At 71.8% G+C, this 56369-nt stretch carries 53 protein-coding genes and 1 rRNA gene (1 of these 54 running past the window's edge); 17 read left to right on the top strand and 37 right to left on the bottom strand.

Features of this window, described 5'->3' with window-relative positions; genetic code table 11:
* Positions 1 to 706, bottom strand: partial view of an MFS transporter gene (locus ACIQI8_RS38265; RefSeq protein ID WP_402361514.1) — the beginning only. The gene continues 902 nt to the left of window position 1, outside the view; the window shows 706 of its 1608 coding nt (coding positions 1-706); its start codon is at positions 704 to 706; its stop codon lies beyond the left edge, outside the window.
* A 260-nt stretch (positions 707 to 966) separates the two neighbouring features.
* Between ACIQI8_RS38265 and ACIQI8_RS38260 the strand changes: the two genes are divergently transcribed.
* Together ACIQI8_RS38260 and ACIQI8_RS38255 are read left to right on the top strand one after the other, a co-directional pair.
* Positions 967 to 2250 (top strand): hypothetical protein, encoded by a 1284-nt coding sequence (locus ACIQI8_RS38260; protein WP_402361512.1) that lies wholly within the window; start codon positions 967 to 969, stop codon positions 2248 to 2250.
* A 238-nt stretch (positions 2251 to 2488) separates the two neighbouring features.
* Positions 2489 to 3511, top strand: a complete 1023-nt coding sequence (locus ACIQI8_RS38255; RefSeq protein ID WP_402361510.1) for a phosphatase PAP2 family protein — start codon at positions 2489 to 2491, stop codon at positions 3509 to 3511.
* 121 nt (positions 3512 to 3632) lie between these two features.
* Here ACIQI8_RS38255 and ACIQI8_RS38250 read toward each other — a convergent pair whose 3' ends face one another.
* The 4 genes from ACIQI8_RS38250 to ACIQI8_RS38235 form a co-directional block, all read right to left on the bottom strand.
* Positions 3633 to 3848, bottom strand: a complete 216-nt coding sequence (locus ACIQI8_RS38250) for an I78 family peptidase inhibitor (RefSeq protein ID WP_124002505.1) — start codon at positions 3846 to 3848, stop codon at positions 3633 to 3635.
* Positions 3849 to 4210: 362 nt separating this feature from the next.
* Positions 4211 to 5176, bottom strand: a complete 966-nt coding sequence (locus ACIQI8_RS38245; RefSeq protein WP_402361507.1) for a helix-turn-helix transcriptional regulator — start codon at positions 5174 to 5176, stop codon at positions 4211 to 4213.
* Between the two features lie 14 nt (positions 5177 to 5190).
* Positions 5191 to 6495 (bottom strand): ABC transporter substrate-binding protein, encoded by a 1305-nt coding sequence (locus ACIQI8_RS38240; RefSeq protein ID WP_402361504.1) that lies wholly within the window; start codon positions 6493 to 6495, stop codon positions 5191 to 5193.
* The gene (locus ACIQI8_RS38235) at positions 6464 to 7006 is read right to left on the bottom strand and encodes a hypothetical protein (protein ID WP_402361501.1); all 543 of its coding nucleotides are present in this window, start codon (positions 7004 to 7006) and stop codon (positions 6464 to 6466) included. Before ACIQI8_RS38235 ends, ACIQI8_RS38240 begins: the two co-directional genes overlap by 32 nt.
* 123 nt (positions 7007 to 7129) lie before the next feature.
* Between ACIQI8_RS38235 and ACIQI8_RS38230 the strand changes: the two genes are divergently transcribed.
* Genes ACIQI8_RS38230 through ACIQI8_RS38220 form a run of 3 tightly spaced genes read left to right on the top strand, consistent with a single transcriptional unit; the run spans position 7130 to position 11045 of the window.
* Positions 7130 to 7606, top strand: coding sequence for a hypothetical protein (locus tag ACIQI8_RS38230; protein WP_402361498.1), 477 nt, complete (start codon positions 7130 to 7132; stop codon positions 7604 to 7606).
* Entirely contained in the window at positions 7606 to 10311 is a 2706-nt protein-coding gene (locus tag ACIQI8_RS38225) for an ATP-binding cassette domain-containing protein (RefSeq protein ID WP_402361495.1), read from the top strand. Before ACIQI8_RS38230 ends, ACIQI8_RS38225 begins: the two co-directional genes overlap by 1 nt.
* Complete coding sequence (locus ACIQI8_RS38220) at positions 10308 to 11045, top strand: ATP-binding cassette domain-containing protein (RefSeq protein WP_402361492.1); 738 nt, start codon at positions 10308 to 10310, stop codon at positions 11043 to 11045. The genes ACIQI8_RS38225 and ACIQI8_RS38220 overlap by 4 nt, the downstream gene beginning before the upstream one ends.
* Before the next feature lie 26 nt (positions 11046 to 11071).
* Here ACIQI8_RS38220 and ACIQI8_RS38215 read toward each other — a convergent pair whose 3' ends face one another.
* Positions 11072 to 11749 carry a transglycosylase family protein gene (locus ACIQI8_RS38215; RefSeq protein ID WP_402361489.1) on the bottom strand — a complete coding sequence of 226 codons (678 nt, stop codon included), beginning with the start codon at positions 11747 to 11749 and terminating at the stop codon, positions 11072 to 11074.
* A 510-nt stretch (positions 11750 to 12259) separates the two neighbouring features.
* On the opposite strand from ACIQI8_RS38215, the gene ACIQI8_RS38210 reads away from it, so the two are divergent.
* Together ACIQI8_RS38210 and ACIQI8_RS38205 are read left to right on the top strand one after the other, a co-directional pair.
* The gene (locus tag ACIQI8_RS38210) at positions 12260 to 13042 is read left to right on the top strand and encodes a hypothetical protein (protein ID WP_402361486.1); all 783 of its coding nucleotides are present in this window, start codon (positions 12260 to 12262) and stop codon (positions 13040 to 13042) included.
* A 66-nt stretch (positions 13043 to 13108) separates the two neighbouring features.
* Positions 13109 to 13513, top strand: a complete 405-nt coding sequence (locus ACIQI8_RS38205) for a hypothetical protein (RefSeq protein WP_402361483.1) — start codon at positions 13109 to 13111, stop codon at positions 13511 to 13513.
* Between the two features lie 82 nt (positions 13514 to 13595).
* Here the strand turns inward: ACIQI8_RS38205 and der are convergent, their stop codons facing one another.
* The 6 genes from der to ACIQI8_RS38175 form a co-directional block, all read right to left on the bottom strand.
* Positions 13596 to 15071, bottom strand: coding sequence for a ribosome biogenesis GTPase Der (der, locus tag ACIQI8_RS38200; protein WP_402361480.1), 1476 nt, complete (start codon positions 15069 to 15071; stop codon positions 13596 to 13598).
* A gap of 76 nt (positions 15072 to 15147) precedes the next feature.
* On the bottom strand, positions 15148 to 15801 hold the full coding sequence (locus ACIQI8_RS38195) for a lysophospholipid acyltransferase family protein (RefSeq protein ID WP_402361478.1): 654 nt from the start codon (positions 15799 to 15801) through the stop codon (positions 15148 to 15150).
* Positions 15798 to 16493, bottom strand: coding sequence for a (d)CMP kinase (cmk, locus tag ACIQI8_RS38190; protein ID WP_402361475.1), 696 nt, complete (start codon positions 16491 to 16493; stop codon positions 15798 to 15800). Before cmk ends, ACIQI8_RS38195 begins: the two co-directional genes overlap by 4 nt.
* A gap of 145 nt (positions 16494 to 16638) precedes the next feature.
* Positions 16639 to 17724, bottom strand: a complete 1086-nt coding sequence (locus ACIQI8_RS38185) for a prephenate dehydrogenase (protein ID WP_402361472.1) — start codon at positions 17722 to 17724, stop codon at positions 16639 to 16641.
* Positions 17721 to 18083 (bottom strand): chorismate mutase, encoded by a 363-nt coding sequence (gene aroH / locus ACIQI8_RS38180; protein ID WP_124002491.1) that lies wholly within the window; start codon positions 18081 to 18083, stop codon positions 17721 to 17723. Before aroH ends, ACIQI8_RS38185 begins: the two co-directional genes overlap by 4 nt.
* 101 nt (positions 18084 to 18184) lie before the next feature.
* Positions 18185 to 18613: a YidB family protein gene (locus ACIQI8_RS38175; RefSeq protein WP_402361469.1), complete on the bottom strand. Its 429-nt coding sequence runs from the start codon at positions 18611 to 18613 to the stop codon at positions 18185 to 18187.
* Between the two features lie 169 nt (positions 18614 to 18782).
* On the opposite strand from ACIQI8_RS38175, the gene ACIQI8_RS38170 reads away from it, so the two are divergent.
* The 4 genes from ACIQI8_RS38170 (at position 18783) to ACIQI8_RS38155 (ending at position 21283) form a co-directional block, all read left to right on the top strand.
* Entirely contained in the window at positions 18783 to 19448 is a 666-nt protein-coding gene (locus tag ACIQI8_RS38170; RefSeq protein WP_402361466.1) for a hypothetical protein, read from the top strand.
* A 41-nt stretch (positions 19449 to 19489) separates the two neighbouring features.
* A complete protein-coding gene (locus ACIQI8_RS38165) occupies positions 19490 to 20071 on the top strand; it encodes a DUF6529 family protein (RefSeq protein ID WP_402361463.1) in 582 nt (193 codons plus the stop codon).
* On the top strand, positions 20068 to 20478 hold the full coding sequence (locus tag ACIQI8_RS38160; RefSeq protein ID WP_402361461.1) for a Rieske (2Fe-2S) protein: 411 nt from the start codon (positions 20068 to 20070) through the stop codon (positions 20476 to 20478). The genes ACIQI8_RS38165 and ACIQI8_RS38160 overlap by 4 nt, the downstream gene beginning before the upstream one ends.
* Positions 20479 to 20545: 67 nt before the next feature.
* Positions 20546 to 21283, top strand: a complete 738-nt coding sequence (locus ACIQI8_RS38155) for a DNA polymerase beta superfamily protein (protein ID WP_402362762.1) — start codon at positions 20546 to 20548, stop codon at positions 21281 to 21283.
* Here the strand turns inward: ACIQI8_RS38155 and ACIQI8_RS38150 are convergent.
* The 13 genes from ACIQI8_RS38150 to ACIQI8_RS38090 all read right to left on the bottom strand — a co-directional run bounded on the left by ACIQI8_RS38150 (position 21215) and on the right by ACIQI8_RS38090 (position 35663).
* Positions 21215 to 21964: a DNA polymerase beta superfamily protein gene (locus ACIQI8_RS38150; RefSeq protein WP_402361458.1), complete on the bottom strand. Its 750-nt coding sequence runs from the start codon at positions 21962 to 21964 to the stop codon at positions 21215 to 21217. The two genes, ACIQI8_RS38155 and ACIQI8_RS38150, sit on opposite strands and share 69 nt — an antisense overlap.
* A gap of 25 nt (positions 21965 to 21989) precedes the next feature.
* On the bottom strand, positions 21990 to 23012 hold the full coding sequence (locus tag ACIQI8_RS38145; protein WP_402361455.1) for an ADP-ribosylglycohydrolase family protein: 1023 nt from the start codon (positions 23010 to 23012) through the stop codon (positions 21990 to 21992).
* Positions 23009 to 23743: an NUDIX hydrolase gene (locus tag ACIQI8_RS38140; RefSeq protein WP_402361453.1), complete on the bottom strand. Its 735-nt coding sequence runs from the start codon at positions 23741 to 23743 to the stop codon at positions 23009 to 23011. Before ACIQI8_RS38140 ends, ACIQI8_RS38145 begins: the two co-directional genes overlap by 4 nt.
* A 174-nt stretch (positions 23744 to 23917) precedes the next feature.
* Positions 23918 to 24484 (bottom strand): TIGR03086 family metal-binding protein, encoded by a 567-nt coding sequence (locus ACIQI8_RS38135; RefSeq protein ID WP_402361449.1) that lies wholly within the window; start codon positions 24482 to 24484, stop codon positions 23918 to 23920.
* Between the two features lie 240 nt (positions 24485 to 24724).
* Positions 24725 to 25885, bottom strand: coding sequence for a pseudouridine synthase (locus tag ACIQI8_RS38130; RefSeq protein ID WP_402361446.1), 1161 nt, complete (start codon positions 25883 to 25885; stop codon positions 24725 to 24727).
* Entirely contained in the window at positions 25885 to 26541 is a 657-nt protein-coding gene (gene scpB, locus ACIQI8_RS38125; protein WP_402361443.1) for an SMC-Scp complex subunit ScpB, read from the bottom strand. The genes ACIQI8_RS38130 and scpB overlap by 1 nt, the downstream gene beginning before the upstream one ends.
* Positions 26538 to 27560, bottom strand: a complete 1023-nt coding sequence (locus ACIQI8_RS38120) for a segregation and condensation protein A (protein ID WP_402361440.1) — start codon at positions 27558 to 27560, stop codon at positions 26538 to 26540. The genes scpB and ACIQI8_RS38120 overlap by 4 nt, the downstream gene beginning before the upstream one ends.
* A gap of 19 nt (positions 27561 to 27579) precedes the next feature.
* On the bottom strand, positions 27580 to 28140 hold the full coding sequence (locus ACIQI8_RS38115; protein WP_402361437.1) for a hypothetical protein: 561 nt from the start codon (positions 28138 to 28140) through the stop codon (positions 27580 to 27582).
* Positions 28125 to 29312 (bottom strand): ParA family protein, encoded by a 1188-nt coding sequence (locus ACIQI8_RS38110; RefSeq protein ID WP_401727458.1) that lies wholly within the window; start codon positions 29310 to 29312, stop codon positions 28125 to 28127. Before ACIQI8_RS38110 ends, ACIQI8_RS38115 begins: the two co-directional genes overlap by 16 nt.
* 403 nt (positions 29313 to 29715) lie before the next feature.
* On the bottom strand, positions 29716 to 30831 hold the full coding sequence (ald, locus tag ACIQI8_RS38105; protein WP_402362759.1) for an alanine dehydrogenase: 1116 nt from the start codon (positions 30829 to 30831) through the stop codon (positions 29716 to 29718).
* A 144-nt stretch (positions 30832 to 30975) separates the two neighbouring features.
* A complete protein-coding gene (locus tag ACIQI8_RS38100) occupies positions 30976 to 33096 on the bottom strand; it encodes a tetratricopeptide repeat protein (protein WP_402361434.1) in 2121 nt (706 codons plus the stop codon).
* Positions 33097 to 33266: 170 nt separating this feature from the next.
* The gene (locus ACIQI8_RS38095; protein ID WP_402361431.1) at positions 33267 to 33893 is read right to left on the bottom strand and encodes an NUDIX domain-containing protein; all 627 of its coding nucleotides are present in this window, start codon (positions 33891 to 33893) and stop codon (positions 33267 to 33269) included.
* Positions 33894 to 34013: 120 nt separating this feature from the next.
* Positions 34014 to 35663 (bottom strand): CTP synthase, encoded by a 1650-nt coding sequence (locus tag ACIQI8_RS38090; RefSeq protein ID WP_402361428.1) that lies wholly within the window; start codon positions 35661 to 35663, stop codon positions 34014 to 34016.
* A 505-nt stretch (positions 35664 to 36168) separates the two neighbouring features.
* Between ACIQI8_RS38090 and ACIQI8_RS38085 the strand changes: the two genes are divergently transcribed.
* Together ACIQI8_RS38085 and ACIQI8_RS38080 are read left to right on the top strand one after the other, a co-directional pair.
* Positions 36169 to 37971, top strand: coding sequence for a glycoside hydrolase family 15 protein (locus ACIQI8_RS38085; RefSeq protein ID WP_402362756.1), 1803 nt, complete (start codon positions 36169 to 36171; stop codon positions 37969 to 37971).
* Positions 37972 to 38101: 130 nt separating this feature from the next.
* Positions 38102 to 39484 (top strand): FAD-binding oxidoreductase, encoded by a 1383-nt coding sequence (locus ACIQI8_RS38080; RefSeq protein WP_402361425.1) that lies wholly within the window; start codon positions 38102 to 38104, stop codon positions 39482 to 39484.
* On the opposite strand, the gene ACIQI8_RS38075 is transcribed toward ACIQI8_RS38080, so the two are convergent.
* Positions 39471 to 40460, bottom strand: coding sequence for an LLM class F420-dependent oxidoreductase (locus ACIQI8_RS38075; RefSeq protein ID WP_402361422.1), 990 nt, complete (start codon positions 40458 to 40460; stop codon positions 39471 to 39473). The two genes, ACIQI8_RS38080 and ACIQI8_RS38075, sit on opposite strands and share 14 nt — an antisense overlap.
* Before the next feature lie 79 nt (positions 40461 to 40539).
* Between ACIQI8_RS38075 and ACIQI8_RS38070 the strand changes: the two genes are divergently transcribed.
* Positions 40540 to 42204 carry a PucR family transcriptional regulator gene (locus ACIQI8_RS38070; RefSeq protein ID WP_402361419.1) on the top strand — a complete coding sequence of 555 codons (1665 nt, stop codon included), beginning with the start codon at positions 40540 to 40542 and terminating at the stop codon, positions 42202 to 42204.
* A 10-nt stretch (positions 42205 to 42214) separates the two neighbouring features.
* On the opposite strand, the gene ACIQI8_RS38065 is transcribed toward ACIQI8_RS38070, so the two are convergent.
* From ACIQI8_RS38065 to ACIQI8_RS38045, 5 genes are all read right to left on the bottom strand, one after another.
* Positions 42215 to 43351, bottom strand: coding sequence for a glycosyltransferase family 4 protein (locus tag ACIQI8_RS38065; RefSeq protein ID WP_402361416.1), 1137 nt, complete (start codon positions 43349 to 43351; stop codon positions 42215 to 42217).
* 446 nt (positions 43352 to 43797) lie between these two features.
* A complete protein-coding gene (recN, locus tag ACIQI8_RS38060; protein ID WP_402362753.1) occupies positions 43798 to 45516 on the bottom strand; it encodes a DNA repair protein RecN in 1719 nt (572 codons plus the stop codon).
* Between the two features lie 160 nt (positions 45517 to 45676).
* Positions 45677 to 46585 carry an NAD kinase gene (locus tag ACIQI8_RS38055; protein WP_402361413.1) on the bottom strand — a complete coding sequence of 303 codons (909 nt, stop codon included), beginning with the start codon at positions 46583 to 46585 and terminating at the stop codon, positions 45677 to 45679.
* Positions 46582 to 47397, bottom strand: coding sequence for a TlyA family RNA methyltransferase (locus tag ACIQI8_RS38050; RefSeq protein WP_402361410.1), 816 nt, complete (start codon positions 47395 to 47397; stop codon positions 46582 to 46584). Before ACIQI8_RS38050 ends, ACIQI8_RS38055 begins: the two co-directional genes overlap by 4 nt.
* 7 nt (positions 47398 to 47404) lie before the next feature.
* Complete coding sequence (locus ACIQI8_RS38045) at positions 47405 to 47695, bottom strand: hypothetical protein (RefSeq protein ID WP_402361407.1); 291 nt, start codon at positions 47693 to 47695, stop codon at positions 47405 to 47407.
* A 42-nt stretch (positions 47696 to 47737) separates the two neighbouring features.
* Between ACIQI8_RS38045 and ACIQI8_RS38040 the strand changes: the two genes are divergently transcribed.
* On the top strand, positions 47738 to 48085 hold the full coding sequence (locus tag ACIQI8_RS38040; RefSeq protein WP_402361404.1) for an SCP2 sterol-binding domain-containing protein: 348 nt from the start codon (positions 47738 to 47740) through the stop codon (positions 48083 to 48085).
* Here ACIQI8_RS38040 and ACIQI8_RS38035 read toward each other — a convergent pair.
* The 4 genes from ACIQI8_RS38035 to ACIQI8_RS38020 all read right to left on the bottom strand — a co-directional run bounded on the left by ACIQI8_RS38035 (position 48069) and on the right by ACIQI8_RS38020 (position 52208).
* Positions 48069 to 49016, bottom strand: a complete 948-nt coding sequence (locus ACIQI8_RS38035; RefSeq protein WP_402361401.1) for an ABC transporter ATP-binding protein — start codon at positions 49014 to 49016, stop codon at positions 48069 to 48071. The genes ACIQI8_RS38040 and ACIQI8_RS38035 overlap by 17 nt on opposite strands.
* Positions 49013 to 50050: a FecCD family ABC transporter permease gene (locus ACIQI8_RS38030; protein ID WP_402361398.1), complete on the bottom strand. Its 1038-nt coding sequence runs from the start codon at positions 50048 to 50050 to the stop codon at positions 49013 to 49015. The genes ACIQI8_RS38035 and ACIQI8_RS38030 overlap by 4 nt, the downstream gene beginning before the upstream one ends.
* The gene (locus tag ACIQI8_RS38025) at positions 50047 to 51090 is read right to left on the bottom strand and encodes a FecCD family ABC transporter permease (protein ID WP_402361395.1); all 1044 of its coding nucleotides are present in this window, start codon (positions 51088 to 51090) and stop codon (positions 50047 to 50049) included. The genes ACIQI8_RS38030 and ACIQI8_RS38025 overlap by 4 nt, the downstream gene beginning before the upstream one ends.
* An 89-nt stretch (positions 51091 to 51179) precedes the next feature.
* Positions 51180 to 52208, bottom strand: coding sequence for an HAD hydrolase-like protein (locus ACIQI8_RS38020; protein ID WP_402361392.1), 1029 nt, complete (start codon positions 52206 to 52208; stop codon positions 51180 to 51182).
* Positions 52209 to 52279: 71 nt separating this feature from the next.
* On the opposite strand from ACIQI8_RS38020, the gene ACIQI8_RS38015 reads away from it, so the two are divergent.
* Positions 52280 to 53569: a DUF1015 domain-containing protein gene (locus ACIQI8_RS38015; RefSeq protein WP_402361389.1), complete on the top strand. Its 1290-nt coding sequence runs from the start codon at positions 52280 to 52282 to the stop codon at positions 53567 to 53569.
* Between the two features lie 74 nt (positions 53570 to 53643).
* Here the strand turns inward: ACIQI8_RS38015 and ACIQI8_RS38010 are convergent, their stop codons facing one another.
* Positions 53644 to 54561, bottom strand: coding sequence for a hypothetical protein (locus ACIQI8_RS38010; RefSeq protein ID WP_402362750.1), 918 nt, complete (start codon positions 54559 to 54561; stop codon positions 53644 to 53646).
* 129 nt (positions 54562 to 54690) lie between these two features.
* Between ACIQI8_RS38010 and ACIQI8_RS38005 the strand changes: the two genes are divergently transcribed.
* Complete coding sequence (locus ACIQI8_RS38005) at positions 54691 to 55950, top strand: hypothetical protein (protein WP_402362818.1); 1260 nt, start codon at positions 54691 to 54693, stop codon at positions 55948 to 55950.
* A 132-nt stretch (positions 55951 to 56082) separates the two neighbouring features.
* On the opposite strand, the gene rrf is transcribed toward ACIQI8_RS38005, so the two are convergent.
* Positions 56083 to 56199: ribosomal RNA gene (gene rrf, locus ACIQI8_RS38000) — 5S ribosomal RNA — on the bottom strand.
* Between the last annotated feature and the right edge of the window lie 170 nt (positions 56200 to 56369).

Here is a 56369-nt window from a genome sequence, read left to right as displayed (position 1 = left end):
CACCGCCCAGCCGCTTCACGCCGAACACCACGCCGAACAGTCCGGCCGCGGCCATCAGGGCGCCGACCACGTCCCACGGACCGTCGCCCGCCCCCCGCGACTCGGGCAGCAGCAGCCGGCCCACCGGCAGGCTGACCAGCATCAGCGGGATGTTGACGAGGAAGACCGAACCCCACCAGAAGTGTTCGAGCAGGAAGCCGCCGAGCAGCGGCCCGACCGCCGCACCGACCGCCGCGACCGCGCTCCAGATGCCGATCGCCAGCGCCCGCTCCCGCCGGTCGGGAAAGACCTGGCGCAGGATCGAGAGCGTGGCGGGCATGATCATCGCGCCGCCGACGCCGAGCAGCGCCCGCGCGAAGATCAGTACCTGCGCGTCGTGCGCGAGGGCCGCGAGGCCGGAGGCGATGCCGAACAGGCCGTAGCCGAGCAGCAGGATCCGTCTGCGGCCGACCCGGTCGCCGAGCGTGCCGAAGAGGATCAGCAGCGAGGCGCAGACGAGGGGGTAGACGTCGACGATCCAGAGCAGCTCTATCGCGCCGGGCTTCAGGTCCTCGGTGACCGCGGGAACCGCGACGTGCAGCACGGTCGCGTCGACCGCGACCAGCAGCAGGCTCACACAGAGGACGACGAGGACGACCCAGCGGTTTGCACCGGCCCCGGCCGCCCGACGGCGCAGCGCAGCGGCGGCCGTGGTCGTCCCGGACATGTACGTACCTCCCAGATGTTCCCTCGCGTTCGGCGGGCACACAGGGTGGGGACTCCCCGTGATCTCGGCCGGAGAGGAGCGGTGGTCTCCGGCCCGCGCAACGAAGGCGAGTGACACGTCAGCGTACGCGAGTTCGCGCCCCGGTCACGTGGCGGACCTCTCAGACGTGGCACCTGACCCGTGTGGCGTACGCCACTCCCCCTCCCCTCGTCCACGCCGCGCCGGGTCCCTGATTCCGGGTGCCGTCGATAATCGAGCCCGTGACCGATCTTGAGACGCGCGCGACGACCGCCGGCCGCACGGCCGCCCTGCGCCGCGCGGCCCCGGCCCTCCTCGGGTACGCGGCCGTCCGCGCCCTGGGCCTGCTCGTGCTGGCCCTGTGGAGCGCCGCGCGCGGCAAGAGCGCGTACACGCTGCTGACGGCCCGCTGGGACGCGCTGTGGTACGTGCGGGTCGCCGAGGGGGGCTACGGCTACGAGGTGCGGCTGCCGAACGGTGACGTCCACTCGAACCTGGCCTTCTTCCCGCTGCTGCCCTGGCTGGAACGGGGCATCGCCGCGGTCTCCCCGTTCTCCTACGCCGACGCCGGTTTCGTCGTCGCGCTGCTCGCCTCGCTCGCCGCGGCCTGGGGGATCTTCGCGGTCACCGACCACGTGTACGGCTCTCGGGCCGGCGTCTGCGCGGTCCTGGTGTGGGCCGTACTGCCGGTCGGGATCGTGCAGTCGATGGCGTACAGCGAGTCGCTGTTCACCGCGCTGGCCGCCTGGTCGCTGTACGCGGTCCTGACCGGCCGCTGGCTCACCGCGGGCACGCTGGCGCTGCTGTCCGGCCTGACGCGCCCGGTGGGGCTCGCGGTGGTCGCGGCGGTGTGGACGGCGGGAGTCGTCTCCTTCATGTCCTCCACGTCCATGTCCTCCGCGTTCATCCCGTCCACGCGGACACCGCACCCTTTCGGGCGGGAGCGAAGCACGGCCGTCGCGCAGGGCGCGGGAGACGCGGCACGCGCCCTCTCCCCCGGGGACGGCCGTACCCACCCCGGCGCACCGGCCTGGCGACGCGCCCTCGCGATGCTCCTCGCGCCCCTGGGCGCCGCCGGTTACGTTCTGTGGGTCGGCCACCGCACCGGCAAAGGCCCCCTCGGCTATCTCGACGTCCAGGCGGGCTGGCGCAACGGTTTCGACGGCGGTTACGCCTTCGCCCGCTTCGTCGCCGACAAGTTCACCTCGCTCCCGGGAGCGCTTGCCGGCGTGGGACTGATCGTCGGAGTCGCCCTCGTGGGCCGGCTGTACGCCACCTGTGTGCGGCAGCGTCAACCGCTTCCGCTCCTGGTGTACGCGGGTGTCGTCACCGTGCTCGCCCTGTGCGCGTCGAGCTACTTCGGCTCGAAACCCCGTCTGCTGATGCCCGCCTTCCCCCTGCTGCTGCCCCTCGCCCTGGCCCTGGCCCGGCTGCGAACGCGCAGGTCGGCGCTGGTGCTGGGCGGCATCGCGATGGCCTCGGCCGTGTACGGGGCGTTCTGGCTGAACGGCTCGGGACCACCATGATCGACCCGCGGCGGCCGGTGAGGGCCAGGCCAAATCAACACCATGTCCAGGTGAACGAATTCATAAGTCCCTTTTAACCGAACCCTGGAATGATCAAAGGAATTGAAGGAACCGACCATCCAACATTGCGGATTCCTCGGAAATAAACCCACCCTTGAGAGGAATCCCACATCACATCGTCATCACAAAGCCGCTGATTCGCCCGGGAACTGAGCTCACTCGCTGTAACGTCGATTGGGTGCGTACCGAACGAACCCTCACCCGTCTGGACCGGGTGTTCGCCAGGCTCGACCGAGAGCCGGAACGCCCGGCCCACATCGATGTGCCGAAGATGAGCAGGCACAGGGTCGCCCTCCTTACCGGGACCCTGGCCTTCTATCTGGCGATCGTGTGGGCCGTGGTGACCACCTCGTGGCTGGTCCGCCTCGACTGGCAGGTCATGTTCTTCCGCCCGTACCAGCAGTGGCAGGGCATCCACTGGTTCGTCGACTACTACGTGGTGCTCGGCCAGCGCGGCCCGACCGCGGTGATGGTCGCCGCCTGGCTGGGCTGGCGCTCCTGGCGGCAGCACACCCTGCGCCCCATGCTCACCCTGGGCGCCTCGCTGCTTCTGCTGAACATCACCGTCGGCGCCGCCAAGCTCGGCATGGGCCGCCTCGGGCCGCACTACGCGACCACGATCGGCTCGAACGAGATGGGTCTGGGCGGCGATATATTTCCGAGCGGTCACACCGCGAACGCCGTGGTCACCTGGGGAATCCTGGCCTATCTGGCGTCCAGCCCGCGAACCCGCCGCTGGCTGTCGGCCGTCTCCGCGGTCACCTCGCTCGGCGTCGGCATGGCCACCGTCTACCTCGGTACGCACTGGCTGAGCGACGTCCTCCTCGGCTGGGCCGCCGGTCTGCTGGTCCTGCTCGCCCTGCCCTGGTGCGAGCCGCTGATCACCCGCGCCGAGACCGCGATCTTCGACCTGCGCGACCGCTGGCGGGCCCGTACTCCCGTCGGGGCGCCCGCGCCGGCCCTCCCCGTGGGGGCACCCGTGCTGGTCAAGCCGCACTCGACGGCACCGGACGAGGCCGCGGCGCACGAGCCGGCCTCGGTCTCCCGCTCCGCCCGGGCGCCCGCCTATCTGGCCCCGGGCCCGCACACCACGCGCGCGGAGCGCACACCGGTCACCCCGGTCGGCAGCCGCCGCCCACCGCACGCGGACCGTGCGCCGCGCGGGACCCCGGCCCCGGCCCGCCCGGTGACGGGCGCCTGACCGGCATCCGATCGACGGCACGACCGGCGACAAGGACAGCGGGGTCGGTACGCACCACCATCCCCGCAGAGCGAAGGCCCGGGTTCCTGGACAGGAACCCGGGCCTTCGCTCTGCGTTCGGTCAGCCCTTCCAGGCTCGGGCCACGCTGCCGTTCCTGACCTCGAAGTTCAGCCGGCCCACGCGGTACTCCATCGTGATGATCGCCCCCGGTGGCAGCGAGCGCACCGTGGACCACCCCCGCTCGCGCGCACGCCGCTCGGCGTCCGTCGCGGCGAGGCCGACGTATCCGTCCGGACTGTCCTGGGGCTCCGCTGGAGGAGTCGGAATCGGTGCCATGCCGCCACGCTAGGCCCTGCCGGGCGGGCAGGGAAGCCGAGGCCGGGCCACGGGTCCCGTATCCGCCTCCGGTCACGCTTCTGTCACAGGATCACGACACGCGTTTCGTCCGAACTCCGCCAGACGGGCGAGTGCTTCGGTACGCCTTCCGGCGGTAATCGAACGCAATTCCCGGGTGCCGTGAGAGCTCTTCTTATAGTCCGCCGAAAAGTGCCGCGGGAACTCCCCGGGACCGCCTCCGCGGACACCGCCAGGGGTGCATTCCAGGCCGATTCCGCGGGGTCCCTCGGGAGCTGACGACGCATAGGAAATACACGGTTCCAGCACACAATCGCCGCACCGCCGCACGGTGTCTGTCCGGCTCAGGACCGGGTCAACGAGCGGGTCAGGCGATCACGGGCCGTCCTGATCGCCTCGGTGAGTTCGACCGGCTCCAGCACCTCGAACTCGAAGCCCGTCAGCATCACGTGAATGACCATCACGTCGAGACTCGCGGCCCCGGTGCGCAGAATGCAGGCGTCGGGCCCGTCCGCCTCCAGCTGCCCGGACGAGGGCGAGATGCGCTCCGCCGCCTCCGCCAGGGGCACCAGCAGGCGGACGACGGCGTGCGTGGCGTACGCGCGCGTGGAGACGCCCTTCGAGACGTACGCGGCGAGGTCCTCGGCGGGCGGTGTGCGCGGGGCGAAGCGCGGGCCGTGCGGCGGCTTCGGGGTGATGCGGTCGACGCGGAACGTACGCCAGTCCGCGCGGTCCAGGTCCCAGGCGACCAGGTACCAGCGGTGCTCGGTGCACACCAGGCGGTGCGGTTCGACGGTGCGGCGGGTGGGGGCGCCGTCGTGGCTGCGGTACTCGAAGCGCAGCCGTTCGGAGTCCCGGCAGAGGTGGGCGATCTCCGTCAGGACGGCCGGGTCCACGGCGGAGGGCCGGGGGCCGCGGAGCATCGGCACGGTGAAGGCGTTCAGGGCGCCCACTCGGCGGCGCAGCCGGGTCGGCAGGACCTGCTCCAGCTTGGCGAGCGCCCGCACGGAGGTCTCGCCGATGCCTTCGATGCCCTGACCGGCGGCCGTACGCAGGCCGACGGCCACCGCGACCGCCTCGTCGTCGTCAAGGAGCAGCGGCGGCAACTCCGCGCCCGCGCCCAGCTGGTAGCCACCGCCGGTGCCCGGGCTGGCGTTGACGGGGTAGCCCAGTTCCCGCAGCCGGTCGACGTCCCGGCGCACGGTGCGCGGGGTGACCCCGAGCCGGTCGGCCAGGTCGGCGCCGGACCACTCGCGGTGGGCCTGCAGGAGCGAGAGCAGGCGCAGGAGTCGTGCCGAGGTCTCCAACATGGTCGAAGTCTCTATCAAGGGCTGTAGGGGAGTTGGGGCACCTCGAAACAAGTGCTGTTCATGTCTCCTTGCGGGACCCACCCCCTTCCGTCCTGCCACCGAGCGACCGACAGACACGTCCTGCGTGCCTTGGGCGGTTCGGCCAGTCGCTCGAAGGAGACGGGAACCAGCAAGCCGTCGGCGGTGTAGTGCTCGCTCCGGTTCATGAAGCCGTCGACGCACGCGCGCGTGACGCCGGTCGTCGTCCTCGCACACGCCTTCGCCGCGTCCGTGAACCACATCGCCGCCGCCCAGCCCTCCACCTGCCACTGGGAGTGCGTCTTGAGGCCCTTGGTGGCGTCCCGGAACTCCCGTACGGCCGGGTTGGACGTGTCCTCGAAGTCACGGCTCGACCCGGTCGCCCACAGCGCGTTGCGGCAGCGCGGCGCGTCCTTGTAGTCGTCGGGAACGGTGGACGTCCAGTTCTGCACGTTGGTGACCTTGGCGATGACGTCGGCGCCGACCTCGTCCATGGCCTCGCACAGCTGCGCGTTGCCGTGCGTGTCGATGGCGTCGAAGACCAGGTCGGCGCCCTGCTGCTTCAGGTCGGCCGCGGCGGCGCGGAAGTTGGGCAGCGCGAAGTCCACCTGCTCGGTGACGACCTTGTAGCCCTCGGCCCGCAGCCCCTGTTCGACGAGCCGGGCGTAGGCGGCGGACGCGGCCTGGTTGTACGAGACCACGGCGGCCGTACGGGCGCCCTGCGTGCGCTTGAAGTACCGGTAGACCTCCGTGCCGCCGTACAGCTTGCCGCCCCAGCCCGGGGTGCCGTTTCGGGGCGCGAGGCTGCCGTAGATGCCGTAGAGGTGCGGCCAGGTGTCGTAGGCGGCGCCGATGGGCTGGCCGCCGATGTCGGGCACGCGCGCGTGGGAGACCCGGGAGGCACCCGCGTAGTCCAGCGCGGTGGTGGCGACCAGGGCGACCACCTTGTCCTCGTCGATCAGCCGGTGCACGCAGGTGTTGTTGCCGACCCCGCTGCCGCCGTCGTCGCACTCCCGCACCTCGACGGGCCGGCCGTCGATGCCCCCGCGCGCGTTGAGGCGGTCGAACCAGGCCTTGGCGCCGCCGCGCGGGCCGGTGAAGGTGTCGCCGCCGACCGGGCTGGTGACGCTGGTGATGATGCCGACGCGGATCGGGGCGGTGTCGGTGCGCGCGGGCACGGGCGTGCGCGTGCCGGACCCGAAGTCGCTCTCCGGCAGCCGGCTGCCGCACGCCGTGCCCAGCAGGAGCAGCGCCGCGGCAGCCGCCGCCTCAGCAGCCCGCCGCGGGCGACTGCGAGGCATCGCCGCTCAACGCCACCAGCGCGCACAGCGTGTTGACGGACACCTTCCAGGTGCCGTCCTGCTCGACCGAGGTCCCGGAGGCCTTCGGCAGCGCGGTGGCGCCGTTGAGGGTCAGTGAGTAGGTCACGGTCGCCTCGTCCGCCTTGGTGAACTCGACCGTGGTGACCTGCGCCTGCACCTGTCCGCCGCGTTTGTCGCCGCTGAAGGCCCGCAGCACCGGCCCCATCTCGTCGCCGTTCTCCAGGACGGCCTGCTTGTCCTTCGTGGCGGTCTTCGGGTCGAAGAACTTCTCCCAGTTGGCCTTGACCTGCCGCTCGGCCGCCGCCGGGTCCGCGGGGGCCGTCGCCGGCGCGCTCGTGGTCCGCTCCACGGACGGAGTGGGCGGTGCGCTGCCGCTCCCGCCGCTGTCGTCGCCGCACGCCGCCAGGACCGGAGCGAGCGCCAGGACCAGGGCGACCGCACCCGCCCTCCATCGACCGTTCCCCCGCCTGAGGTCGCTCCCGAGAACCATCTGGCTCACCACCGGGTGTCGGTCCGGGCAAGGCGCGCCCGGTGCTTTCAGGGACAGCTGACAGAAGGCATAGTGCAAGCCATTGGCTGACATGGACAGACTCATGACGTGGGGGAGCCGGAAATGCGGACAGCCCGACTGCGGAGTGTGCATCCCGTCCTGTGGGCCGGCTGGGCCGCGCTCGCCGCGGGCGCGGTGCTGTGCGTGATCGGCTGGTACGGCGTCTCCGGCGAGCGGTACGCCGAGCGGCAACTGCCCTACCTGGCCTCCTGCACGATCCCCGGCGCGGCCCTGCTCGTCGCCGCGGCGGTGTTGCTCACCCACGGCCGCACGACGGCCGCCGCCGCGCGCGTGGACGAGCTCTACGGCCTCCTGGTCACCGCCGATCCCGCCGACGCCGACGACTCCGGGCTGTTGGTCACCGCGCCCCTCGCGGTCAGCGGGGACCTGCTGATGGTGCCCGGCGGCACGCTCTTCCACCGCGCGGACTGCCCGCTGGTGGCCGGCAAGGCGGAGGCGGTCCCGGTGGACGCCAAGCTCCTGGCGAGCGGCGAGCTGGGGCCCTGTCCCATCTGTGAGCCCGCCGCGGAAACCGACTGATGTCGTCCCTGACGTACGACCTCACGCTCGCCGGGCTCTCGGTGGGCAGCGCCGCCGCGCTCACCGGGATCGGCCTGATCGTGACGTACCGCGCGACCGGAGTGCTCAACTTCGCGCACGGGGCGATCGCCATGGTGTGCGCGTACGTGCTGCGGCAGTGCGTGGTCGAGTGGGGCTGGCCGCTGTGGCCGGCCGCGGCGGTGACGCTGGTGGCGCTGGCACCGGCGCTCGGTGTGGTGCTGGAACGGTTCGTCTTCCGCCCGTTGGCGATCCTGGGCGGCGACCCCGCGCAGACGCTGGTCGCCTCGATCGGGGTCTTCGTGCTGCTGGTCGGCGGGGCGGCGCTGGTGTGGGGCCAGGGGGCGCGGGACGACGCGCCCGAGCTGGTGTCGGCGGATCCCTGGGGGCAGTTGGCGGTCGTCCTCGTCTTGGCCGCCGGGGTCGGGGCGGTGATCCGCTGGACGCGCTTCGGGCGGGAGCTGCGGGCGGTGGTGGACGACCGCCGACTGGCCGTGCTCGGCGGGATCGACGCGGACCGGGTGGCCGCCGCGGGCTGGGCGTTCGGGGCGTTCACGGCGGGCCTGACGGGCGTCCTGCTGGCGCCGTACGTCCGTCTCGACCCGTACGGGCTGCCGCTGCTCGTGATGGAGGTCGTGGCGGTGGCGGTGGCCGCGCGGATGCGCAGCCTGCCGGTCGCCGTGGTGGTGGCCCTCGGGATCGGGGTGGCACAGAGCCAGTTGACGCGGCTGCACCCGTCGGGCCGGGGCGAGCAGCTGCTCCAGGCGGTCGGCGCGAACCTGTTCGTGGTCGGCCTGCTGGTGGCGGCCCTGGTGCTGCCCCGCGTCGGCACCCGCGACGCCCTCCCCCGCACCGCCACCGCGCGCGTGCCGACGCCACCGGGCGCGTGGACAGTGGCGGTGATCCTCTTCCTCCTCCCCCTCGGCCTCGCGGGCTCGGACCTTCATACGTCCGTCCAGGTGCCGGCGCTGGGCGTGGTGCTGCTGTCCCTGGTGGTCGTCACCGGACGCGGCGGCCAACTCGCCCTGGGCCAGGCGGCGTACGCGGGCCTGGGCGCCCTGTTCACGGCGCTGCTGGCGGCGGGCCGCTTCCCGGGCCTGCCCCGCCTGCCCGAGCTGGCCGCCCTCGCGCTGGCGGTCGTCCTGGTCGCGCCGCTGGGTCTGCTGACCGGCTGGCCCGCGATCGGCCGCCAGGGCCTCGCACTGGCGCTCGCGACCTTCGCGGTGGGCGTCGGCGTGAGCCGCTTCGTGTTCGCGCAGCCGTACGCCACGTCCGGACTCTCCCTGGACCGCCCGGCGGGCTTCGACGGCGACCGCGCGTACTACGTCCTGGAGTTGGCCCTGCTGGCGGCCGCCCTGCTGGCCGCGCACGCGTTGCGCGGGGGCCGTACCGGCCGGGCTCTCGCGGCCATGCGGGACCACGAGTCGGGTGCGTCGGCGGCGGGCGTCCGCGTTCCGTCCCTCAAACTCCTCGCGTTCGTCTTCGGCGCCGCCCTGGCCGCCCTCGGCGGCGGCATGCTCGGCATGGGCCTGCGCGCCTTCGATCCCGGCGCCTACGACCCCGTGCGCGGCCTCCTCTGGTTCGCCGCGGTCGTGGTCCTGGGCGCGGACAGCACCCTGGGCGCCCTGGCCGCGGCGGCCCTCCTGGTCGGCCTGGACGCGGGCGCCCGGGGTGGCGTGGCGGCGGCCCTGATCGGCGTACTGGCGATACTGGTCGGCCGTTTCCCCGGGGGGCCTTACGAGGCTCTGCGGGCGGCAGCGGGGCGGCTGCGGCTGCGCCGGAGGGCGACGCTGACCGCGAGGGGGGTGCGAGTACGGACGAGGGTGCGGCCGGTGGGAGCGCCGGCCGGTGCCTCGCGCGCCCCGATCCCCGCAACCGCCACGTCTGCCACCCCTTCGAACCCCGGCAACGCCACCTCCGCCACCCTCACACCCCCCAACTCCCGGATCGCGCCCACCCTGCCCACGGCGACCGCCTCCGCACACGTCCTCTCCGCCCGCGCCCTCCGCGCCCGTTACGGCGGCTTCACCGCGCTCGACGGGGTCGATCTCGACGTGCGGCCCGGCCAGGTCACCGCCGTGGTCGGGCCCAACGGGGCCGGGAAGAGCACCCTGTTCCACTGTCTGGCCGGGACCGTGCGGCCCGCGCGCGGGCAAGTGCGTTTCGGTGGGCGGGACATCACGCGGCTGGCGACGCACGCCCGTACCCGGCTCGGCATCGCCCGGACGTTCCAACAGCTGGCCGTCTTCCCGTCGTTGACCGTGGCCGAGAACGTCCGTGTGGGTGCCGAACAGGGCCGGGTCGCCGATCCGGACGCCGTGGAGCGGGCCCTGCGGCTGTTCGGGCTCGACGGGCCGGTACGGGGGCTGCCCGCCGCCGGCCTGCCCACCGGCACCCTGCGCCGCGTCGAACTGGCCCGGGCCCTCGCCGGCGGCCCGCGCGTGCTGCTGCTCGACGAGCCGGCCGCGGGCCTCGACGACGCCGAAGTCGCCGCCATGGCCCGGGTGCTGAAGGCGCTGGCCGCCGACGGAACCGCCCTCCTCGTGGTCGAGCACGACCTCGATCTCGTCGCCGACCTGGCCGACGTCGTCCACGTGATGGCGGCGGGCCGCATCGTCGCCTCGGGCCCCCCGGACCACGTCCTGGAGACACTCGGCACGCCCGGCACGCGTGAGGCCGGCGTATGACCGATTCCCGCGCGGCCCCCACATCCATCTCCCTGCGGCACGCACGCGTGCGCTACGGCCCCCTGGAGGCCCTGCACGGCGTCACCCTCGCCGCACCCGGCCCCGGCCTCACCGTCCTGCTGGGCCGCAACGGCTCCGGCCGTACGACCGTGCTGCGCGCGCTCGCCGGGACTGTGCCGTTGTCCGGTGGAGCGGTGGTGTGGGACGGCGACGACGTGACGCGGCTGCCTGCGTTCGAGCGGGCCCGCCGCGGACTGTGCCTGGCCCCGGAGCGCCAGGCCGTGTTCGGCTCGCTCACCGTGCGCGAGAACCTGGAGCTGGCCGCGAGCGACCACTCCGCCGCCCTCGACGCCTATCCGCAGCTGCGCCCCCTGCTCCAGCGCCGTGCCGGCACGCTCTCCGGCGGTGAGCAGCGCATGCTCGCCCTCTCCCGCGCCCTGTTGGCACACGCGCGCGTGGTGCTCGTCGACGAGCCCGCGCAGGGCATGTCACCGGCGGTCGCAGCCCGCACGTACGACCTGCTGGCCGCGCTGGACGCGTGCGTGGTCGTCGCCGAACAGCGGCTGCCGCCCGGGCTCCAGGACCGCGCGCCCGTCTTCGTGCACGAACTGCGGCGCGGCACGGTCGTGTTCAGCGGGGAGGCGGGCGAACTGGAGCGAGGGGTGAGGGGTGAGGGGCGAGGGGCCCCGCCCGGTCGGCAGACCGGACAGGACCCCCTGATGCCTGATGCCTGATACGTGACGCGTGATCCGTGACCGGCTCAGAAGGTGAGTCGCTGGCCGGGCACGATCAGATCGGGATCGGCCCCGATGACGGCCTTGTTGGCCGCGTACAGCCGCTGCCAGGTGGTCCCGTGCCGAGCGGCGATCCTGCTCAGCGTGTCGCCCGCGCGGACGGTGTAGTCACCTCGCGAGGCACCGCGGGCCGGGTGGCTCGACGGACGGGCCGGCTTCTTCGACGGCTTCGCCGCGGTGGACTCGGTGGTGGAGCCGGAGTTCGACCCGCCGGCCGACTTGGATGTCGACTTCGGCGTCGACTTGGTGGCCGGCGAACCCGCGGCGGGTGCGCCGCCGTACGCTCCGGCCCGGGTCGAGCAGGTCGGCCAGGCGCCCCAGCCCTGGGCGCGCTGGACCTTGGTGGCGACGGCGATCTGCTGCTCCCTGGAGGCCTTGTCGGCGGTCGGTGCGTAGGCCGTGCCGCCGTACGCGCGCCAGGTGCCGGCGGAGAACTGAAGTCCGCCGTAGTAGCCGTTGCCGGTGTTGATGTGCCAGTTGCCGCCGCTCTCGCACTGGGCGATGCGGTCCCACACTCCCCCGTCCGCCGCCACGGCGTTGCCGGTCGCGGCGAGCAGTCCGAGCGGGGCGAGCAGAGCCGCTCCGGTGAGGACCGCCGTCGTGCGCTTGCGGGTCGGACGGTTGATATCAACACATTCGGACATGTGAATCCCTCTCCACAAACCCGGGGTCCCCCGAGGCGGGACGCGTTCCGCGCACTGGGGCGCGGTTGGCGCGTTCCGCCCCGTCCGCCTCGGGGATGGTGCTGGATTCCTGCTGGCTTGGTGCGGTCGGCGGACGTATCCGAGCGGTGCTCTGTGCACACGGCCGAGGAATCTAAGGAGCCGGGCCGGTTGGTATCAACCAACTCCTTGTCATTCCAGGCCAGTTCGCCGTTACCGTGGGTATCGGCCATTTTCGGGCACCCACTTCATTCGCCGATTTCATGATTTGTCGACCAGTGCCCCAGGCGCCCTGTGACTCAGTTCACGTAACCAACTTCCTTTGATTTCCGAGGAATTGACGGTGAGTGCCTGATTCCGCGCGAGCGGTGACCCTCCGCGCTGGATGGGTCGATTCCGTTCGCCCTGGGGCGTGACTCCCGCCACAGATCCTCCGTTGTCTTCTTCATGAGCCCGGGACCCACCGGGCACCACATCCTGAGGGAGCCACCCGTGCCGCGCATGCTCGACGTCAGCGACGAGGTACGCGCCGAGATCGGCGACGAAGAAGCCGACCGGCTGCTCGCCGGAGAGAACGCCCCCGGCAGCTACGACTGCACGTCCTGCCGCACCCCGGGCGACTCCGAACAGGAGCGCACCAGCACCGTCCTGTTCGTCGGTGACGAGACCGCCGTCCTCGCCTTCGCCCACTCCAGCTGCCTGCCCTCGCAGGTCGTCCAGGTCACCGAGGAGCAGCTCCGCGGCGCCGTGAAGTCCATCTCCGGGGACACGGTGGACCTGGAGCCGGAGAAGATCGTGCCCGAGCAGGCCGTGCTCGGCATCACCAGCGGACTCGTCCTGATCGCCGGGGAGTTGCACCCCGCCCTGGTCGTCGAGCCGACCGCGCCCATCGCGCGCCCCGGCACGACCGGTTCCGGCGATGACTTCCTGCCGCTCCTCATCGAGCAGGGCTTCATGCCGCTCACCGAGCTGACCGAGGTGCCGCCGGTGCTGCACGGCTGGTCGGTGCTGCTCGCCGTGGGCCAGCTGCACGCGGTGCTGCAGCCCAGCACCAACGGCGGGCAGCCGGTGGCCTGGTGGCAGGCGCACCAGCCGCTGCAGGTGACGGAGAGCTGGCGGGCCGCCGCCAACAAGCACCAGCAGGTACTGATGTTCGCCGCGCCGGTCGGCTCGATCGGGCGCCAGCCCCGGGAGGACCTGCTGCGGGACGCGATCGACAAGGCTGCGGCGAACGGCAAGCTGGTCGCGGTGGCCATGCCGCTCGCGGGGACGTGAGGTCGCGCCCCTAAAAGGCCGACCGCACAACCGCATCCCTGACCAGTCGGTGTCGTTTGGACATACGTGTACGCATACGACGTTCCACGCCGCCAGTCCTATCAGCCGATCCCGTCCGCGCGGTCGGCCCAGGACTACCTGAGCGGCCCATCGGCCACGCCGATCTACGACGCGCTCTATGCCGAGTACGTCAAGTCCTTCCGCACGCTGCCGGGCGACCGCAGCGGCGAGGAGGAACTGGGCTTCACCGCCTTCGGCAACATCCCGCACAGTACGGGTGCGTACGGCGGTTCGGGTGCGTACGGCGGGCACCGGCCGGGATCGTTCAGCAGCTCGTACAGCGCCTACAGCGCGGGGGCCTACAGCGCCCGGCAGCAGTCGCAGTGGCAGCGCGTGGGACAGGTCGGGCAGGTCGGGCAGCAGGGCACGCGGATGCACCACGTGCCCGCGGCGCTGCCACCGGGTCACTGAACTCAGCGGCTCCCGGCAACGGAAAGGGCGACCCCGATCGGGGTCGCCCTTTCCGTTGCCGGGAGCCTGTCCGGCCGTCGAGCTACTTCTTCTTGCCGCGCTTCTCGCGCACCCGCACCGAGATGTGGATCGGCGTCCCGTCGAAGCCGAACTCCTCGCGCAGGCGGCGCTCGATGAAGCGCCGGTAGCCCGCCTCGATGAAGCCGGAGGCGAAGAACACGAACCGCGGGGGCTTGGTGCCGGCCTGGGTGCCGAAGAGGATGCGGGGCTGCTTGCCGCCGCGGACCGGGTGCGGGTGGGCGGCGACCAGCTCGCCGAGGAAGGCGTTCAGCCGGCCCGTCGGGACGCGGGTCTCCCAGCCGGCCAGGGCGGTCTCGATGCCCGGGACCAGCTTCTCCATGTGCCGGCCGGTGCGCGCCGAGATGTTCACCCGGGGCGCCCAGGCGACCTGGCCGAGCTCGGTCTCGATCTCGCGCTCCAGGTAGTAGCGCCGCTCCTCGTCGAGGGTGTCCCACTTGTTGAAGGCGAGGACGATCGCGCGCCCCGCCTCCACGGCCATGGTGACGATGCGCTGGTCCTGGATCGAGATGGACTCGGAGGCGTCGATCAGGATGACCGCGACCTCTGCCTTCTCGACGGCGGCCGCGGTGCGCAGCGAGGCGTAGTAGTCGGCGCCCTGCTGGAGGTGGACGCGCTTGCGGATGCCCGCGGTGTCCACGAACTTCCAGGTGACACCGCCGAGGTCGATCAGCTCGTCGACCGGGTCACGGGTGGTGCCCGCGACCTCGTTGACGACGACGCGCTCCTCGCCCGCCACCTTGTTCAGCAGGGAGGACTTGCCGACGTTCGGGCGGCCGATCAGGGCGATCCGGCGGGGCCCGCCGACCGCGGTGCCGAAGGTCTGCTCGGGCGCCTCCGGCAGGGCCTCCAGGACGGCGTCCAGCATGTCGCCGGTGCCGCGGCCGTGCAGCGCGGAGACGGGGTGCGGCTCGCCGAGGCCCAGGGACCACAGGTAGGCCGCGTCGGACTCGCCGCTGAGGCCGTCGACCTTGTTGGCGGCCAGCACGACGGGCTTGCTGGCCTTGCGCAGCAGTCGTACGACCGCTTCGTCGGTGTCGGTCGCGCCCACCTTGGCGTCGACCACGAACACGACGGCGTCGGCGGCCTCGATCGCGTACTCGGCCTGCGCTGCCACGGACGCGTCGATGCCGAGGACGTCCTGCTCCCAGCCGCCGGTGTCGACGACCTTGAAGCGACGCCCGGACCACTCGGCCTCGTACGTCACACGGTCGCGGGTGACGCCCGGCTTGTCTTCCACGACGGCTTCGCGCCGTCCGATGATGCGGTTGACGAGCGTCGACTTGCCGACGTTCGGGCGGCCGACGACGGCGAGGACCGGCAGCGGGCCGTGTCCGGCCGCCTCGATCGCGCCCTCGACGTCCTCCGGATCGAAGCCCTCGACGGCGGCGAGCTCCATGAACTCCGCGTACTCGGCGTCGCCGAGGGCTCCGTGCTCGTGCTCCTCGCCCGGGCCGTCGGAGGGGATGTGGTCGTTCATGAAGTCCGTACCTCGTTCATCGTGGTGATCGGTGGACCGACCGGTTTCGCCGGTTTGATCCACTACTCAGTGTCGCCTAGCGGCCGGTCAGCCGCCTGGCGTTTTCCAGGTGCGCGGTGAGCTGCTTCTGGATGCGTTCGGTCGCCTCGTCCAGCGCCCTGCGTGTACGTCGTCCGCTGCCGTCGCCCGCCTCGAAGGGGTCGCCGAAGACGACGTCGATACGGCTGCGCAGCGGAGGCAGCCCCTTTATCAACCGTCCGCGCCGCTGCGAACTTCCCAGCACCGCGATGGGCACGATCGGGGCGTTGCCGCGCACCGCGAAGTAGGCGAGCCCGGCGCGCAGGGAGGCGAAGTCGCCCTCGCCCCGGCTGCCCTCCGGGAAGATGCCGAGCACTCCGCCGGCCGCCAGGACGTCCAGCGCCCGGGTGATCGCGGTGCGGTCGGCGGTCGTGCGGTCCACCTTGAGCTGCCCGATGCCCGTCAGGAACGGGTCGAGCGGGCCGATGAACGCCTCCTGCTTGATCAGGAAGTGCGTCGGCCGGGGTGCCACGCCCATGACCATGGGGCCGTCGATGTTGTGCGAGTGGTTCACGGCGAAGATCACCGGGCCGGTCGCGGGCACCTTCCAGGCACCGAGCACGCGCGGCTTCCACAGCCCGTACATCAGCCCGACGCCGATGCGCCGGCCGACCTCGGCTCCCCGCTCGGAGGCGGCTGGGGGCCTGCTCACTTCCGGGCCCGCTTCTCCTCGACGAGGGTGACGACACACTCGATGACCTGCGTCAGGGTGAGCTCGGTGGTGTCCACCTCGACCGCGTCGTCCGCCTTGGCGAGCGGCGAGGTCTTCCGGCTGGAGTCGGCCGCGTCCCGCTTGATCAGGGCCTCGCGAGTGGCGTTGACGTCGGCGCCCTTGAGTTCGCCGCTGCGCCGGGCGGCACGGGCCTCCGGGGAGGCGGTGAGGAAGACCTTCACATCGGCGTCGGGCAGCACCGTCGTACCGATGTCCCGGCCCTCGACGACGATGCCGCGCTCCGCACCCGCCGCCACGGCCCGCTGCAGCTCGGTGATCCTGGCCCGCACCTCGGGCACCGCGCTGACCGCGCTGACCTTGGAGGAGACCTCCTGGGTGCGGATCGGGCCGGCCACGTCGACGCCGTCGACCGTGATCGTCGGGTCCGCCGGGTCGGTGCCGGAGACGATCTCGGGCTTGCCGGTCACGGCGGCGATCGCCGACGGGTCGTCGATGTCGATCCCGTTGGTCACCATCCACCAGGTGATCGCCCGGTACTGGGCGCCGGTGTCCAGGTAGCTCAGGCCGAGCTGTGCGGCGACGGCCTTCGACGTGCTCGACTTGCCCGTGCCTGCGGGGCCGTCGATGGCGACAATCACGGCCTGGGCGGTCGGGGCGGCGCCGTTTTCCACAGGGGGACACCTTCCTGGTGCGGTGCGGTGAGTGGTGTGCGGGGCACGAAAGTGCCCCGCACAAGGTTACTGGCTTCCCGGGTCCCCTCTTACAGGCGGCCGATCGGCCGCCTGTTAGGCCCCTGCCCGCGGATGATCGGCGCGCTCACTGCCGGATCGCCCAGCCCCGCTCCCGCAGCGACGCCGTGAGGACGGGCGCGGCCTGCGGCTCCACCATCAGCTGCACCAGACCCGCCTGCTGCCCGGTGGCGTGCTCGATGCGTACGTCCTCGATGTTGACCCCGGCCCGGCCGGCGTCAGCGAAGATGCGGGCCAGCTGGCCCGGCTGGTCGTCGATGAGGACGGCCACGACCTCGTAGGACCGCGGCGCCGACCCGTGCTTGCCGGGGACCCGGACCTGACCCGCGTTTCCGCGCCGCAGCACGTCCTGGATGCCGGTGGTGCCCTCGACGCGCTTGGCCTCGTCGGCGGACTGCAGGGCGCGCAGGGCCTGCACCGTCTCCTCCAGGTCGCCGGCCACGTCGGTGAGCAGGTCGGCGACAGGCCCGGGGTTCGCGGAGAGGATGTCGATCCACATCGCGGGATCGGAGGCGGCGATCCGCGTCACGTCCCGGATGCCCTGCCCGCACAGCCGCACGGCCGCCTCCTCGGCGTTCTCCAGCCGCGCGGCGACCATGCTGGACACCAGGTGGGGCATGTGGGAGACGAGTGCGACGGCGCGGTCGTGGGCGTCGGCGTCCATGACCACCGGTACGGCACGGCAGTGCGAGACCAGTTCCAGGGCGAGATTAAGCACCTCGGTGTCGGTGTCCCGGGTCGGGGTCAGCACCCAGGGGCGGCCCTCGAAGAGGTCGCCGGTCGCGGCCAGCGGGCCGGACTTCTCCCGGCCGGACATGGGGTGCGAGCCGATGTACGCCGACAGGTCCAGGCCCAGCGCCTCCAGTTCGCGGCGTGGGCCGCCCTTGACGCTGGCGACGTCGAGGTAGCCGCGGGCCACGCCCCGGCGCATGGCGTCGGCGAGCACGCCGGCGACATGGGCCGGCGGAGCGGCGACGATCGCGAGGTCGACGGGACCTTCGGGGGCCTGGTCGGTGCCGGCGCCCAGGGCCGCGGCCGTACGGGCCTGCTCGGGGTCGTGGTCGGTGAGGTGGACGACGACGCCCCGCTGGGACAGGGCGAGCGCGGCGGACGTACCGATGAGTCCGGTGCCGACGACGAGTGCGGTTCTCACTGGGCGATGTCCTTGCGCAGGGCGGCCGCGGCGCCGAGGTAGACGTGCGCGATGTCGGCACGGGCCCGGTCGGACTCGATGTGCGCCAGGATCCGGACCACGCGGGGCATGGCGCCCTGGATGTCGAGTTCCTGGGCACAGATCAGGGGTACGTCGGTGATGCCCAGCTTGCGGGCGGCGGCGGCCGGGAAGTCGCTGTGCAGGTCGGGCGTGGCCGTGAACCAGATGCTTATCAGGTCCTCGGCACTCAGTCCGTTCCGCTCCAGGACGGCGGTGAGCAGGGCGCCGACCTGCTCGTCCATGTGTCCGGCCTCGTCCCGCTCCAGTTGGACGGCTCCCCGGACCGCTCGTACCGCCACGGCTCAGCTCCTTGCTCACGGCTCGACTGTTCCCTCGTCCAGCGTAGTCAGCCGGACTGACAGCGGTGCGCGGCGCCCGCCCGCTGAGACGGCTCGGCGCCTCACAACCGCTGCTGCTTGACCAGGTCCTCCAGCGAGGCGGGCACCTGTCCGTTCGGGGTCAGTTTGTCGACCGCCGCGGGCAGTACCCGGGCCAGCTGGTCGGCGGCCTGGTCCGGGGTGACGCCGGTCTGCCGGGCGACCTGGTCGAGGGTCTCGTCGGGCAGCGCCTGCTGGATCTGGGCGCCGGTCACGGAGTCGTTGGCGCCGGTGCCGACCCAGGAGTCCTTCTGCTGGGCGAGGCCGGACTTCGTGAGCATGTCCAGTAGCCCGCCCAGTGGGTTGGAGCCGCTGCCGGCGCCCTGGGCACCGCCGAGGGCCGAGAGGAGGGCGCCGAGGATGCCCGCGCCGGAGCCGGCGGAGCCGCCGCCCTTGCCGCCGCCGAGGAGACCGCCCAGCAGTCCACCGAGATCGTCACCCGCCATGATCACGCCTTTCGCGAGGGGCCGGGTACTGTTCGGGACCGGCCTCGAACTCTGCTCAATGTCACCGAATTGACCCAATTTCGCTACTTGGCGAGAGACGCCCCCGTGCGCCTCTTTACGCCGGGGCCGCCGGTCCGCTCTGATGGCAGGAAACTCGCCTCGGGGGAGGGCTTCGATGAAACGTCCAGGACCGCTGCTGACCATGCTCGCGGGACTCCTGCTCGGTGTGTTCATGCTGTCGCTCAACGCGACGACGGGGACGAAGAACGTCTCGTCCACGAAGAAGGAACAGCCGCCCGCCGCTTCGACGTCGCCGTCACCCACCAAGCCCGCGCAGTCGCCGAGTCCCTCGCCGACCCCGACCCGGGTGCCCGTGCCGAACGCCGACTACGCGGGCCGTACCGACGACGACTCGTCCGCCGTCGCCGTCGCCGTGCACGACGGCAAGGCGGTCGCGTACTTCTGCGACGGCCGCACCAAGGAGTCGTGGCTGAAGGGCGACGTCAAGGACGACGGGAGCATGCGGCTGACCGGGAAGAACGGCGACTCGCTGACCGGCACGCTCAAGGAGGGCAAGCGGATCCGCGGCACGGTCGACGTCCGCGGCGGCCACTGGGCCTTCACCGCGGACAAGGCCAAGAAGCCCGGCGGCCTGTACCGGGCGACCGCCACCGTGCGCGGCGCCAGGGTCGACGGCGGCTGGATCGTCCTGCCGGGCGGCCGGCAGGTCGGCATCGTCACCCGCGACGAGGATCCCTCGGCCGCGCCCGCCATCGACCCGGAGACGGGTGCGGTGACGGTCGACGGACAGCAGCTCACGGCACGCCCCGTCATCCCCTGACACTCCGTCCGCGACACCACCGTCCGCCCAGGGAGCCGACCATGACCGTCGACCCGAACGCCGCCACGCAGTACTTCCAGCCGGAACCGCCCCGCCGTACCTTCGGCGCCGCCCGCTATCTGGTCCCCGCCCTGGTCGCCGCCGCCGTGGCGGTCGCCCTCGGGGTGTACGGCAAGGTCCACGACCCGGCCGGGACCGCCTTCAACCTCGCCGGGTTCAGCAGCACCGCCGCGGTGAAGTCGTGGCTCGCGACGACCGCGTTCTTCTTCGCGCTCCTCCAGCTGGCCTCCGCGCTCATGATGTACGGCAAGCTGCCGGGCCCGAGCTGGTCGTCGACCCTGCACCGCTGGTCGGGCCGGATCGCGTTCCTCGTGGCGGTCCCGGTCGCCGTGCACTGCCTGTACGCGCTCGGCTATCAGACGTACGAACCGCGTGTTTTGTGGCACTCCGTCCTGGGTTGCTTCTTCTTCGGTGCGTTCAGTGCCAAGATGCTGCTGCTTCGCTCGGAGCGGCTGCCCGGCTGGCTGCTGCCGCTCGTCGGCGGGCTGGTGTTCACCGCGCTGACCGTCATCTGGCTGACGTCCGCCCTCTGGTTCTTCCGCACTTTCGGAGTGACGACATGACCCAACGCTCGACGCGCCGCACGGTCCTCCTCGCGACGGGCGCCTCGGCGCTCGCCGTGGGGTGCAGCAAGTACGGCGACGAAGGTGACTCCGGATCCTCCGACGTGAAGGCCTCCAGCGGTCAGGAGTTGGCGAAGACGACCGACATCCCGGTCGGCGGCGGCAAGATCTTCAAGGACGAGAAGGTCGTGGTCACCCAGCCCGCGAAGGGCGACTTCAAGGCCTTCTCGGCGATCTGCACGCACCAGGGCTGCACGGTGACCACGGTCGCCGACGGGACCATCGACTGCCCTTGCCACGGCAGCAAGTTCAAGATCGCGGACGGTTCGGTGGCAGGGGGTCCGGCGCCGAAGCCGCTGCCCGCGGAGCAGATCAAGGTGGAGGGAAATTCGATCACCCTGGCGTGACGGTCCCCGTACTGTCCCGTCCATGACCAGCCAGTCACGCGACCTGCCGCCCGGCCTGTCACCTGCCCTGCCGCCCGAGGCCCTGGTCCGCGACCACACCGTCTACGCGTGCGTGATGGGGTCGCGGGCCTTCGGACTGGCGACGGAGGGCAGCGACACCGACCGCCGGGGGATCTTCCTCGCCCCCACTCCCCTGTTCTGGCGCTTCGAGAAGCCGCCGACGCATGTCGACGGTCCGGCGCCCGAGCAGTTCAGCTGGGAGCTGGAGCGCTTCTGCGAGCTGGCGCTGCGCGCGAACCCGAACATCCTGGAGTGCCTGCACTCCCCGCTCGTCGAGTACGTCGACGACACGGGCCGTGAACTCCTCGCCCTGCGCGAGGCGTTCCTCTCCCGCCAGGTCCACGGGACGTTCACGCGCTACGCGCTCGGCCAGCGCAAGAAGCTGGAAGGTGACATCCGTACGCACGGCGCCCCGCGCTGGAAGCACGCGATGCACCTCCTGCGCCTGCTGGCGAGCGCCCGCGACCTGCTGCGCACGGGCGCCCTCACGCTCGACGTGGGCGAGGGACGCGAGCCGCTGCTCGCGGTCAAGCGCGGCGAGGTCTCCTGGCCCGAGGTCGAGAGGCGGATGAACCACTTGGCGGCCGAGGCCGACGAGGCCCTGCGGCGCAGCCCGCTCCCCGAGGAGCCGGACCGGGCCCGCGTCGAGGCCTTCCTCATCCGTGTCCGCCGCGCCTCAGCCCGCCAGCCTGACCCGTACGACGAAGTCGTGCAGGGCGTCGTGGGCGACGGGCGCGTCGGGTAGCGCCGACGCCTCCTGCGCCTCGTCGAGCACGCCGTGCAGCCGCTCCACGTCGGCCAGCACGCGCGCGTGGTCCACGTCGGCGTCCCCGTGCTCGCGTTCCGCCTTCGCCGCGATCAGCTCCGGCAGATAGGCGGGCGCCTCCACCTCGCCGAGCAGCGTGGGCAGATGGGCCTGCACCTCGCCGCTGCGCATGAGGTGCACGCCGGTCAGCAGGGCGCGGAAGGTGTAGAGCAGCGGCTTGAGTTCGCCGGTCTTCTCGAACAGCCGCCACTGCGTCACCGCGAACCCCCGGTAGTGGTGGGCGTGATGGCCGGTGAGGACGTCGGGGGCGAGCGCGACCAGTTCGCGGTGCGCGTCGGTGGTGTGCACGACGAGGGGCGAGAGCAGCTGCTCCAGCACATAGCCGTTGCGCCGCAGCATCAGGCGTACGAACTTGCGCAGGTCGTGGGTGACCAGGTCCATCTCGACGCCGTCCCGGTCCCACATCCGGGAGCGGGTCTCCTCGGGCTCGCGCAGGCCCACGAGCGCGGCGGTGGGCAGCAGGTGGACGCCTCGCAGGTCCACGTCGGAGTCGCGGGACGGGAAGCCGTAGAGGTGGGCGCCGGAGACGGTCGCGAACAGCACGGGGTCGGGCTGTTCGGCGACCACCGCTCCGAGGTCGATGTCCAGGGTGTCGATCATGCCCCAAGAATCCCAGAGGGGCGGGTCAGGAGTCCCAGAGGGCCCCGAGGGTCATCAGGTCGCTCTGGTACTCGATGCGGTCGGCCCACTCCGTCGGCCACGCCTCGCTGCCGCGGTGGGCGCCCGCGAAGGCTCCGGCCAGGCAGGCGATCGAGTCGGAGTCGCCGGAGCTGTAGGCGGCCCGCCGGATGGCCGTGACCGGCTCGTCGGGGAAGCCCAGGAAGCACAACAGTCCGGTCGCCAGGGCCTCTTCGGCGATCCAGCCGGCCCCGGTGGCCAGACACGGGTCGGCCTCCGGATCGAAGGTGCGCACGGCGTCCTCCAGCCGGTCCAGGATCGCCAGGCACTCGCGCCAGCCGCGGGCGATGTACTCCTCGGGCCCGCCGTCCTGGCTTCGGGTCCACAGGTCGCCGAGCCAGGACTGGTGGTAGTGACCGCGGTTCTCCTCGGCGTACGCCCGCAGTTGCTCGACGAGTCCGGCCGGCTCGGCGCCCTGCGCGAGCAGGTGCACGGCGCGCCCGGTGAGGTCGGACGCGGCGAGTGCCGTGGGGTGCCCGTGGGTGAGGGCGGCCTGCAACTGGGCGGCGCCGGCGCGCTGTTCGTCGCTCAGCCCGGGGGCGAGTCCGACGGGCGCCACGCGCATGTTGGCACCGCAGCCCTTGGAGCCCATCTGGCTCGCGTCCTGCCAGGGCAGGTCCGGGTTCTCCAGCAACTCGCAGGCCCGCAGACAGGTGTTGCCCGGCGCGCGGTTGTTGTCCGGGGAGCGGTTCCAGGCGATGAACTCCTTTCGTACGGTCACGGCCATGTCCTCGGGGCCGAGCGCCCCGCGGTCCATGGCGGTGCGCATTCCCCGGGCCACCGCCAGGGTCATCTGCGTGTCGTCGGAGACGATCGCGGGCTTGATGAGTGGCATCTGCCGCCAGGGCCCGAACTTGGCGAGGATCGAGGGGATGTCGTTGAACTCGGTCGGGAATCCGAGGGCGTCCCCGAGGGCGAGGCCGATCAGAGCCCCTGTGGCTGCGCGTTTGTCGACGATGGTGCTGGTCATGCGGAACGTCCTTCCGGGTTCGGCCGGAGCAGAGGCGGCTGGAGAGTGGTCGCGGGGCCCGCGCGGTACAGCGCGGCCGGCTTGCCACGGCCGCCGGTCAGGCGCGCGGCGCCCGGCACAGGTTCGACGAAGCCGGGCGTGGCGAGCACCTTGCGGCGGAAGTTGGGCCGGTCCAGGGCGGTGCCCCACACCGTCTCGTAGACGTGCCGGAGCTCGCCGAGCGTGAACTCGGCCGGACAGAAGGCGGTGGCCAGGCAGGTCAACTCCAGCTGCGCACCGACGTGTTCGTGGGCGTCGGCCAGAATCCGGTCGTGATCGAAGGCGAGCGGCCAGGGCTTGTCGTACGCCAGCCAGTCGGCCCGTGCGGCGTCGCTGCCCGCCTTCGGCTCGGGCGCGTCGGGCAGCAGCGCGGTGAAGGCGACGGACACCACTCGCATACGGGGGTCGCGGTCGGGTTCGCTGTAGGTCCGCAGCTGCTCCAGGTGCAGCCCGGTGACGTCGGCGAGGCCGGTCTCCTCGGCGAGTTCGCGCCGCGCGGCCGTCTCGGCCGACTCGCTCGGCTCCACGAAGCCGCCGGGCAGGGCCCAGTGACCGGCGTAGGGCTCCTGGCCGCGCTCGACGAGCAGGACGTGCAGGGCGCCGGAGCGGATGGTGAGGACGGCGAGGTCGACGGTGACGGCGAAGGGCTCGTAGGCGTATTTGTCGTAGCCCTGCGGCTGCTTGTGGCCCATCCACCCCGCCCCTTAATGGTCACTGCGACTATAAAGAGCGTGGGCGTCCTTCCACAAGCCCTCGGTCACCGCCCCTTTGTCACAACTCCCGGGCGCCGAAGGCCTCCTGGGCCACGACTGCGCGAACGCCGTCAGCGCCCGTCTACCCCTGCGCCCCGGGCCGACACCCGCCCCTCACTCCGCAAGGGCCGCGCGCCGCCCGAGGAACGCCAGCAGCCGGACGTCGAGCCCTGCCCGGGCCGGCACGGCGACCTGCGCGCCGAACCGCTCTCCCCGGTCCTCCCGCGCGACCACGCACCGCGCCACGGGCAGCAGTTCGGCCGCCAGCGGGACCGGGATGGGCCGTGGCCGCCCGCAGGCCTGCGCCACGTCCCAGCCGTGCACGGCGATCTCCACGGCGCCCACGGCCCCCATCACCCGTACGTCCAGGGGCCGTTCGCCCACCAGGACCGTCTCACCCGTGTCCCCCGTCGGCCTCGTCGCCCACGCGCCCAGCACCGCGCACGCACGCGTGCGGAACGCGCACGCCGGATCCGCCCCGGGCACTCCGGGAAACAGCCCGATCCGCCCGCCGGTGAGCCCCTCGTGCAGCGCCTCCAGCGCGTCGTCGAGATGCCCGAGCAGCTCGCCGAGGTCCCACTCCCCGCACGGCGTGCCCCGCCCCAGGCTCCCGGGCGCGACCCCGGCCACGCTCCCCAGCGCGTAGGCGAGCGAACGCTCCAGCAGCTCCCCGGAGTTCACGACAGCCCCTCGGGGCACCCGGGGCGCCCCAGCGGCCCCGCATCGGCCACAGCGGCCTCTGAGCGCCCTTCAGGCGCCGTCTTCGTGTCCATACCCGCTCCTCGTCTCGGCCGTCAGCCATACAGACCGTCGGCAGGGCGAAAACGCATCGGCCGGCCCCGGGGAAAATCCGGGACCGGCCGAAAGCGAAACCCTGTGAGGGGGATCCGCGAGCGCGTACGCCTCTTGAGCGAGGCCGTTCTAGAGGTCGACCTCCTGCATCAGCATCCCGACCTCCGTGTTCGACAGCCGCCGCAGCCAGCCCGACTTCTGGTCGCCCAGCGTGATCGGGCCGAAGGCCGTGCGCACCAGCCGCTCGACCGGGAAGCCGGCCTCCGCGAGCATGCGGCGCACGATGTGCTTGCGGCCCTCGTGCAGGGTGACCTCGACCAGATAGTTCTTGCCGGTCTGCTCGACCACCCGGAAGTGGTCCGCACGCGCGTACCCGTCCTCCAGCTGGATGCCGTCCTTGAGCTGCTTGCCCAGGTCGCGCGGGATCGGGCCCACGATGGCGGCGAGGTAGGTCTTCTTCACGCCGTACTTGGGGTGGGTCAGCCGGTGTGCCAGCTCGCCGTGGTTGGTGAGCAGGATCACGCCCTCGGTCTCGGTGTCGAGCCGCCCTACGTGGAAAAGCCGGGTCTCGCGGTTGGTGACGTAGTCGCCGAGGCACTGACGCCCCTCGGGGTCCTCCATGGTGGAGACGACACCGGCCGGCTTGTTCAGCGAGAAGAACTGGTACGACTGCGTGGCGACGGTCAGCCCGTCGACCTTGACCTCGTCGTGCTCCGGGTCGACCCGCTTGCCCTGCTCGACGACGATCTCGCCGTTGACCTCGACCCGGGACTGCTCGATCAGTTCCTCGCAGGCACGCCGGGAGCCGTAGCCCGCACGTGCGAGGACCTTCTGCAGCCGCTCGCCCTCCTGCTCGGCGCCCGGGAAGGTCTTGGGCGGCTTCACGTCCTTCTTGCCCGCGTACCGCTCCCGGTTGCGCTCCTCGGCCCGCGCGTCGTACTCACGCGAGGTCGCCGGCACCGAGCGCCCGCGTCCGGTGCCCTGGCCCTGCTTGGGGCCGCCCTTGGCACCACCGCGCGCGGAGGCGCCCCGCCCGGACTTCGGGCCCTCGTGGGAGGCCCCCGGGCCTACGTCGTAGCGGCGCTCCTCGGGACGCGGCTTGCCGGGACGCTTCGGCTTGTCGTCGCGCCCTCCCGCGCCCCTGGGCTGGGAGCCGCCCCCACCGGAACCCCGGGAGCCGCCACCGCCGCCGGAACCGCGGGGATTGCCGCCCCCACCGGTCCCGCGGGGGTTGCCACGCCCGCCGCTCCTGCCACTACCGCCGCCACTGCCACTGCCACTGCTTCGCATCAAAGTTCCGTCGTCGTCGTGTCGTCTGCATCTGCATCCGGTGCATCCGGATCGAACGACGGGACCCCTTCCAGCGTCTCCGCCTCGATCGCCTCGGCCTCAGGGAGGAAGGGCGCGAGCTCCGGGAGCTCGTCCAGGCCGCGCAGGCCCATCCGCTCCAGAAAGTAGTTCGTCGTCGTGTACAGGATCGCACCTGTTTCGGGTTCCGTGCCCGCCTCCTCGACCAGACCCCGCTGCAGGAGGGTGCGCATCACACCGTCGCAGTTGACTCCGCGGACCGCGGAGACCCTGCTGCGGCTGACCGGCTGGCGGTACGCGACGACCGCCAGGGTCTCCAGGGCCGCCTGGGTGAGCCGGGCCTGCTGCCCGTCCAGGACGAACCCCTCGACGGCCTGAGCGAACTCCGGCCGGGAGTAGAACCGCCACCCGCCGGCGATCAGCCGCAGCTCGAACCCACGCCCCTGGACGGTGTACTCGTCGGCCAGTTCCCGCAGGGCGTCGCGGATCCGCCGCTTGGGCCGCTGCAGTATCTTCGCCAGGTGCTCCTCGGTCGCGGGCTCGTCCACGACCATGAGGACGGCCTCCAGGGCGGGCTTGAGATCGAGGTCGGCGACAGTGCGCGGGCCCGCCGCCGGATCGATGGTCTCCTCACTCACGCCTTCTCCTCCTTGGCGGGCTCGTCCTTGGGCACCTCGGGCGGCCGGTCGAACTCGTCGGTGACCACGGGCTCGCTCCCGCCGTCCCCACCGGTCCACCGCACGATCAGATCCCCGAGCGCGGTCTCCTGATCGAGCGCGACGGCCTTCTCCCGGTACAGCTCGAGGAGGGCCAGGAACCTCGCTACGACGGTCAGGGTGTCGTCGGTGTCCTCGACGAGCGTGCGGAAGCTGGCCTCGCCGAGTTCCCGCAGCCGCGCGACCACGATCCCGGCCTGCTCCTGCACGCTCACCAGCGGCGCGTGGATGTGGTCGACGTACACCTGCGGCTTGGGCCTGGGCTGCATCGCCTTCACGGCGAGCTTCGCGAACCCCTCGGGCCCGATGCTGATGACCACCTCGGGCAACAGCTCGGCATGATGCGGCTCAAGTCCGACGGTACGGGGATACCGGCGCGCTTCCTCGTCGAGCCGCCGGTTGAAGATGTCGGCGATCTGCTTGTACGCCCGGTACTGCAGCAGCCGCGCGAAGAGCAGGTCCCGAGCCTCCAGCAAGGCCAGATCCGCCTCGTCCTCGACCTCGGCGGAGGGCAGCAGCCGGGCGGCCTTGAGATCCAGCAGCGTGGCGGCGACGACGAGAAACTCGGTCGTCTGGTCGAGATCCCAGTCCGGCCCCATCGCCCTGATGTGCACCATGAACTCGTCGGTGACCTTGGACAACGCGACCTCGGTGACATCCAACTTGTGCTTGGAGATCAACTGAAGCAGCAGATCGAAGGGCCCCTCAAAGTTGACGAGCCGAACCTTGAAGATGCCGTCATCGGCTTCGGGGACGTCCTCGGAGGCTTCGGGGACGGTCTCCGGCGGTTCGGGAGCCGGTTGTTCGACCTCAGGTTCGCCGCCACCGCTGTGCTCAGCCGGCTCAGCCGGAGGCTCGACCTCGACCCCGGGCCCCCGCCCGAGCGCACGCCGACGACCGCCGGAGGCAGCGGCGGCTGCGGGAACGTCGTTCGAGGTCATAGCCCTCGCAGGCTACCGCCTACCGCCCACGCAGTCGCCGTACCAGAATGCTCGCGTCCCCACGGGACTCCAGATCCGCCAGCACCACGGCGACAGCCTCCCGCACGATCCGACCGCGGTCGACCGCGAGCCCGTGCTCACCCCGGAGCACCAGACGCGCGTGCTCCAGATCCATGAGCTCCTCGGCGGAGACGTACACCGTGATCTTCTCGTCGTGCCGCTCCCGCCCGCTGGGCCGGCGCGAAGGACTCCGCCCCCGCTTGCGCGGAGACGCCTCGGCGGCAGAACCTTCCTGCGCCCCCTGACGTCGCGCGGAGCCGGCCGCACCGCGACTGCGGGACTCGCCGTCGTCGGCCTCCGACTCGGCGGCCACATGCTCGGCGCCCTCGCCGTCGCCGCCCTGTACGGGCACCGACTGCGGCGCGTCCTCACCGGCCGCGACCCCGTCGCTCTCCCCCGCGGGAGCGGGCACACGGGCTTCGCCGTTGACCCCCCGCCGCGGAGTGGACGGCTGGAGCGCCATTCCCCCTGTCGTACGGAAGAGTTCGTCGGCCCCCGGCAGACTCACTCGGCGTGACACCGGGCGAGCACCTCCCTGGCGAGCTGACGATAGGCGGCGGCACCGACGGAGTTGGAGGCGTACGTGGTGATCGGCTCACCGGCGACCGTGGTCTCCGGGAAGCGGACCGTGCGCCCGATGACCGTGTGGTAGACGTGGTCGTCGAACGCCTCGACGACACGCGCGAGCACCTCACGGCTGTGCACCGTGCGCGAGTCGTACATGGTGGCGAGGATCCCGTCGAGTTCCAGCTCCGGGTTGAGTCGCTCCTGGACCTTCTCGATCGTCTCCGTCAGCAGTGCGACACCGCGAAGAGCGAAGAACTCGCACTCCAGAGGCACTATCACCTTGTGCGCGGCCGTCAGAGCGTTGACCGTGAGCAGACCGAGCGAGGGCTGACAGTCGATCACGATGTAGTCGTAGTCGGCCATCAGGGGCTTGAGGGCCCGTTGCAGTGTCGACTCGCGCGCGACCTCGGAGACCAGTTGGACCTCCGCCGCCGACAAGTCGATATTGCTCGGCAGCAGGTCCATGTTCGGGACCGCGGTCTTCAGGAGCACCTCGTCGGCCGCCATGCCCCGCTCCATGAGCAGGTTGTAGACGGTGAGGTCGAGCTCCATCGGGTTGACCCCGAGACCCACCGACAGCGCGCCCTGCGGGTCGAAGTCAACGAGCAGCACGCGCCGTCCGTACTCCGCGAGCGCGGCACCCAGGTTGATGGTCGACGTGGTCTTGCCGACGCCGCCCTTCTGGTTGCACATCGCGATGATCTTCGCGGGGCCGTGATCGGTCAGCGGGCCCGGGATCGGGAAGTACGGCAGCGGGCGTCCGGTCGGGCCCACGCGCTCGCGGCGCTGGCGGGCGGCGTCGGGCGCGAGCGTGGCCGCGTACTCGGGGTCGGGCTCGTACTCCGCGTCGGGGTCGTAGAAGTGCCCCTCGGGCAGTTCGTCGTAGTCGGCGAAGTGGTTGTGGGGCGCGCCACTTCCGTCGCCGGCCATGGCGTTCACGTGATGGCCATCCATGCTCTGGTGTGCTGGCTGAGTCATCCCGGACATCTGAGACACCTGATGACTCCTCTGGGCTGCGAAGGTGCGCACAGCAACGGAGCCGACAGCCTCGAACCCCGCGGGACCCTGGCCCCGTACAGGCGTTCCTGGTTGACCACCCCCGGGAGAAAATGTCGACTCATTCACAAGTCGTCTTACCTCCTTGGTGACCAGGAAACTTCTAGACAGGTCAGCGTGGCACCATGCCGACGGTTGGCGACTCTATGGCGTGTCGGGCGTTCGCAGCAACACAATCCGCCGGACCCGGCAGGATGTGTCGGCAATGAAACATCCCTCTGTCAAGGGCGTACGGGCGTCGCACGGCAGGTTTCACCGGTGCACGAATCGGTTCAAGGGTTACGTTCGACGCGAGTTGACCGAGAGTCGCAAAGTGACCATACACACATCCGGCCGGACCTTGTGGTGCAAGGTCCGGCCGTGTGTACGTCGTTGACGCGCCTTGTTGACGTATCGCCTTTACGAAAAGGTGACTTAGTCCCTGAGCTGGCCGGAAGCCGCCATCAGGTCGCCGTTCATGTCGACTTGGGGCTCAGCCGAGCAACGAGTCGAGCTCCACGTGCTCCAGGCCGTGCGCCTCGGCGACCTCCTTGTAAACGACCTTGCCGTCATGGGTGTTGAGGCCCTTGGCCAGCGCGGGATCGCGGCGCAGCGCCTCCACCCAGCCGTGGTTGGCGAGTTCGACGATGTAGGGCAGCGTCGCGTTGGTCAGCGCGTAGGTCGAGGTGTTGGGCACCGCGCCCGGCATGTTGGCGACGCAGTAGAAGACCGAGTTGTGCACCATGAAGGTCGGCTCGGCGTGCGTGGTCGGACGGGAGTCCTCGAAGCAGCCGCCCTGGTCGATCGCGATGTCGACAAGAACACTTCCGGGCTTCATCCGCGACACCAGTTCGTTGGTGACCAGCTTCGGCGCCTTGGCACCCGGGATGAGCACGGCGCCGATCACGAGGTCGGCCTCCAGGACGGCCTTCTCCAGCTCGAAGGAGTTGGACATGATCGCCCGGACCTTGGTGCCGAAGACCTTGTCGGCCTCGCGCAGCTTGTTGATGTCGCGGTCGAGCAGCGTGACGTGGAAGCCCATGCCGACGGCGATCTGCGTCGCGTTCCAGCCGGAGACTCCGCCGCCGATGACGACGGCCTTCGCGGGCTGGGTGCCGGGGACGCCGCCGGGGAGCACGCCGCGGCCGCCGGCCGAGCGCATCAGGTGGTAGGCGCCGACCTGCGGGGCCAGACGGCCCGCGACCTCGGACATCGGGGCGAGCAGCGGGAGCGCGCGGCTCGGCAGTTCGACGGTCTCGTAGGCGATCGCCGTGGTGCCGGACTCGACGAGCGCGTCGGTGCACTCCTTGGAGGCCGCCAGGTGCAGGTAGGTGAAGAGCGTCTGGTCCTTGCGGAGGCGGTGGTACTCCTCGGCGATGGGCTCCTTGACCTTGAGCAGCAGGTCGGCGGTGGCCCAGACCTCGTCGGCGGTCTCCAGGATCACGGCGCCGGCGGAGACGTACTCGCTGTCGGGGATCGAGGAGCCGAGTCCGGCGCCGCGCTCGATGACGACGTGGTGGCCGCCGCGCACCAGCTCGTGCACACCGGCGGGGGTGATGGCCACCCGGAACTCGTTGTTCTTGACCTCGCGGGGGATGCCGACCTTCACGTGGATCACGGTCCTTGGTTCAGGGAATGTGGTGCATTACATGACATACCCAGGCACGAAGGCGCACACCGGGGTACACCGCAGGAGAAGGTGCGGCAGACCCAGTTTAATGAAGGCGTTCCCGCTGTCTAGCCTTTCATTGCATCAATCTTCCGTGGATGTACTACGGATTTCGCAGGCGTCAGCGTCTTGTTTCGGGAGATCGGCCTGCTCCGGCGCCTCTTCGGCCCGCTGTGGGCCGTCCTCGGCCCGCTCCGATTCCCCGTCCGTCCCCTCCGCCTCCTCCTCGCCCAGCAGCCGCTCCGCGGTCCCCCGGTGCAGCTGCGCCGCGGCGGGATCGCCCAGGCGCTCCAGCGTGTCGGCGAGCCGCAGGTGCAGCGCCGCCTGCAGCCGTACGTCGTCGGCGCGGCGCGCCCACTCCACGGCCTCGTGGCAGGTCGCCAGCGACTCCTCGGGCCGTCCCGCGTACTCCTGGACGCGCGCGAGCTCGCTCAACGCCCGGGCGTGGGCGCCCACATCGCCGTTCCTGCGGTGCCCGGCGACCGCGGCCCGCCAGGACCGCTGCGCCTCGCCGTAGCGGCCCGCGTAGGTCTGGGCGGCGCCGATGCGGCCGTACAGCCGGGCGGCCTCCGCGCGGTCGTCCCGGGCCAGCCGCTGGGCCAGCGCCCGGCCGAACCAGTCGGCGGCCCGGTCGAAGTCCCCGAGCTCCAGATGCGCCCCGCCTACGGATTCCGTCGCGCGGCCGGTCGCGTACGGGTCGTTCGCCTCGCGTCCGGCGTCCAGCGCGGCCCGGTAGCGCGCAAGGGCGTCCTCGGTCCGCCCGGTCTGGGCGTCCAGGTCGCCGAGGTTCAGCAGGGCCGCGGCCCGCTCGCGGGGCAGCCCGCGGCGCTCGGCCACGTCCAGGACGAGCCGGTGGATGCCGTACAGGTCGGCCGCGGCCGCCTGGGTGCCGAAGTGCGCGACCATCGCCCTGACCAGCTGGGACATCAACCGGCGGGCCAGCGTGTCCAGTTCCCCGTCGGCGACGGCGAGCCGGGCCGCGGCCAGCAGGGCGGGCCTGCGGATGCGCAGCCAGTCCTCGGCGGCCCGGGGGCTCGGGAAGCGCAGGGAGTTCGGCATGCCCTGGAGCTTCTCGCGCGCCTCGGGGTTGTCCGTCTCGGTGATGGCCCGGCAGGACTGCAGCAGCCGTACCGTCCGCTCCAGCATCCGGGCCCGGGCCAGCTGGAGCTCCCCGGCGCGGTCCTGGGTCTCCGTGAGGGCCTTCAGGAGGGGGTGCAGGCTGCCGGGGACCTCGTACTGCGGCAGCGGCGACTCCACCGCCCGCAGCAGGCCGAGGGCGACGAAGTCGTCCAGGGTGGTGCGGGCGCCGTTCACCGAGCAGCCGGCCAGCGCGGAGGCGGTGTGCGGGTCGACCAGACCGGCGGGGGCGAGGGCGAGCAGGCGCAGTATCCGGGCGGCCGGCGTGGGCAGCGAGGTGTACACGAGCCGGAAGACCCGGCTCAGCGGGGTGCCCTCGTCGTTCTCGGCACGCAGGTGCTTGGCGAAGTCGGCGACGGCCGCCTTGGGGCGGGCGGCCAGCCAGCCGCCGGCCAGGGTGAGCGCCTGGGGGTGCGCCTGGCACTCCTCGGCGAGGTCCTCGGCGGCGCGCGGGTCGACGGTGATGCGGACCGAGCCGGTGTAGCGGGTGAGCAGCTCCAGGGCGGACTTGGTGTCGAGGCCGCCGAGGGTGCAGGGGCGGACGTCGGAGATGCCGGTGAGCGGCCCGCCGGAGACGGCGACGACCAGGCAGTCCGGGGTGTCCGGGAGCAGCGCGTCGACCTGCTCGGCGTCGGCCGCGTCGTCCAGCAGGATCAGCGCCCGGCGGTCGGCCAGGGCGCTGCGCAGCGCCTCGGTGAGGTCGTCCTCGGCGGCTCCGGCGGGCGCGGGCCGCTCCAGTGCGGCGAGCAGCACACGGGCCACGCGCTCGACCGGCACGGGGGTTCCGTCGGGCTCACTCAACCGGGCTCGGAGCACCCCGTCGTCGTAACGTTCCGCGACCTGCCGTACGAGTTCCTCGGCGAGCGCCGTGCGGCCCGAGCCGGGGCGTCCCGCGATGAGCAGGACGCGCGCGCGGGGCGCCTTCCTGCCGGTCAGGGTGTCCAGGCCGGTGCGCTCGATGTCGGCGCGAAGTTCCTTCAACTCCCGTGTGCGGCCCACGAACTGACTCTCCGCAGGTTCGCGCCCCGACAGCCGGACGCCGCCTGTGTCCACCGCCTGATCCGTCACGGGCCACGCTCCCGTCCCACCGCACGCGCAAGCCCGCCGGGACTCCGGTATCGGGCGTTAACAGAGCCTAGTTCACGCTCTGCTACGTTCCGGGCGGAGCGCGGCGGGCACGTCCCCCGATCGGATCAGCCGATCGTCACACCGGACCCCGGAGAGGGGTGCTCGCGGTTTCAGGACTCGAACGGGCGCGCCGGCCAGGGCGCTTCCGCGGGGCGCAGCGCGTCGAGGCCGTCGCCGGTGCGCGCGGCGACCAGTGCGAGGACACCCACGACGAGACAGCTGCTGTGCAGGTCGCCGGCGAGCACACCGCGTACGAGCTCGTCGAGGGGCACGCGTGCGTGCTCCATGTCGGTCTCCTCGTCCTCGGCCTCGAAGCGCTGTCCGTCGGCCTCGGACAGATCGCGGGCGAGGAAGACGCGCACGGCCTCGTCGCAGCCGCCGGCGGTGGTGTAGAGGTCCGTCAGCACCCGCCAGTCCTCGGCCTTGACGTGCGCCTCCTCGTACAGCTCCCGCTGGGCGGCGTGCAGGGGGTTCTCACCGGGCACGTCGAGCAGGCCGGCCGGGATCTCCCACATCCGCTGGCGCACGGGGTGGCGGTACTGGCGGATCAGCAGGACGCGGTCCTGGTCGTCGAGGGCGAGGATGCCGACCGAGCCGGGGTGGACCTGGTAGTCGCGGCGGGCCACCGAGCCGTCGGGCATGACCACCTCGTCCGTGCGGACGGAGGTCTTGTTGCCCACGAACGGGGTCTCGGTTGCCCGGATCTCCCACTCCTCGGGGGTGTCCTTCAGCGTCATGCCCTGTCCTTCCACGAACCTCACCACGGCCGGCCACGGACCGGCCGGCGACCGGCCACAAGAAAACCGGGGTGCCCACCTTTTGAAGGTATGCACCCCGGCCACCGTACAACTGGTGTGTTACTTGGAATTCTTGCGCTCGACCGAGGCCTTCACGAGCCCGGCGAACAACGGGTGCGGCCGGGTAGGCCGCGAGCGCAGCTCGGGGTGCGCCTGCGTGGCGACCAGGTAGGGGTGCGTCTCGCGCGCGTACTCGACGTACTCGACGAGCTTGCCGTCGGGCGAGGTGCCCGAGAACACGATGCCGGCCTTCTTCTCCAGCTCCGCGCGGTAGGCGTTGTTCACCTCGTAGCGGTGGCGGTGCCGCTCCTCGACGTACTCCTTGCCGTCGTAGACCTCGCGCACGATGGAGCCCTCGGCCAGCTTGGCCGGGTACATGCCCAGGCGCATCGTGCCGCCCATGTCGCCGTCGCCGGCCACGATGTCCAGCTGCTCGGCCATGGTGGAGATGACCGGGTGGGCGGTGCCCGAGTCGAACTCGGTGGAGTTGGCGTCGGCGATGTCGGCCAGGTTGCGCGCGGCCTCGATCACGATGCACTGCAGGCCCAGGCAGAGGCCGAGGAGCGGGATCTTGTTCTCGCGGGCGTACCGGATGGCGCCGACCTTGCCGAGCACACCGCGGTCGCCGAAGCCGCCCGGGATGCAGACGCCGTCGACGTCGGCGAGCTGGGCCGCGGCGCCGGCCGGGGTCTTGCAGTCGTCCGAGGTGACCCACTTGATCTTCACGCGGGCCTTGTTGGCGAAACCGCCCGCGCGCAGCGCCTCGGTGACCGAGAGGTAGGCGTCGGGCAGGTCGATGTACTTGCCGACCAGCGCGAGGGTGATCTCGTGGTCCGGCTTGTGGACGCGGTCGAGCAGGTCGTCCCAGGTCGTCCAGTCCACGTCGCGGAACGACAGGTCCAGCTTGCGGACGACATAGGCGTCCAGGCCCTCGCTGTGGATGGTCTTCGGGATGTCGTAGATCGAGCGGGCGTCGGGACAGGCCACCACCGCGGCCTCGTCGACGTCGCACATCAGCGAGATCTTGCGCTTGATCGCGGTCGGCACCTCGCGGTCGGACCGCAGCACGATCGCGTCCGGCTGAATACCGATGTTCCGCAGCGCCGCAACCGAGTGCTGGGTCGGCTTCGTCTTCAGCTCTCCCGACGGGCCGATGTAGGGCAGGAGGGAAATGTGGACGACGAACACGTTGTCACGGCCGACCTCGTGCCGGACCTGGCGGACCGTCTCCAGGAACGGGAGGGACTCGATGTCGCCGACCGTGCCGCCGACCTCGGTGATAACGACGTCGACCTCGTCCGTCGCCATGCGGCGGATGCGGTGCTTGATCTCGTTGGTGATGTGCGGGATGACCTGCACGGTGTCGCCGAGGTACTCGCCGCGCCGCTCCTTGGCGATCACCGTCGAGTAGACCTGGCCCGTGGTGACGTTGGCGGTGCCGTCCAGGTCACGGTCGAGGAAGCGCTCGTAGTGGCCGATGTCCAGGTCGGTCTCGGCGCCGTCGTTGGTGACGAACACCTCACCGTGCTGGAAGGGGTTCATGGTGCCGGGGTCGACGTTCAGATACGGGTCGAGCTTCTGCATCACGACGCGCAGGCCCCGGGCCTTGAGCAACATCCCCAGGCTGGAGGCCGTGAGGCCCTTGCCGAGCGAGGAGGCGACACCCCCGGTGACGAAGATGTGCTTGGTCGTCGTGGATTTCCGAGGCATGGCCAAGAGGGGGCTCCCGTGGTCGCGGTCTGGGGTGCGGTACGGCTGCCGTCCGGGATTCTCCGGGGGCGCCGTCGCTGCGGTTCGGGGGTTTTTCTCCCACCGGTCCACGGGCTACCAGGGTATCAGCGCCTCGGCGCGATGGCTTCCGGCCACGCTCCGCGTGCAGGTCGACACGTGTCGGCGCGCCCTCACGCGTTTCTCACCCGTCGCTCACCCGATCGGCCGATCCGGGTTGCCCGGAGCGGCACGCAGATCATCTACGTGCGTCGTATCCTGCTCGGACACTCGCTGCCGAGCCCGGCCGGAAACACGGCACCACCCCCGCCCGTCCCTCCCGGAACAACGAGAGCTCGTCAGTTCGTTGAGCAGAGATCGTCGTTTTGCCACATGGCCGGAACGCCTGCTTTGCTTCACCGCTCAACGACGCATTACAACCACCCCTTGACCGCACCAGCGACAGCCCCCTGCGGGGGGTGACGTGGCCGTTCGACTGGAGTTGCACGTGGCCGGGCGCATCGAAGACTACGCACTCATCGGAGACATGCAGACCGCCGCATTGGTCTGCCGGGACGGCACGGTGGACTGGCTGTGCCTGCCCCGCTTCGACTCCCATGCCGTCTTCGCCGGCCTGCTCGGCACAGAGGAACACGGCTTCTGGCGGCTGGGCCCCGCGCACGCCTCGGACGCGCCGCCACCGACGGCCGCCCGGCGCACCTACCGCGGCGACTCACTCATCCTGGAGTCCGAGTGGGACACCCCGCGCGGCACGGTCCGAGTGACGGATTTCATGCCCCCACGTGACGGCGCACCCCAGCTGATCCGCATCGTGGAAGGCGTCTCGGGCCGCGTCCCGATGCGCTCGGCCCTGCGGATGCGTTTCTCGTACGGCCGTGTCGTGCCGTGGGTGCACAAGCACGAGGGCCGCACGGTCGCCGTCGCCGGACCGGACTCGGTGTGGTTCGACACGGAGGCCGAGACCTACGGCAAGTCGCTGACCACGTACGCGGACTTCACGGTCGCCCCCGGTGACCGGATCGCGTTCACGATCTCGTGGGAGCCCTCGCACAAGAAGCCGCCGGCGCTGCCGGAGCCGGAGGCCTCGCTGCAGGCGACGGAGGACTTCTGGCGCGAGTGGGTGGAGCACTGCACCTACCACGGCCCCTACCGCGAAGCCGTCGTCCGCTCGCTGATCACCCTCAAGGCGCTGACGTACGGGCCGACGGGCGGCATCGTCGCCGCGCCGACCACCTCCCTGCCCGAGGACATCGGCGGGGTCCGCAACTGGGACTACCGCTACACCTGGCTGCGCGACGCCGCGATCACCCTCTCCTCGCTGCTGCGCACCGGCTACCGAGAAGAGGCCGGCGCCTGGCGCGAGTGGCTGCTGCGGGCGGTCGCGGGTGACCCGGAGAACCTGCAGATCATGTACGGCATCGCCGGCGAGCGCGAGTTGGGCGAGGCGGAGCTGGACTGGCTGCCCGGCTACGAGAACTCGGCGCCGGTGCGCGTCGGCAACGGCGCCGCGCACCAGCTCCAGCTGGACGTGTACGGCGAGGTCACCGAGGCCCTGCACCTGGGTCACATGACCGGCCTGGCGCGCAGCGACTACGCCTCCCTGCTCCAGCTGAAGCTGATCCGCTACCTGGAGCAGCACTGGGACGAGCCGGACGAGGGCATCTGGGAAGTCCGCGGCCCGCGCCGCCACTTCGTGCACTCCAAGGTCATGGCCTGGGTCGCCGTGGACCGCACGATCAAGCTGATCGAGTCCGGTGACGCGGACGGCCCGCTGGAGCGCTGGCGCGAACTGCGCGACGACATCCACCGGGACGTGTGCGAGAAGGGCTACGACAAGGAACGCAACACGTTCACGCAGTCCTACGGTTCGAAGGAACTGGACGCCTCGCTGCTGCTGATCCCGCAGATGGGCTTCCTGCCGCCGGACGACAAGCGCGTGATCGGCACGATCGAGGCGATCCAGCGCGAGCTGTCCACGCCGGACGGCTTCATCCTGCGCTACCCGACCGAGGGCGACAGCGAGGGCGTCGACGGCCTGCCCGGTGACGAAGGGGCCTTCCTGGCCTGCTCGTTCTGGATGGCGGACGACCTCGCGATGATCGGCCGCGTGGACGAGGCCCGCAAGCTGTTCGAGAAGCTCCTGGCCCTGCGCAACGACCTCGGTCTGCTCGCCGAGGAGTGGGACCCGCGGCTGAAGCGCCAGGTCGGCAACTTCCCCCAGGCCTTCAGCCACGTCCCCCTCATCGACACCGCGCTGCGCCTGACGGCCTCGGGGGCGTACGGCGGCTGACGTTCTGCACGGCTTCCCTCGACGGCGGCCGATTCTTACCGAGTGGTGACGGCGGGCGGTTGAACAGGACCGCCCGCCGAAGCACGCCTAGGGTGGAACCCATCAGCCCCTTCAGGAAGGGGGCGCCCCCATGGCCTCCCCATCTACGGCGGGCGCGGCTCTCACCGCGCTACGCGAGGATCTGGTCGGCGACGTGTTCGCCCCTGAGGACCCGGGCTACGACGAGGCCCGGACCGTATTCAACTCGATGATCGACCGGCGTCCCGCGGTCATCGCCCAGTGCGTCACCGGGGACGACGTCGTACGGGCCGTGCGCTTCGGCAGGGAGCTGGACCTGCCGATCGCGGTGCGCGGCGGCGGACACAGCGTGGCCGGCATGGCGCTCAACGACGGCGGACTGGTCGTCGACCTGCGCCACCTGCGCGCGGTCAGCGTCGATCCCACCGCCCAGGCGGTACAGGTGGCGGGCGGCGCCACGATGAGCGACCTGGACCGCGCCTGCCAGCCGCACGCCCTGGCCACCACCGGCGGCCGGGTGTCGACGACCGGGGTCGGCGGTTTCGTCCTGGGCGGCGGCTCCGGCTGGCTGGACCGCTGGTGCGGACTGGCCGTCGACAACCTGCTCGGCGCCGACCTCGTCACCGCGGACGGCGAACGGGTGCACGCGAGCGCCGAGGAGAACCCGGAACTGTTCTGGGGCCTGCACGGCGGCGGCGGCAACTTCGGCATCGCCACCTCGCTCACCCTCAAACTGCACGCGCTGCCCGAGTTCTCCATGGCGCTGGTGCTGTATCTGCCGGAGTTCGGCCCCGAGGCCGTCCGCACCTACCGCGACCTGATCGCCACCGGCCCGGACGAGGCGAGCGGCGGCGCGCTGTTCATCACGGGCCCGCCCGAGGAGTTCGTACCGCCGCACCTGGTCGGCACGCTCCTGTGCGCGGTGCTGCTGACGTACGCGGGGCCCGAGGAGGACATGCTCAAGCTGGCCGAGCCGCTGCTGGCGCTGCCGCACGAGTCGCAGGTCGTCGGGGCGATGCCGTACGCCGATGTCCAGTGCATGCTCGACGATCCGCCCGGGATGCGGAACTACTGGTCGGCCGAGTACCTCAAGGGCGCGCCCGACGAGTATCTGGACGTCTTCTGCGCCGGGGCGCAGTCGCTGCCCGTGCCGACCGGCACCATGCATGTGCTGTTCCCGCTGGGCGGGGCGATCGCCGCCGGTCCGCACGAGTTCCCGGTGCCCTACCGGGACGCGCCCTGGGCCGTCCACCCCTTCGCGATGTGGGAGGACCCGGCCGACGACGAACGGTGTGCCCAGTGGGTCCGTGACATGCGCGCCGACGCGCGGCCGTGGAGCACGGGTGACGTCTACCTCAACTTCATCGGCGACGAGGGCACCGAGCGGGTCGTCGCCGGGGTGGGCGCGGAGAACGCGGGGCGGCTGGCCGCGCTGAAACGGCGGTACGACCCGGACAACGTCTTCCGCTTCAACCACAACATCAAGCCGGCTTGAGCGCCGGTGCCGGTGCAGGTCGTACGGGCCGGAGAGCCGTCAGGGTCCGCTCCCCGGCCGGGTCGCCCGCCGTCGCCGGCACCAGGGCGATCTCGTCCAGGCCCGCCTCGGCGTACGCCTCGATCCGGGCGCGCACGGTGTCCAGGTCACCGATCAGACCGAGGGTGGCGGCGGCTCTCGGCGGAAGAGCCCGCAGCAGGGTCTCCCGGTCGGCGCCGGTCGCGGCGAGCATCACGGCCTCGCCGAAGCCGGCCTCGACGAAGACCTCGCTGTAGCCCGGCACGCTGAGGTAGCCCGCGATGCTGCCGAGCACCTGGGCGAGGGACGCGGGGTCGGGATCGACGGCGGCGGGCAGCCAGGCGGCGAGCGTGGGCCGCGTGCGCCCCGCCTTCCTGGCCGCCGCGTCCAGCTTGGCGCGCAGCACGCGGACCTGCGCCGGGGAAACGACGTCCAGGAGCATCCGGTCGGCGTGCGTGGCGGCGGTCGCGATCGCGCGGTCGCCGAACGCGGCCACGGTGAGCGGGCCGCCGGGGCCCGGCAGCCGACGCGTGAACACACTGCCGGGCGCCACCGGCTCGCCCACCCGGCCCCGCAGCAGACCGCTCAGGGCCGCCGCCGACTCCTCCAGTACGGCGGCCGGACGGACCCGGGGCCGCCCGTGCACGCCCTCGACGACCCGCTTGCTGGACGTGCCGAGCGCCACGCCGACCGCGCGGCCCGTCACGGCCGCGACCGAGGCGGCGCCCCGGGCGATCGTGTACGGATCCCGTACGTTCACCGGCACCGGCCCCGCCGTCACCGCCACCCGCTCGGTGGCCGCCCCCACGGCCGCCGCGAGCACGAAGGCGTCCCACGTCGGCCCCTCCCCGGCCCACACCTCCCCGTACCCGAGCCGGTCGGCGAGGGACGCGACCCGCACCGGTTCGTCCACCGCGCCGTCGTCCTCCCGGGCCACGGCCACCACGCTGAAGTCCATGCCCCGTCGCTACCCCCCTGCCCATGGCCCACTCCCGGCGGGCTGCCCCGGAGGCATCCACGCAGGTAGCGTCCGCTTCATGAACAGCGGCACGGACAGCAGCGCGAGCACGGGCACCGACAGCGCATACGACTCCCACGGCGCCGGGATCACCGTTCAGCGGGCCCTGGAGCTCCCCGGACTGCGCAGCGGACTGCCCGAGGTCCTGGCGGGAGCCGACCGGCTCCAGCGGACCGTGCGCTGGGTGCACGCGGGTGAGGTCCCGAACATCGCCTCCCTTCTCAAGGGCGGCGAACTGCTGCTGACCACGGGCTACGGCCTCGGCACCCGTCCGGCCGATCAGCGGGCGTTCGTCCGCACCCTGGCCGAGCGCGGTATCGCGGCCCTCGTCATGGAACTGGGCCCGCGCTTCACTCGCCTGCCCGCCACCCTCGTCGACACCGCCCGGGCGGCCGGTCTGCCGCTGGTCCAGCTGCACCGAGAAGTGCCGTTCGTCGCGGTCACCGAGGAGATCCACACCGAGATCGTCAACGGCCACTACGCGCTGCTCCAGCAGGCCGAGGAGGTGCACCGGCGCTGCACCGAGGCCCTGCTGGGCGGCGGCGGGATCCCCCAGGTGCTGGGCATCCTGGCCGACTTCAGCGGCAACCCGGTCTTCCTGGAGACGCCCGACGGGCAGCTGCTGTACGCCGCCGGAGCCGGTCCCGAGGGCGCGGAGCCGCTCCAGGTCTGGGAGGGGCTCCGCGGCCAGCACAAGGACACCCCGCCGGCCGGTTCGGCCCTGGTGGACGTGCCCGGGGGCGGCCCCGGTACGGGTTCGGTGCGGGCGCGGCTGGTCCTGCTCCCCGTCCGCGCTCCCCTGACCCCGGTGCACCGGATGGCGGCCGAGCGGGCCGCGGGCATCCTCGCCGTCGTGCTGATGCAGGCGCGTCAGGAGGAGGAGCTGGCGGCGCGGGGGCGCGGGGACTTCCTGACCGACCTCGCCGAGGGCCGTATCGCCGCCGAGGACGCGCCCGCGCAGGCGCGCGTGCTGGGCTTCAAGCCGGGCAGCGGCCCGCTCCTGCCGGTCGTCATGCGGATCGGCGACACGCTCGCCCCGGGCGGCGGCTGGGCGGTGCTCGCGCGTGCGGTCGCGGAGGAGCTGGCCTCGGTGGGGGTGCCGGTCCTGTTGGGCGTACGACCTGTGGAGGGCCGCGTTCCGCTGCTGCTGGGCCTGCGGTCGGAGTCGGAACGGTCGGCGGTCGCGGACCGGGTCGCGGCGGCGCTGCGGGCCGGGGTGGAGCGTGCCGGGATGCAGCGGCCGGGGGCGCAGCCACCCGTCGTGGTGGTCGGCGTGGCCGGCGGCTGGGCGGCGGCCACGGCGGGGCTGCGGCACGCGGCGGAGACGGCCACCGCGGCGCAGGGGCTGACGGACCGGCCCTGGTACGACGCCCGCCGCCTCGACATCGACCTCCTGCTGTGGCGGCTGCGCGAGCACCCGGACCTGGCGGCCTTCGTGGACCGCGCGATCGGCCCGCTGCGCGACCACGACAACCGCTCCCGCCCGCCGCTCCTGCCCACCCTGGAGACGTACTTGGCGCACGCGGGCCGCAAGGCGGAGACGGCCCGCGAGCTCCACCTCAACCGGCAGACGCTCTACAACCGGCTGGCCCGGATCGGCGAGTTGCTCGGCACGGATCTCGACGACCCGCAGACGGTACTGGCGTTGAGCCTGGCGCTGCGCGCCCGCAGGCTCGTGCCCTGAACCAGAACCTTCAGATGAGCGGCCGGGGCTGCGTCAACTCGTCGTAGACACTCAGCACTTGCGCGACCGTCTCGTCCTCGGTCGGCCAGGTCGCCGCCTGCAGAGCGCCCTTCTCCTTCAGGAGTTCGCAGCGCTCGGGGTCGGCGAGCAGTCGTACGACGGCGTCGGCGAGGGCCTTCGCGTTGCCGGCCGGGACGAGTTCGGCGGCGTCGCCGACGAGTTCGGGAATGCCGCCGACCCGGGTCGCAACCAGCGGCACGCGCGCGTGGAGGGCTTCCTGGGCGAGCACGGAGCGCGCTTCCCGGCTGCTGGTCAGGAGCACGAGGTCGGCGGCCGCGAGGAGTTCGGAGACGTCGTCACGGCGTCCGACCAGGCGGACCGGCAGTTCCTCGTCCTCGATCCGGCGCTGCAGCTCCGCCCGCAACGGGCCCTCTCCCGCGACCGCGACGAGCGGCACGGGGTCCAGGCGGCTCCATCCGCGTGCGGCGTCCAGGAGGGTGTCGTAGCCCCGGTGCCGCTCCAGGGAGCCGACGGCCATCAGCAACGGGCGGCCGATGGCGCCGAGTTCGGCCCGCACCTTGGAGCGCAGCCGGTCGGGGTCGTCCTGCTCTGCGGAGTGACGCGGTCCCGGCAGGGAGACGGCGGCGAGCCGGGCATCCCGGGCTCCGGTGCGGCGCGCCCGGTCCACGAGGTCCGAGGTGGTGCCGAGGACCACCGTGGCGGCCTTGGCGACCCGCCGCTCCAGCAGGCGCAGCAGATGGGCGCGGGCACCCTCCGCGTACGCGCGGTCGTGCCAGGTGACGACGAGGGGGGTACGCCGGCCGCTGAGCGCCAGCACGGCACGGAACGACGCGTGCAGGCCGTGTGCGTGGACCAGGTCGGCGTCCCGGCACGCCTCCCGGAGAGCGGCCACGGAGGCCGGGTCGCTGCTGCGGGGCACGTGCACGTGTTCGGCACCCGCGCCGGTGAAGTCGTAGGTGTGATCGGCCTCGACGGGGGCGCACACCGTGACGCGCACGCCCCGCGCGGCGAGTCCCGAGGCCAGCGAACGCACGTGTGCGCTACTGCCGGCGTTGCCTCCGCCGAGCACCTGGACGGTGCGCAGCGGCGACTGGCCGGTCGCTGAGTGGCTGCTCACGTGGGTCACGTGGCCGGGGCTCCTGGTTCGGCGTCGGGCGGTCACGAAGAAAGTACAGAAGGATCCAGCGGAGGGGGTGTACCGCGCGGCTTCCTCCACGTACAAGCCCAAGGATGCCAGCACGCACGGGTGTTCCGGGAACGCCGAGGGCGCGAGGAGTCGGCGGGCCGGGGCGCCGGGTCACCCACACGGGTGAGGGAAGCGGTGGTTCCGGAGGCGGGGCGGTGAAGGAACGGTGAGCGAGCGGGCGGGCCCACGGACCTGGTTTCCCAAGTCCTGTCCCCCCCGCGGGCACCCTCGCTCAGGGGCATCCGCCCGCCGCCGCCCTCATGATCTTGTTCCCCACGTGCCGTTGCGCTCGCACGCGGGCGCGCCCGCCCCACACGCCGTCACGCGCCCGCCGGACGCCCGAAACCGCCCCCTCGCGCGGGCCCTTCTAGGGTCGCGCCGGGCCGCTAACCATCGGCCCGTGCCGTCGCCAACAGCTCCTCCGCGTGCGCCCGCGCCGTCTCGGAGTCCTCCTGGCCCGCCAGCATCCGGGACAACTCCCGGATCCGCTCCTCGCCTTCCAGGACCTTCACACCGGACCGGGTCACCGACCCGTCGTTCGTCTTCTCGACCAACAGCTGCCGGTCGGCGAACGCGGCGACCTGGGGAAGGTGGGTGACGACCACGACCTGCGCGGACTTGGCGAGCTTGGCGAGCCGGCGGCCGATCTCGACCGCCGCCTTGCCGCCGACACCGGCGTCGACCTCGTCGAACAGGTAGGTCGGCACGGGGTCCGTGCCCGCGAACACGACCTCGACGGCGAGCATCACGCGCGAGAGCTCACCGCCGGACGCGCCCTTGGCGATGGGCCGGGGCGGTGCTCCCGGGTGCGGGGCGAGGAGCAGTTCGACCTCGTCGACGCCGGACGGTCCGTAGGCGACCGGACGTCCGCCGACCTCCACGCCTTCCGGGTCCTCGGTCTGCCGGATCTCGAACGAGATGCGCGCGTGGGGCATGGCGAGCGAGGCCAGTTCGGCGGTCACGGCCGCCGCGAACCGCTCGGCCGCCTCCGCGCGCGCGTCGCTCAACGCCTGCGCGAGCCCGCCCAGTTCGGCCCGCAGCGCGTCCCGCTCGACGGTCAGTTCGCCGATCCGCTCGTCGTCGCCGTCCAGCTCGGTCAGCCGCGCGGCGCTCGATTCGGCCCAGGCGAGCACGGAGTTGACGTCCTCGCCGTACTTCCGGGTCAGCGCGGTGAGCGCGGCCCGCCGCTCCTCGACGGCCGACAGCCGCAGCGGATCGGCGTCGAGGTCGTCGGCGTACCCCGCCAACTCCCCCGCCACATCGCCGAGAAGGATCCCGATCTCGCCGATCCGGTCGGCGAGCGCGGACAGCGCCGGGTCGTGCGACCGTACGGCGTCCAGGGCCCGGTGGGCGCCCGCGACCAGCGTGGCGGCGTCGATGCCCTCGGGGTCCTCAGGGTTGCCCGCGAGGGCCGCGTGGGCGGCCGTGGCGGCGGACGACAGTGCCTCGGCGTGCCCGAGCCGGTTCGCCTCCTCCGCCAGCTCCACGTCCTCGCCGGTGCGCGGTTCGACGCCCGCGATCTCGTCGAGGCCGTAGCGCAGCCGGTCGGCTTCCTGGGCCCGTTCACGCGCGCGGGTGACGATCTCGTCCAGCTCGACCGACACGGCCCGCAGCCGCCGGTAGGCCTCGCCGTACTTGGCGAGCGGACCGGCCACGGCCTCACCGGCGTACCGGTCGAGCGCCGCTCGCTGCCGGGACAGCTTCAGCAGCCCCTGCTGGTCGGTCTGGCCGTGCACGGCCACGAGGTCGTCGGCGAGCTCCGCCAGCAGCCCCACGGGCACACTGCGTCCGCCCACGTGCGCCCGCGACCGCCCTTCGGCGGAAACGGTACGGCTGATGAGCAGCGCCCCGTCGTCGAGCTCGGCCCCCGCCTCCTCGGCGCGCACGATCGCCGAGGCGCCCGGGGGCACGGAGATCCGCCCCTCCACGACCGCCTTCTCGGCGCCGATCCGCACCAGCGCGGGATCCGCCCGTCCGCCCAGCAGCAGCCCCAGGCTGGTGACCACCATGGTCTTGCCCGCGCCCGTCTCACCGGTGACGGCGGTGAACCCGGGCGACAGCTCGACGACCGCGTCGTCGATGACTCCGAGCGACCGTATCCGCATTTCTTCCAGCACGATGAAGACCTTACGAGGTCCGACCGGGCGAGTGCGAGGTGCCCTTGTCACCCGGGGGAGTGTCACGGCCCGCAGGGACCGGGGAACTGCGCGAGCGACCACAAACCGTCCACAGTCACCCGCGCTTCCGCACATCTGTCCCTAGCGACTAGTGGTGCGGTGCCCCGCGCCATCCTGAGACCGGCAGGGCGAACTTCGCGACCAACCGGTCCGTGAAGGAGGCGTGATGCAGCCGGGCCAGCCGCACCGGCACAGCGCCCCGCCGTACCTCCACCCGCGCTCCCGGCGGCAGCTCGAAGGTCCGCCGCCCGTCGCACCACAGCACACCCGGCGGGATGTGCGGCAGCAGCTCCACGGCGAGCACGGAGTTCGGCGAGGTCACCAGGGGCTTCGCGAACAGCGCGTGGGCACTGATGGGCACCATCAGCAGCGCCTCGACCTCGGGCCACACCACCGGTCCCCCGGCGGAGAAGGCGTACGCGGTCGACCCGGTGGGCGTCGACAGCACGATCCCGTCGCACCCGAACCCGGTGACCGGCCGCCCGTCGATCTCCAGCACCACTTCGAGCAGCTTCTCGGCGCCGGCCTTCTGCACCGCCGCCTCGTTCAGCGCCCAGTCCGTGTGCACGATGTCGCCGTTGCGGTGCACGACGACGTCGACGGTCATCCGCTCCTCGACCTCGTAGGACTTCGAGACCACCCGGTCGACGACCTTGTCGAGGTCGTCGCGCTCGGCCTCGGCGAGGAAGCCGACGCTGCCGAGGTTGACGCCGAGCATCGGCACCCCGGACGCGCGGGCGAACTCGGCGCCGCGCAGCAGCGTCCCGTCACCGCCCAGCACGATCAGCAGCTCGCACCCTTCGAGGCACTGCGCGGTCGCCTCCTTGACCAGCTCCACCTCTGCGGGCAGTGGCAGGTCGGCGGCCTCGTACTCCAGGACGCGCACGCCGATGCCCTCGCGCAGCAGGCCCTTCACCACCAGTTCGGCGCTGCGGATGGCCGCGGGCCGCCCGGTGTGGGCGAGCAGGAAAACAGTACGAGCTCGGTTCGGTGTCAACGGGGCCCCTCCGCCACTGCACGGTCGACATCGGCCGGGTCCAGTTGGGGTTCCCCGGCCCGCAGCCACAGAAAATACTCGACATTCCCGGAGGGTCCGGGCAGCGGGCTGGCGGTGACGCCCTTGACCCCGAGCCCGAGTTCCCACGCCTTACCGGCCACGCCCCGCACGGCCTCCGCCCGCAGCTGCGGGCTGCGGACGACACCGCCGCTGCCCAGTCGTTCCTTCCCCACCTCGAACTGCGGCTTGACCATCATCACCAGGTCGGCGTCCGCCTTCACACACCGCGCGAGGGCCGGCAGCACCAGCCCGAGCGGGATGAAGGACAGATCACCCACGACAAGATCCACAGGTTCCCCATCGATCGCTTCAAGCGTCAACTCGCGTACGTTCGTACGGTCCTTGACGGTGACGCGTTCATCGCTCCGCAGAGACCAAGCGAGTTGTCCGTATCCGACATCCACCGCCACGACGTGTGCGGCACCCGCCCGCAACAGGACGTCGGTGAAACCGCCGGTGGACGCGCCGGCGTCCAGCGCCCGCCGCCCCTCCACCACGAGCCCCTGGGGTACGAAAGCCGCCAGCGCGCCCGCGAGCTTGTGGCCGCCCCGGGAGACGTAGTCGGGATCGCTGTCGTCGGTCTGGACGACGATCGCCGCCGCGGTCTCCACCTGCGTGGCGGACTTGGTCGCGACGGTCTTGCCGACGGTGACCCGGCCGGCCGCGATCAGCTGCCCGGCGTGCTCGCGCGAGCGCGCCAGCTTCCGGCGCACCAGCTCCGCGTCCAGCCGACGGCGTGCGACTCCTGCCACGTTCGGTTCAGCTCCTACTGCCATTGCCATACGTCGACGGGGGCGCCGGAGGTCCCGGGCGGGCGTCGAGCGCGGTGAGCGCGTCACGCAGCCCCCGGTGTACATCCTCGTACACCTCGATGTGTCCGTCCGTGGCGAGGTGGTCGGCATCGGCCAGCCGTTCCAGCCGGCCGTCGACCTCGGCGTTGCCGGTCGGTGTGCGGTCCACGGCCAGCGGGGCGGGAGCGGCGGGGTCGTACTCGGTCTCGACCTCGGCCGGCTCCTCCTGCGTTGTGGCCTCGGGCACTGTGTCGCTCATGCCCAGACGCTACCCCGAAGAGCTGGGGTACCGTCGATCACGATGGCCACGATCGAGGAGTGCCGCGCCGCACTCGAAAAGCTCTCGGACACCATGCAGCGCGCCGAGGGGGACGCCCGCACCGCGGCGGCCCTGGACCGTTCGGTGAGCTGCCACATCACGGACCTGGACGTCACGTTCGTCGGCCGCATGACGGGCGGCCGGATCGTGGTCCAGGACACCCTGCAGGGCCCTCCCAAGGAGAAGGCCCAGATCAGGCTGGCCATGGCGGGCGACGACCTTGTCGCGCTGGTGAACGGCGAGCTGAACTTCGCGAAGGCATGGGGCTCGGGCCGGGTGCGCCTGGAGGCGGGCCTGCGCGATCTGTTCCAGCTCAGGAAGCTTCTGTAGCGGCGACCTTCTCCTCCACCCCGCCGGTTTCCTTCTTGAGGTCGGCGCGCGCCCGCGTACGCGCCTTGCGCGCCGCCGGCACCACCAGCGGGGTCCCCGTCTCCGGGTCGTCGATGACCTGGCAGCGCAGCCCGAAGACGTCCTCCACCAGCTCGGCCGTGACGATGTCCTTCGGCGCCCCCTCGGCGATGATCCGCCCCTCCTTCAGCGCGATGAGGTGCGTGGCGTACCGCGCCGCGTGGTTGAGGTCGTGCAGCACGGCGACCAGCGTGCGCCCCTGCTCCTCGTGCAGCTCGGCACAGAGGTCCAGGACGTCGATCTGGTGCTGGATGTCGAGATACGTCGTCGGCTCGTCGAGCAGCAGCAGCGGGGTCTGCTGCGCGAGCGCCATCGCGATCCACACGCGCTGCCGCTGACCGCCGGACAATTCGTCGACATAGCGATCGGCGAGCTCGGCGACCCCGGTCTGCGCCATGGACTCCTGGACGACCTTCTCGTCCTCGGTCGACCACTGGCGCAGGATGCCCTGGTGCGGGTAGCGACCGCGGCCCACGAGGTCGGCGACGGTGATCCCGTCGGGGGCGATGGACGTCTGCGGCAGCAGGCCCAAAGTGCGCGCGACCTTCTTCGCCGGCATCGACTGGATGACGTGACCGTCCAGCAGCACCCGGCCGACGTTCGGCTTGAGCATCCGGGACAGGGCGCGCAGCAATGTCGACTTGCCGCACGCGTTCGGTCCGACGATCACGGTGAAGGAGTTGTCCGGAATCTCCACCGAGAGCTGCTCGGCGATGACCCGCTGGTCGTAGGCGAGGGTGACGTTCTCGGCGGACAAGCGGTTCACGGTGCTCCTCTGGTTGTCCAGCCCGCGGCTGGAGGTGCTCTGGTCGCTCAGGTCCGGCCCGGGGCCGAAGTCGCTCTCGTCGCTCATATCCGGCCCGCCCTGCGCTCGCTGACGAGCAGCCACAGCAGGTAGACACCGCCGAGGACGCCGGTGACCACGCCGACAGGGATCTGGTCGGCGCCGAAGATCCGCTGCGAGAGCCAGTCGGCGGTGACCAGCAGGGCGGCGCCCATGCACAGGGACGGCACCAGGTTGGGGCCGGGCGAACGGGTCAGCCGGCGCGCGAGCTGGGGCGCGGTCAGTGCCACGAAGCCGACGGGCCCCGCGGCGGCGGTCGCGGTCGCGGTGAGCAGGACGGCTGCCACCAGCAGCAGCGCCCGCACCCGCTCGACGCGCACCCCGAGGGCGTTCGAGACGTCGTCGCCCATCTCCATCATCCGCAGGCCGCGCCCGTTGACGAGAACCAGCGGCACGAGCACCGCGCACAGCGCGAGCAGCGGCCAGACCTGGTCCCAGTCCCGGCCGCTGAGGGACCCGGTCATCCACACGACCGCCCTGGTCGCGTCGACGATGTCGGAGATGGTGAGGAGATAGCCGTTGACGGCGGTGACGATCGCGGAGACGCCGATGCCGACCAGCACAAGCCGGTAGCCGTGCACGCCCCGCTTCCAGGCGAGCAGATAGATGGCGAGCCCGGTCCCGAGACCGCCGACGAGCGCGCCCGTGGTGACCTGGGCCGAGCTGCCGGAGAACAGCACGATCATCACCAGCGCCCCGGCCGTGGCCCCCTGGCTGAGGCCGAGCACGTCCGGGCTGCCGAGCGGATTGCGGGTGACGGCCTGGAAGAGGGCGCCGCCGAGTCCGAGCGAGGCGCCGACCAGCAGGCCCACCAGGACCCGGGGCAGCCGCAGTTCGTTGACGATGAACTCCTGGCCGGCGTCCCCGTTCCCGGCCAGCGTCTTGAGCACGTCCCCCGCCGACATGGGGAAGTCGCCGGTCCCGATCAGCACCACACTCGCGGCGAGCGCGGTGAGCAGCAGCAGCGATACGACGGTGACGGCACGGACGTCCAGACGCAGCGAGAGTCCACCCGGCGTCCTCATGACACGGTTGGTCCTCACAGCTGCGTCGTCCTCCGCCGTCGTACGAGATAGATGAAGACCGGGCCGCCGATGATCGCGGTGACGATGCCGACCTGAACCTCCGAGGGGCGGGCGACGACCCGGCCGACGACATCGGATCCGAGCAGCATCACGGGCGACAGGATCGTGGCGTACGGCAGGATCCAGCGCAGGTCGGGGCCGGTGAAGGAGCGCACGATGTGCGGGACCATCAGACCGACGAACACGATCGGCCCGCAGGCCGCGGTCGCCGCCCCGCTCAGCACGGTGGCGGCGAGCATCGCCAGCGCCCGGGTGCGGTTGAGGTTGGCGCCGAGTGCCTTGGCGGTGTCGTCGCCCATGGCCAGGGCGTTGAGCGGCCGGGCGAGGCCGAGGGCGAGGACCGTGCCGACCCCGATGAACGGCAGCACCTGCAGGACCGTCCCGTCGGTCGCCGTCGCCAGTGAACCGACCGTCCAGAAGCGCATCTTGCCGAGCGCGGCCTGGTCGCTGATCATCACGGCCTGGAGATAGCCGTAGAGCGCGGCGCTGATCGCGGTGCCCGCGAGCGCGAGCCGCACGGGCGTCGCACCCCGGCTACCGCCCAGGAACCAGACCAGCGCGCCGACGGCCGCCGCGCCGAGGAAGGCGAACCACACGTACCCGGTCAGTGAGGTGACGCCGAAGTACGTCATCGCGGTGACGACCGCGGCGGACGCGCCCGCGTTGATGCCGAGCAGTCCGGGGTCGGCCAGCGGATTGCGGGTGAGCGCCTGCAGCACGGCTCCGGAGAGTCCGAGCGCGGCGCCGGCGAGCAGTCCGAGCAGCGTGCGCGAGACGCGCTCCGCGACGACGACGTCCCCGTAGGTCCCCGAGTCCGCGAACAGGCCGTGCCACACCTGCCCCAAGGACAGCTCTTTCGCGCCGATCGCGATGCTCGCCAGGGCGACGAGCAGCAGGATCAGGACGGAGACGAGGAGCCCAAAGGCCCGTATCGCCCGGCGGGTTGGGGGCGCGGGGGCGGTTTCCGCGCGCTGTTCGGGAGGACTGTCGACCAACACGCAGTTAGGTTAGCCTACCCTCGCATCAGCCTTCGATCCCTGGTCGCGCCCGCCTCCCGATCCACCGCCCCGCCACCAAGTGACCCGACTCACAACGCCAGTCGCGCCAGCGCCTTCTCCGCGTCCAGCTCGCATTTACCGTCGCCCGCCGCCGTCCAGGCCGCAGCGCACAGCGCCCGCAGTCCGTCCAGTGCCTCGCCGTCACCGTCGAGTTCCAGCCGCTCCGCACCCGCCCTGGCGGTCCAGCCACCGCACCGGTACCCGTCACCAGCCTCCTCGACCTCGGGCTGCCCCGTCAGCATCCCGCGCAGATCGGCGTCGACGTACGTCGGCCGGCGTTGCGGCGGAGCGGCGAGGAGCTGAGGTCCGTCGGTGACGCCGGTGAGGACGAGCAGGGAGTCCACCTCGCCGTTGAACGCGCCCTCGATGTCCGTGTCCAGCCGGTCCCCGACCACCAACGGCCGCTTGGCGCCGGTCCGCAGGATGGTCTCCCGGTGCATCGGGGGCAGCGGCTTGCCGGCGATCTGCGGCTCGGCACCGGTCGTGATCCGGACGACCTCGACCGCCGCGCCGTTGCCCGGCGCGATCCCGCGCGCGCTCGGGATCGTCAGGTCGGTGTTGGACGCGTACCACGGCACCCCGCGCGCGATGGCGAAACCGGCCTCCGCGAACCGCGCCCAGGCCAGATCGGGCCCGCCGTACCCCTGCACCACGGCCGCCGGATCGTCGTCCGCCGACTCGACCGGCTCGAGACCGCGCTCGCGCAGCGCGACCCGCAGCCCCTCCCCGCCGATCACCAGCACCCTCGACTTCGCCGGCACCTGCTCACTGATCAGCCGCGCGACCGCCTGCGCGGAGGTGATGACGTCCTCGGCACCCGTCGGTATCCCCAGCTCGGTGAGATGCGCGGCCACGGCGTCCGGCGTCCGCAGCGCGTTGTTGGTGACGTAGGCGAGACGCATCCCGCCCTCCCGCGCGGTGGCGAGCGAGTCGACCGCGTACGCGATCGCGTTACCGCCCGCGTACACCACCCCGTCCAGGTCGAGGAGCGCCGTGTCGTACGCCTCGCTCAGGGCCTGGTCACTGCCCTCGGGCTTCGTCCTGGCGCTCTGGCTCATTCCACATCGCTCCTAATTCGGCGGCTTTCCCCGATCATCCCGCACGCCACTGACACACGTACGATGCCGGGATGAACACTGCAGGTCACTCGGAAGCAACGGTGCCCCGAGGCCTGGAACTCACCCCGTTCCGAGGCCTACGGTACGACCCCGACCGGGTCGGCAGCCTGGCGGCCGTGACATCCCCGCCGTACGACGTCGTCGTGCGCCCCGACGGCCTGCACCATCTCCAGGACGCCGATCCGCACAACATCGTCCGCCTGATCCTGCCGCAGGCCACCACCCCGAGCGCCCGCAACGAACAGGCCGCCGACACCCTGCGCCGCTGGGTCGCCGAGGGCGTCCTGACCACCGACCCCGAACCGGGCCTGTACGTCTACGAACAGCGGCACGACGACGGCATGCTCCAGCGCGGCATCATCGGCGCCCTGCGCGTCTCGGACCCGTCCGAGGGCGTGGTCCTGCCCCACGAGGACGTCATGCCGCACGTGGTCGCCGACCGCGCGGCCCTGATGCGCGCCACCTCCGCGAACCTGGAGCCCCTGCTCCTGACCTACCGCGGCAACGGCTCTGCCCCCACCTCGAAGGTGGTCGAAAGCACCGCCCAGCGGCCCCCGTTGCTCGCCACCACCACGGAGGACGGCTACAGCCACCGCCTGTGGGCGGTCACCGACCCCGCGGACCTGGCCGACGTCCGTTCCGACCTGTCCCACCACCAGGCCCTGATCGCCGACGGCCATCACCGCTGGGCGACCTATCGACTTCTACGCGCGGAGCATCCCTCCCCCAGCGCCTGGGACCACGGCCTCGTCCTCCTTGTCGACACAGCCCGCTACCCCCTGCGCGTCCGCGCCATCCACCGCCTCCTGCACGGCCTGCCGGTCGCCGACGCCCTGGCCGCCCTCGACGGCCTCTTCCGCGTCCAGCGCCTGGACGTACCCCTGGCGGAGGCGCAAGCGGCCCTCGCGGACGCGGCCTGCGCGGGCAACGCCTTCCTGCTGGCCGGCGACGGCGCCTTCCACCTCGTCGACCACCCGGACCCGGCCCTGCTCGCCCGCACGATCCCCACCGACCACCCGACGGCCTGGCGCACCCTGGACGCGACGGTCCTGCACGCCACGCTCCTCGACCACGTCTGGCACATCCCCGAGGACTCCCCCGCCCACATCGCCTACATCCACGACACGGCCGCGACGGTCGAGAAGGCCGAACGCGACGGCGGCACGGCGGTCCTGATGCACCCCGTCCGCGAGGAGGTCGTCCGCGACCTGGCCCGCCAGGGCGTCACGATGCCCCGCAAGTCGACGTCCTTCGGCCCGAAACCGGCCTCGGGACTGGTGCTGCGCGCGCTGGAACTCTGACAACCGACAGCCCCTTCCGACCCCGGACACACAAAAGGGCGGGACCTCACGGCCCCGCCCTCTTGATACGCGGATCAGTTCTTACGATCGTCCACGTCGTCGTCCTCGACGTCTTCGTCCTCTACGTCTTCGTCCTCTACGTCGTCGGCGACCCGGACCTCGTCCTCGTCCGGAACCTCACCCGGAGACTCGACCTCGGTGTCGGCCTCGACCGCGACCTCGGCCTCCGCCTCGACGTCGGTGTCGATCTCGGTGTCCGACTCGACGTCGGCCTGCTCACCCTCGTTGCCGTCCTCGTCGTCCTCGACGAACGCGTCGACGAATTCGACACCGTCCAACTCGGCGAGCCGGTCCGACGCGTCCGTACTGCCGTCCCGGTCGGCCTCGATCGCCTTCCCGAACCACTCGCGTGCCTCGGCCTCACGGCCGGCGGCGAGCAGGGCGTCCGCGTACGCGTACCGCAACCGCGCGGTCCACGGCTGCACGGAGTTGGAGGCGAGCTCGGGGCTCTGCAGGGTCACGATGGCCGCGTCGAGCTGGTCCATGTCACGCCGGGCGCCGGCCACGACGAGCCGCATCTCGACCTGCCCGGCCTTGTCGAGCTTGTTCACCTCGGGCGCGCCGGCCATGTCCAGCGCCTTCTCCGGCCGCCCGAGCCCACGCTCGCAGTCGGCCATCACGGGCCACAGGTCCACGGACCCGGTCATCCGCCGCGCGGCCCGGAACTCGCCCAGCGCCTCGGCGTACTTCTGATTCGCGTACGCCGCGAACCCGGCCGCCTCCCGTACGGCAGCGACACGCGACGCCAGCCGCAACGCCACCTTGGAGTAGCCGTACGCGCCCTCGGGGTCCTCGTCGATGAGCCGGGCAACCATCACCAGGTTCTTCGCGACGTCCTCGGCAAGCGTCTTGGGCAGGCTCTGCAGCTCCTGCCGTACATCCTTGTCGATCTCATCTCCGGTGACGTCCTCGGGGATCGGCAGCCGCTTGATCGGCTCACGGTCCCTGTCCCGGTCCCGGTCGTCACGGCCGCGGTAGCCGCCGCCCTGCCGGTCATCACGACCCCGGTAACCACCGGGACGCCCACCGCGGTCGTCCCTACGGTCGTCACGCCGGGGCCCATGCCCACCACGGTCGTCCCGACCCCGGAAGCCACCGCCGCGCTCACCGCGATTGTCGTCCCGGCGGAAGCCACCGCGGTCGTCACGCTGACCGGCCGGACGGGGACCACGGTCACCGCGGTCGTCACGGCGGAAGGGCGGGCGATCGCCGCCACGGTCGTCCCGACGCGGCCCACGGTCCCGATCGTCGCGCTGGAAGGAGGGGCGAGAACCACGGTCACGGTCATCCCGCTGGAACGACGGACGCGAACCACGGTCACGGTCATCGCGCTGGAAGGAGGGGCGAGAACCACGGTTCCGATCATCCCGCTGGAACGACGGACGCGAGCCACGGTCACGGTCGTCGCGCTGCCCGACCGGACGGGAACCACGGTCACCGCGGTCGTCACGACGGAAGGGCGGACGATCACCACCACGGTCATCACGACGCGGCCCACGATCACGGTCATCCCGCTGGAAGGACGGACGAGAACCCCGGTCCCGGTCGTCCCGCTGGTAAGAGGGGCGGGAACCCCGGTCCCGGTCATCGCGCTGGAACGACGGACGCGAACCACGGTCGCGGTCATCCCTGCGGTCGTCACGGCGGGGGGCGCTGCCCCGGTCGCCGTCGCGACGGTCATCACGGCGGTCGTCCCGTCGGTCATCCCGGCGGAAGCCACCGCGGTCGTCACGCTGACCGGTCGGACGGGGGCCACGGTCACCGCGGTCGTCACGGCGGAAGGGCGGACGATCACCGCCACGGTCATCCCGACGCGGCCCACGGTCCCGATCGTCGCGCTGGAAGGAGGGGCGAGAACCCCGGTCCCGGTCGTCCCGCTGGAAGGACGGACGCGAACCACGGTCACGGTCGTCGCGCTGGCCGGCCGGACGGGACCCACGGTCACCGCGGTCGTCGCGCTGGAACGACGGGCGCGAACCACGGTCGCCGTCGCGTCGGTCGTCACGACGACCCGCGTAGCCGCCACCTCGGTTGTCATCCCGACGGAAGCCGCCGCGGTCGCCGCGGTCATCGTTCCGGCGGTCGCCGGAGCCACCCCGATTGTCGTCACGCCGGCCGGGAGCGGGCCGGTTGTCGTCACGTCGCCCATAACCGCCGCCACGGTTGGCACCACCGGAACCACCAGAACCACCGGCGGCTCCAGAGCCACCGCGGTCGCTGCGACCTCCGCGGTAACCACCACGGTCGCCGCGGTCACCACTTTCCCGGCGCCGCTGGTCGCGCTCCGGTCGATCCTCGGGAGAGTTGGTGGACATCGGTGACTCCTGTCTTCGGTACCGCAAGTCATTCTCGCGCAGCCGGGTAGCCGGCGCGCTCCGGGTGGAGCTTGATTCAAAACACAAAAGGACCCCTGGTCCCAGCTTGACGCTGGGACCAGGGGTCCTCCAAAGATTGTTCGGCGGCGTCCTACTCTCCCACAGGGTCCCCCCTGCAGTACCATCGGCGCTGTAAGGCTTAGCTTCCGGGTTCGAAATGTAACCGGGCGTTTCCCTCACGCTATGGCCACCGAAACCCTAATGGTTTCGAGCGAACAAGCACACTTTTCTGTTGTGTGGTTCAAGCTCTAGCCGACAACCGTTCGTTGTCTCAGAACTAACACAGTGGACGCGAGCAACTGAGGACAAGCCCTCGGCCTATTAGTACCGGTCACCTCCAGCGGTTACCCGCCTTCCAGATCCGG

Origin of the sequence: Streptomyces sp. NPDC092369 (assembly GCF_044755245.1) — a bacterium.
Taxonomy (GTDB): domain Bacteria; phylum Actinomycetota; class Actinomycetes; order Streptomycetales; family Streptomycetaceae; genus Streptomyces.
Note: the sequence above shows the minus strand (reverse complement) of the source record. Positions and strands in the feature narration are given on the sequence as shown.

What these genes read in the sequence shown, in the direction of transcription:
- ACIQI8_RS38250 (WP_124002505.1), bottom strand. Translation starts at nt 3,848, where the DNA reads ATGGCACCGATTCCGACTCCTCCAGCGGAGCCCCAGGACAGTCCGGAC.
- ACIQI8_RS38245 (WP_402361507.1), bottom strand. Translation starts at nt 5,176, where the DNA reads ATGTTGGAGACCTCGGCACGACTCCTGCGCCTGCTCTCGCTCCTGCAG.
- ACIQI8_RS38240 (WP_402361504.1), bottom strand. Translation starts at nt 6,495, where the DNA reads ATGCCTCGCAGTCGCCCGCGGCGGGCTGCTGAGGCGGCGGCTGCCGCG.
- ACIQI8_RS38235 (WP_402361501.1), bottom strand. Translation starts at nt 7,006, where the DNA reads ATGGTTCTCGGGAGCGACCTCAGGCGGGGGAACGGTCGATGGAGGGCG.
- ACIQI8_RS38230 (WP_402361498.1), top strand. Translation starts at nt 7,130, where the DNA reads ATGCGGACAGCCCGACTGCGGAGTGTGCATCCCGTCCTGTGGGCCGGC.
- ACIQI8_RS38225 (WP_402361495.1), top strand. Translation starts at nt 7,606, where the DNA reads ATGTCGTCCCTGACGTACGACCTCACGCTCGCCGGGCTCTCGGTGGGC.
- ACIQI8_RS38220 (WP_402361492.1), top strand. Translation starts at nt 10,308, where the DNA reads ATGACCGATTCCCGCGCGGCCCCCACATCCATCTCCCTGCGGCACGCA.
- ACIQI8_RS38215 (WP_402361489.1), bottom strand. Translation starts at nt 11,749, where the DNA reads ATGTCCGAATGTGTTGATATCAACCGTCCGACCCGCAAGCGCACGACG.
- der (WP_402361480.1), bottom strand. Translation starts at nt 15,071, where the DNA reads ATGAACGACCACATCCCCTCCGACGGCCCGGGCGAGGAGCACGAGCAC.
- ACIQI8_RS38170 (WP_402361466.1), top strand. Translation starts at nt 18,783, where the DNA reads ATGAAACGTCCAGGACCGCTGCTGACCATGCTCGCGGGACTCCTGCTC.
- ACIQI8_RS38165 (WP_402361463.1), top strand. Translation starts at nt 19,490, where the DNA reads ATGACCGTCGACCCGAACGCCGCCACGCAGTACTTCCAGCCGGAACCG.
- ACIQI8_RS38160 (WP_402361461.1), top strand. Translation starts at nt 20,068, where the DNA reads ATGACCCAACGCTCGACGCGCCGCACGGTCCTCCTCGCGACGGGCGCC.
- ACIQI8_RS38150 (WP_402361458.1), bottom strand. Translation starts at nt 21,964, where the DNA reads ATGATCGACACCCTGGACATCGACCTCGGAGCGGTGGTCGCCGAACAG.
- ACIQI8_RS38145 (WP_402361455.1), bottom strand. Translation starts at nt 23,012, where the DNA reads ATGACCAGCACCATCGTCGACAAACGCGCAGCCACAGGGGCTCTGATC.
- ACIQI8_RS38140 (WP_402361453.1), bottom strand. Translation starts at nt 23,743, where the DNA reads ATGGGCCACAAGCAGCCGCAGGGCTACGACAAATACGCCTACGAGCCC.
- ACIQI8_RS38130 (WP_402361446.1), bottom strand. Translation starts at nt 25,885, where the DNA reads ATGCGAAGCAGTGGCAGTGGCAGTGGCGGCGGTAGTGGCAGGAGCGGC.
- ACIQI8_RS38120 (WP_402361440.1), bottom strand. Translation starts at nt 27,560, where the DNA reads ATGACCTCGAACGACGTTCCCGCAGCCGCCGCTGCCTCCGGCGGTCGT.
- ACIQI8_RS38095 (WP_402361431.1), bottom strand. Translation starts at nt 33,893, where the DNA reads ATGACGCTGAAGGACACCCCCGAGGAGTGGGAGATCCGGGCAACCGAG.
- ACIQI8_RS38090 (WP_402361428.1), bottom strand. Translation starts at nt 35,663, where the DNA reads ATGCCTCGGAAATCCACGACGACCAAGCACATCTTCGTCACCGGGGGT.
- ACIQI8_RS38080 (WP_402361425.1), top strand. Translation starts at nt 38,102, where the DNA reads ATGGCCTCCCCATCTACGGCGGGCGCGGCTCTCACCGCGCTACGCGAG.
- ACIQI8_RS38075 (WP_402361422.1), bottom strand. Translation starts at nt 40,460, where the DNA reads ATGGACTTCAGCGTGGTGGCCGTGGCCCGGGAGGACGACGGCGCGGTG.
- ACIQI8_RS38070 (WP_402361419.1), top strand. Translation starts at nt 40,540, where the DNA reads ATGAACAGCGGCACGGACAGCAGCGCGAGCACGGGCACCGACAGCGCA.
- recN (WP_402362753.1), bottom strand. Translation starts at nt 45,516, where the DNA reads ATGCGGATACGGTCGCTCGGAGTCATCGACGACGCGGTCGTCGAGCTG.
- ACIQI8_RS38045 (WP_402361407.1), bottom strand. Translation starts at nt 47,695, where the DNA reads ATGAGCGACACAGTGCCCGAGGCCACAACGCAGGAGGAGCCGGCCGAG.
- ACIQI8_RS38040 (WP_402361404.1), top strand. Translation starts at nt 47,738, where the DNA reads ATGGCCACGATCGAGGAGTGCCGCGCCGCACTCGAAAAGCTCTCGGAC.
- ACIQI8_RS38035 (WP_402361401.1), bottom strand. Translation starts at nt 49,016, where the DNA reads ATGAGCGACGAGAGCGACTTCGGCCCCGGGCCGGACCTGAGCGACCAG.
- ACIQI8_RS38020 (WP_402361392.1), bottom strand. Translation starts at nt 52,208, where the DNA reads ATGAGCCAGAGCGCCAGGACGAAGCCCGAGGGCAGTGACCAGGCCCTG.
- ACIQI8_RS38015 (WP_402361389.1), top strand. Translation starts at nt 52,280, where the DNA reads ATGAACACTGCAGGTCACTCGGAAGCAACGGTGCCCCGAGGCCTGGAA.
- ACIQI8_RS38005 (WP_402362818.1), top strand. Translation starts at nt 54,691, where the DNA reads ATGCCCACCACGGTCGTCCCGACCCCGGAAGCCACCGCCGCGCTCACC.